The following is a 55,961-nucleotide window of genomic DNA, read 5'->3' as shown; positions in this document are numbered from 1 at the left end:
GTCGGCCCCAACCGGCTGGCACGTCTACGGTGAATGGGCCATTACAGCGCATCGACGTCCCTCGCATCCCCGGATGCTCTCTACTGCTCCGCCCGCGGCCGAACCTGCCCCCTTCGCTTCGACGAACCATCGCTCGTTGGCCGGGGGAGGGCATCCGGCGGGAAGCGCGGGGAGCGCCGGCACCCGGAAACCGTCCATCGTGGGCTCGGCAACACGACCGACAGGCCACTTGAGGAGCAGCCGACGACAGAGCTGCCGGCCGAGTGGTTCAGCCGGGAATGCCTGAGCCGATGCCATCTACCGAGGCGAGAGACTCTCCCGTGCCCGGACGGACGCGGTCCGCTTCGCCCCCGGTGCACACACCGTCCGGCACGCGCACGGCCCGGGCCGGACCCTCCACATCGCCGAGGGCATCTCCCTGATCCAGTCCTGCGGCGGCGAGATCCTCGGAGGCCGCCCGGGCGACGTGATCCGCACCCCGCCGGGCGGTATGCCCAGGATGACGGGCCTCTCCGTTTCCACAGGGTGCAGCAGTGCGGCCAGTTGCCCGCCCGCAGCGGCTCGGTCGCCGTAACGCATCGTGGTGCTCCCGTGTGCGAGGCATCCAGGGGCGCGGGTTCAGTGCGGCAGGGATGCCGCGGCGATCTCCCGCAGCCGGTCGCGCTTGTCGTTCAGTCGTCGCTTCTTCCGACGCCAGGCCAGCCATGCGCGCGGGTGCCGCAGCGCCGGACGGTGCGTGCTCCAGTCGTACACGGCGAACTGATAGCAGATGTCCTCGGCCAGCAGATGCAGTACGAGCGGCTCCTGAGCCTGTGCCCGGCTGACCGTTCGACCACAGAAGGAAAGAGACCACTCGCCGTCCGGAAGCGGCGACTTCCCGGACCGCGACCGGGACTTGGGGTCCGGTTGCATACCGACCTCCCCTTCGCTGCTCCGGCCGGCAGGACGCGCCCGCCGAGGGCACGTCCTCTCCTCTTCACCATCGGCCCGCGCACGGCGGTCGGTCAGGGGCGGACCGGCCATCGTCACGGGCCGAGCGGCCCCACCTCGGTGCTGTGCGGCCCCGCTCAGCGCGTGCTGCACCGTTCCCTGCCGCCCACGTGCGCGCCCCTATGTCATCAGCGGGCGAAGCCGGGCCGGTCGCACCTCGGCCCGGGACCGTTCGGCTGGTGGAACAGTCCCGCTGGACCGGCCGTCAGGAGTCCCGCGCGGTGAACGGCGTTCCCCGAGTAGGTGCCCTGTGGCCCTCGTGGGAAGCCGCGTCGGTCGATCCCCGTTTGTGCACCGTGCGGGTCCAGGTGACCGAGAGGCGATCACCCTCGTCGGTGACGTCGGTGCCCATCGCGGCGCAGGCGGCGGTGAGCCGGGTGGCGATCCAGTCGTACTCCTCCGGGTCGGCGAGACGCGTGCGGCAGTGCTCCAGGGCGATCGGGACCGCCTCGGTGCGCCGCACACCGTGCTGGTCGCAGGTGACCAGCCAGAGCAGGCCCAGGTCGTTGCGCAGGGCCGGATGGACGGCGTAGTCGTCGATGAAGTCGCCCAGGTCGAACAGGACGTCGCGGGTGAAGCCGTGGAAGACGTGCGCGGAATGCCCGATGACGAGGTCGGCTCCGGCCTCGGTGAGAACGGGGGCGGCGCGCCGTACGTGCGGGACGGGGCGGGCGGTCATGTTGGGACCCCAGTGCACGCTGACCAGAACGAGATCCATGTGACTCCTGAGGGTGTGGATGGTGGCGGTGAGCCAGGTGGGCACACCCTCCCTCCACAGGTCGGCGTAGGCCACGCCGGGCCGGTCGGTGTCCGCGGCGAACTCGGCCGGGTGGTCGGTGACGGCGACGAGGCCGATGCGCAGCCCGCCGGCCTCCAGGACGAGCGGGGCGCGGGCCTTCTCGAGGGTCGCCCCGGCCCCCACGGTCCGGACGCCCGTCCCGGCGAGGAGCGTGCGCGTGTCGAGCAGCGCCTCGGGACCGTGGTCGAGGGCGTGGTTGTTGGCCAGGAAGACCGCGTCGACACCGAGATCGGCCAGCACGCCGGCGGCGCACGGCGGGGCGCGGAAGTGGAACGTCTTGCCCGGCAGGTCGACGGGGCCGCCCCGTGCCGAGACGCAGCATTCCAGGTTGAGCAGGAACAGGTCCGCGGCCCTGGCGGTCCCGCGCACCGCGGGGGAGAACAGCTGGCGCGGCGGCCGGTGCGCCAGTACGTCGGCGACCCTCCGGCCCAGCATGGTGTCCCCCGCCAGGGCGATGGTGACGGCCATGGTCTCTCTCCGCCTCCCCCTTCCGTCCGCCCTGCCCGGTCACAGGCCCCGGGCCAGCACGATCTCGTGGGCCAACCGGGCACCACGGGCGCTGCGGGCCGCTGTCACCCGTGTCGTTCACAACCGTGCGCTCAAGACCCGCGACGAGAGCCCGCACGGCCAGTACCAGGCTTTCCACCTGCTCCTCCAGGGTCCGCACCCGCTGTTCCGACTGCTCGGCCGTGTCCGGGGTCCGTCCCGCCCGGGTGACGCCGGCGGGGCTCGCGACAGGCTCGTTCGGGGGATGCATGATCGCCTCCGAAAAACACACGCGTGGCCAGCGGCCTCCAGGCTCGTCCGCCCGCGTCGGCTCTCGTATCCACCTCCCAGTGTCACTTCCGCCGAGGACGGGCGGGAGGGCCGGAAGGGCCGTCGCCGACGGCGGTCGGCCGCCGGCCGGCCCGCGGCCGTCGTGGACGACATGATCAGCACAGGTGCGACGGTGGAAGCGGCGGTCCGTGTCCTGCTCGCCCGCGGAGCCGCTTCGGACATCACCGTGGCCGCGGCCCACGGCCTCCTGGTGGGAGACGCCCTCGACCGGCTGGAACAGCTCCCGCTCCGGCGCCTGCTCGTCACGGACACTCTTCCCACGGGGCGGACGCGGACACTGCCACTCCAGGGGCGGCCGGTGGCTCCGCTGCTCGCCGACGCCATCGACCGCCTGCACGACAACGAGCCCTTGGACGCTCTTCTGATGCGCACCTGACTTCGCCCGGGAACCTTGGCTCCACCGAGTACCCGATCGGCCCCTCCGCCCAAGCCGCCTGTCGGAGTCATCCTGAAGGGAGACAGGGAGGAAGTGGGCCACGATGCGAGCGCATGAAGGTGACGTGCTGCGGTTCACCGGCAGGACCGTGGGAACGCCCGAACACCGTGCCACCGTCGTGGAGGTGCTCGGTCCGAACGGCGAACCGCCCTATCGGGTGCGCTACGACGACGGTCATGAGACGGAGGTCTTTCCCGGAGCCGGCTGCGTGATCGAACCCCGTCCCGCGCGGGACGTCTCGCCCGGCGGGCGGCCGTAGCGGGACGCGCAGTGACCCGGCTCGGGGGGAGGAGGACGCGGTGGAGCGGCATGACGTGAGTGGCCAGAGCCGACGGCGGGCGGTCGTACAGCCCTCGCGCTCCTTGCCCGGCCCACCGCGACGGCCGGCGCGATGAGATTCTCGGTTCCGGCATCCGGTGTCTCCACGTCCGCTTGAGCGTGTCGGAGCCCGCGTCGGCGTGAGGAGAGGCCGACGGGGTGTCGGCAGGGACCGTCGGTCCCGGGTCGGGGCCGGACGCCCCTGCCGCGGCCCGGGGCGGCGCACTGCAATGGGGACGAGGGGAAGACCGACACGGCCGTGGCACGGCGGTCGGGTACCGCTGTGCTGCGGTGCGCACGCGGGGAGGCGACGTATGCGTTTCGACGACCGCAGGACGGCCGGACGGCTGCTGGCACAGTGCTTGCAGGGCCTGCGCGGCCAGGACGTGGTGGTGCTCGGGCTGCCGCGTGGCGGGGTGCCCGTGGCGTACGAGGTGGCCCGCGCGCTCGACGCGCCCCTGGACGTGCTGGTGGTGCGCAAGCTGGGCGTGCCCTGGCAGCCGGAGCTGGGCTTCGGCGCGATCGGCGAGGAGGGCGTCCGCGTACTCAACGACGACGTGGTCCTGCATGTCCGCTTGAGTTCCGCCGAGCTGGCCGCCGTCGAACAGGCCGAGCGGGCCGAACTCGACTGGCGCGTACGCCGCTACCGTGCCGGGCGTGCGCCGACAGCCGTGGCCGGGCGCACGGCTGTGGTGGTGGACGACGGGCTGGCCACCGGGGCCACGGCCGAGGCCGCCTGCCGGGTCGCACGTGAGAGGGGAGCGACCCGCATCGTCCTCGCCGTCCCCGTGGGACCGCCGCAGGCCGTCGCCCTGCTGAACACTGTGGCCGACGAGGTCGTCTGCCTGGAGACACCCCGCTGTCTCGTTGCCGTCGGCGCCTGGTACCACGACTTCACCCAGACCACCGATGCCGAGGTGACCGCCCTGCTGGCCCGGGCCGCCCGTCCCGAGCCGGGGCCCCCGTCTCCGGCCGCCCCCGATCCGCCGCCCGTGAACCGGGAGGTCGAGGTGAGTGCCGCCGGGGTGCGGCTGGCCGGACGGCTGGTGCTTCCCGAGAGGGCGCAGGCGGTGGTGGCGTTCGCGCACGGCAGCGGCAGCAGCCGGCACAGCCCCCGCAACCGCTACGTCGCCCTCGTCCTGAACCGGGCGGGCCTGGGCACGCTGCTGCTCGACCTGCTCACCGAGGACGAGGAAGACGACCGGGCCACCGTCTTCGACGCCCTGCTGCTCGCCGAACGCCTGCACGCCGCCGCTGTCTGGCTGCGCCACGAAACCGCCCTGCCCACCAGCTACTTCGGGGCCAGCACCGGTGCGGCCGCCGCGCTGGAGGCCGCCTCCGCACCCGGCGCCGACATCCGCGCGATCGTCTCCCGTGGCGGGCGCCCCGACCTGGCCTCCCCGGCCGCGCTGGCGCGGGTGCGTGCCCCGACCCTGCTCATCGTCGGCAGCCGGGACACCACCGTGCTCGGCCTGAACCGGCACGCCGCCGACCGGCTGCGGTGCGAGCACCGGCTTGCCGTGGTCCCCGGCGCCACCCATCTCTTCACCGAGCCCGGCACCCTGGCCATGGTCGCCCAGCTGGCCCGCGACTGGTTCACCGCGCATCTCGCCCGCCCCGCTGCGCCCGTGCGGTCGGGCAGGTCGGTGTGACAGCATCCGGCGATCCGCGGTGCCGCGCCCCGCAGCCGGCTGGCCCTCGACGCCGAGCAGCACACGGAGGACCCGGTGGCCGCTTTCGCCTTCCAGGAGGCGGCCCTGCGTCGAGTGCCGCTGCACGCCCTGCACACCTGGGCACCGGCCGGTCCGGTCCGTGTCTGTCCACGCACCTGTCCGGTCCTCATGCCCTGGCCGCACGAGCGGGACGGGAGCCCTCATCGTCCCCCGGCAGGGCTCACGGCGCGACGGTGGTGGTAGCGGCACAGTCCACCGAGTCCCTCGGCGGGGGCCCCGGGTGTGCCGGGGGCCAGGACGTGTACGTCGGCCGCGGTGAGCAGGGCGGCGCGGACCGGACCGCGGCGTCCGCCAGGCGTGCACGTGCGGCCACGACACCCCGGCGGAGCAGGGTGCGGTGGCGCAGGGCCACGGCGGTGGGAACGGGGCCGACCCAGGCGGTGCGGTGGTCCTCCGGGTGGTGGGTGACCACGAGGGTGTCCGCGTGGGCCTGGGCGGGCACGGCGAGGGTGGCGCGGGCACCGTCGACCGTGGATCCGCCGGGGCGGCGTTCGTCGGCCAGGCGCCGCAGCACGGTGACGGTGTCGTCGGCGGCGCGGCGCAACTCCGCCATGACCTGTGCCGCGCGCGAAGGTCCGATGCGCCGTCCGCGCCGCGGCCGCCGCTGACCCGGTGGATCGTGACGGCCCGTACGTCGCCGGCGAGCAGCAGCAGCCGGGCGCCGGTGCGGGCCGGCGCATCCGCAACGGCGTCGGCGGCACGGGTCGCGTTGTGCTCCCAGGGGTCCTCCGCGCGGTGCCGGTGGCGCATCCGGGACCAGCGGCCGGGGGTGTTCCGCTCGATCTGCGTCGTCGGGGCCGTCCACGGTCCGTGCGACCGGGGTGACGCAACCCCGCGGGTGGGCCGCAACAGGGCCGAGCGGGCTCCTCATCGGGTCGGTCGGCCCGTGTTCCTCCGCGCCCGCGCCCGTCGGGGGAACGCGCTTCGAGCGGGTCGATCCGATGCACGTCATGGGTGAAAGCCCGGGAATCCGTCGCGCCGGGTGGCGTACCGAGGCACCTGAGCATTCCCGGGCAGTGCGGACGCCAGTAGACGGTGTCACACCGCGATGTCCGGCGTGCCCTGGCCGTGCGGTGGATCGAACCGCCGCGCCAGCGCGCTGTCGAGATCGCCGACGACGTCGAAGACCCCGTCGAGGCCCGCCAGTAGCAGGAAGCTGAGGAGAAACGGCTGGTCGAGCACTAGGATCAAGCGCCCGTGACCTGCGCGTACGCGGTGTCGTACGCGCAGCAGCAGCCTCAGGCCGCCGCAGTCCAGGAACGAGACGTCGAGCAGGTCCAGGACCACGAAAGCACAGTCCTGTTGCACCAGTCGGGTGAGCCGGTCCGAGAGCCCCAGGGTGGCGAGAACGTCGAGTTCGCCCCACAGGGCGATCACCAGTGGGTCCCGCCGTGTCCGGACTTCGAGGCCGAAGAGCACGCCGTCCTCGGACATGGTTTTCCTCGTTGAGAATGCGATGCGCGGTACCGGGACGGGGAGGAGCGCTGTGGCAGCCGGACGGGGGAACGACTCTTCTGCCGGGTGGGCGCCGTCCGCATCGCGGTCACGTGCAGGTGTCCGTAAAACGTTGTCGGCGACCACCTGGGTCCGGGGTGGCCATGCGGTAGTGCCACTGTCATACCCCGTCCGTGCACGGTGAATCGGCCGGACGCCACGGAAGACGCCGGCGGTCGGACAGTGAGGAGATCTCGAGCACCGGGCACGCCGCCCGTCGTACGGCCGTCTGGCGCCGAGCCGGGCCGGACGGTGCGCCCGGTCCGTACGGTACGTGCGATGTGATGCCGCGGGTCATGGGGTCGTCCAGGCAGCGTCGAGGCGGTGCGGCGGGTCCGCACCCGGTGTCCCGGTCGTCACCCGGAGGATCACGGCGACGCGTCGAGTCCGGCCGGGACGAGACCCTGCGCGACGAGGGCAGCCAGGTCGCTGAGTCGGTTCCGGCGGGAACGTGCGTGGCGGCGGAGCCGGGCGAACGCCTCCTCCACATCGGTCCCCAGGCGTTCGGCCAGCACACCCTTGGCCTGTTCGATCACGATGCGGGTCTCCAGAGCCGTCCTCAGCTGCGCGATGACCTCGTCCTTGGCGAGCAGGACCTGCCGGCGATCCAGGCGGAGCCCGGCCGCGTCGGCCAGCATCCGGGCCAGGCACATGTCCTGACGGGTGGGAATGGGGGCGGCACTCATCAGATCGAGGGCGCCGCACGTGCGCCGGCGGGTGCGCAACGGCACCGCGGCGACGCAGGTGACGCCCGCGCGCAACGCCCGCGGGACGAAACGGGGCCAGCGCTGGAAGGTGGGGCCGGAGTGGTGCAGCGTGACCGGGGCCAGGACGGTACCGGTGCGGGTACTGTCCACACCGGGGCCCTCACCGAGTTCGAGCTGATCCTCCTCCAGCTGACGGCAGATGTCGTCGGAGGCGGTGAGATGGCCGAGCTGCCCGGCCTCGTCCAGGACGGTGACTCCGGCCGCGCGCACCGTCAGCAGGGTGATCACGCGCGCTGTCAGGTCATGCAGCAGTTCCGGGACGGTGGAATCGTCGCTGTCGGTGGCCAGGTCGAGTACGGCCCGGGCGGCGATCATGTCATGTCGGGTGATGCGCATCGAAGTTCCGTTCCCTCCCCTTCCCGGCAGGCGGCAGCGATCCCGAGGTTGCGCCGGCGCGGGTGGAGCTCGGTGAGTCCTTGCGCCCGGCGACCACGCCGTCGCCTGCCGGCTCATCCGCCTGGTCGCCGGTCACCTGCGGGACCGGTCCCGCAGGGCGGAGGCGGCGGTGCGGGCGAGTCCGTGGAGTGCCTCGCCGGGTGTCAGGGCGGCGGTCAGGAGGCCGGCGGAGTCCGCCGCGGCCCGTGCCGGTGCGGTTCCTGAGGTCATCGCCGTCGGTCCCCTTCCGTAGGTAGGCGGGGTGCGCTCGCCGGGTCCCGCGTACCGGGAAGTGGCGTGTGCTCCGCGGTACGCGGGAGCTCTCGGGCGTCGCTGACTCGGCGGCCGCTGTCCGCGGTCGGTGGACGGGCAGCGGCCGTATGCGGGGAACAGTAGGAGAAGAGGGGAAAGGGCCGACACCCACAAGTGGTGTGACGGGACGGCCCAGATAAGCCGTCTTCGGCGGGCCTCGTCCCGGCAGCCTCGTCCGTCCCGTCAGTCCCGCTCGGGCGGCATCTGCAGCAGGCCGGACCGGGTCGCCGCGACGACCGCCTCCAACTGGCTGTGCGCGCCCAGTTTCGCGATGACGTTCTTCACATGGCCCCGTGCGGTGTGCGGACTCACCACGAGCCGCTCGGCTATGGCGCGGGGGCCGAGTCCCTCGCCCATCAGCCGGAGGACCTGCAGTTCCCGCTCGGTGAGCCCGGCCCGGTCGCCGCCGTGCCGGGCGCGCACAGGCCCGTTCCCGTTCGGCGCCCGCACCGCCGCGACGAGGGCCGTGAAGGCGGACTCCTCGACGTACATCGTCCCCTCGGCCGGGGCACGGACGGCCGCCAGGACGGAGGGGAACGGGCTGTCCTTCGCCAGGAAGCCGGCCGCGCCCGCCGAGACGGCGCCTGCCAGCAGGGCCGGACTGGTGTCCGCGGTGAGCACCAGGACACGGGTGCGCGGGTGCCCGGCCCTGATCCGCCGGGTTCCCTCGACGCCGTCGACGCCCGGCAGGTGGATGTCCATCAGCACCACCTCCGGGCGGTGCGCGGCGACGAGGGGGAGAGCCTCCTCGACCGTGCCCACCGCGCCCACGCACGCGAGATCGGGCTGGGCCCCGATCGCGATCTCGAGCGCTCCTGCCAGCGCCCGCTGGTCCTCGACGACAAGTACCCGGATCATGCGAAGTCCTCACGGACGAGCCCCTCGTCGGCCTGGCCGCGTACGCGTCGTCCGCCGCTTCGCGCGTCGCGGGGGCGGCCCTCCTCGTCGCGGTGCCGTTACCCGAGCGTAGTCGAGTTCCGCCCCTGTCATGTGCCGTCGCCGATGCGTAGGTTGAGGGACGCAGCAGCCACATCGTGGAGGCCTTCCCATGCGCAGCGGTGCCGACGGCGGACATCGTGTGCCGGCAGTGTGTGCCGGGCGGGGCGGTTCTCCGGCCCGTGCCCCTGCGCTCCCGTGCGCCCGGGGGAGGACCGCAGATGGTCCGTGACCCGGTCGCCTACTCTTTTACGCTGTACGTGGCGGGACCGACGGAACGCTCCGAGGCCGCGCGGGCGAACCTGCGGTATCTGTGCGAGACCAGGGTCCCGGGCTGCTACGAGATCGACGTGGTCGACGTCACCGAACGGCCCGAACTGGCGGAGGAGCACCGCGTACTGGCCACCCCGACCGTCATCAGACACACGCCGCCCCCGGAGCGGCGGGTCATCGGGGATCTCGAATCTCAGCGCTCAGTTCGCGCGCTCGGCCTACCGGACCAGGGCGGACCGCCCCAGAAGAGGCAGGAACGATGACTGGCATCGAGAGCATCCGGCGGGTACCCACCGGCATCAGCGGCTTCGACCAGATCGCGCTGGGGGGCCTGCCGGCCGGGCGCTGTGCGCTGGTGGCCGGGACGACGGGGAGCGGCAAGACCCTGTTCGCCGTCGAGTTCCTCGCGCGCGGCGTGCAGAACTTCGACGCCCCCGGGGTCTTCGTCGCCTTCGAGGAGCCTCCCGCCGACATCCGGCACAACGTCGCCTCGCTCGGCTTCCCGATCACAGAGTGGGAGGCGGCCGGGAAGTGGACGTTCGTCGACGCCTCCGCGGACATCGCCGATGAGGCGCCGACGATCGGCACGTACGACCTCGGTGCGCTGGTGGCCCGGATCGTGCACGCGGTCCGCAGGAGCGGCGCACGACGGGTCGCGCTGGACTCCCTCGGTGAGGTGTTCAGCCGTTTCTCCGACACCGGCAGCGTCCGCCACGAGATGTTCCGGATCGTCTCGGCCCTGGAGCCCCTCGGAGTCACCACGGTCCTCACCGCGGAGCGGCCCGAGGAGTACGACGGTGTCTCCCGCTTCGGCGTCGAGGAGTTCGTCCTCGACAACGTGATCATCCTGCGCAACGTCCTGCGGCACGAGCGGCGCCGGCGGACCGTCGAGATCGTCAAGTTCCGCGGCGCCGCCCACCGCACCGGCGAATGGCTGTTCACCATCGGTCCGCAGGAGGGCATCGTCGTCATGCCGCTCGCCTTCCTCCGGCCGCGCGCGCAGGTGTCGACCGACCGGGTCTCGCTCGGGAACGCCGTTCTGGACCGCATGTGCGGCGGCGGCGTGTTCCGGGACGCGATCGCGCTGCTGACCGGCCCCACCGGCACGGGCAAGACACTGACGAGCGTGTTCTTCGCGGCCGCCGCGGTCGAGGCCGGTGAGCGGTGTCTGCTGTACACCTTCGACGAGACCCGCGAGCAACTCGGCCGCACCGCCGCGGGCTGGGGAATCGACCTCGACGCCATGGAGGCCACGGGCCTGCTGCACGTCGTGTCCGAATTCCCCGAGGCGGCATCCCCGGAGGAGCACTTCCTGAGGATCAGGCGCACCATCGACGAGTTCGCTCCCGCCCGTGTGATCATCGACACCCTCTCCGCGCTCGAACGGATCGTGACCTCCCGCGCGCTGCTCGACTTCGTCATCGCCCTCGGCGCTGTCCTGCGGCACGGCGAGATCACGACGCTGCTCACCTCCGCCCCCACCGGCAGGGTCACCCCGACCGTCACGCCGGCGATCGCGATGGAGGTCGCCAGCCTCACCGACGTCACCATCCTCCTGCGGTACGCGGAGAGCCAGGGCGAGATCCAGCGCGGCATCGCGGTCCTGCAGTCCCGCGGTTCCGACCACGACCACAGCATCCGCCGGTTCACGATCGACAGTGCCGGTATGCACATCGGTGAACCGATGCGCGGCCCGTCCGACGTCCTGGGGTCGGCCTACGGGCCCGGCGGCGACCTTCCGTCGCCCGTGTCCCCGGGGGGCGAAGGCCGTCAGCAACAGGACCGGTGGGGTCCGCCGGATCCCGGACAGAGCTCCGATGACTGATCCGCCGCCGGCTGGCGGCGGACCGGGCGGAGAGCGGGGGAGTGCGCAGCCGTGCCGGTCCCCGGGGGTCCTGTTCGACGGCCACACGAGTGTGGCCGTCGTGTCGGGGGCGCCCGACGGGATCGTCGCCGTCGACGAAGAGGGCGTCATCCGGCTCTGCAATCCGGCCGCCGCCGAGCTGTTCGGCCGCCCGGCGACGGAACTCGTCGGCGCTCCCTTCGGATTCCCGGTCGTCGCCGAAGAAGCCGCCGAGATCGACCTCGTCCTGCCGTCGGGCGCGGCACGCGTGGTCGACATGCGGGTGACGGCGACGAACGCGGCCGGGGAACGCCTCCACATCGCGACGCTGCGGGACGTCACCGAGCGGCGCTCCGCGGAACGCGAGCTGGAGGCGGCGCTGGAACGCCAGGACGCCGTGGTCGCCGTAGCCGCCCACGAACTCCGCGGTCCCCTCGCCGCGATCAGCGTGCTCGCGCACACGCTCCGGGACGCCGGCGCGAGACTCACCGAGGAGCAGAGAACGGACATCGCGGAGCGCGTCATCGAGAGAACGGAGCGGCTGCAGACCCTCGTACGCAGACGGCTGACCGCGGCGAGGATCGACGCGAGGGCCACTCATGTCGCTCCGCAGCCCGTGCCCGTCCTCGAGTTCGTCCTCGAGCGACTCGCCGAGCTGGGCGAACACGCCGCACAGGTCGATGTGTCCTGCCCTCCCGGTGCGGTGGCGTACGTGGACCGAGGGGACTTCCGGGAGATGCTGGTCAACTACCTGGAGAACGCCTTCACCTACGGACGCCCGCCGGTCGGGATACACGTCACGGAGCCGGCCGCTCACCTCGAGGTCCGCGTGCGGGACCACGGGCCCGGCGTGCCCCCCGACTTCGTTCCCCGCCTGTTCCGGCGCTTCAGTCGTGCCCCCGATGCCGTCCGGAACGCGGAGGGCACCGGGCTGGGCCTGTGGATCGTCCGCGCTCTCGCCCGGGCCGGCGGCGGGGACGCCTGGTACGAGCCCGTCGCGGCGGAGGGCGGTGCCGCGTTCTGTCTGCGACTGCGGCGCGGACCACCGGTTCAGGAGCCGCCCGAGGAGGGCCGGCTCACTCCGCGAAGCGACGAGGGCAGCGGGCGGTGCTGAGCTGTCACAGGGCCGTCCCGCCCTGGCCATGGGCCGGGACAAGGGGAAGGATGCCAGAGGGCAGCCGCACTCACCACGGGAGCGAGCCATGACGGACAGCGAGCGGGCCGGCAGCGGCGCCTCGATCCGGGTCTTCCTGCTGGACGATCACGAGGTGGTACGGCGCGGGGTGCACGATCTGCTGGCTGACGAACCGGACATCGCCGTGGTCGGTGAGGCGGCCACGGCCGAGCAGGCACTGGTGCGTGTCCCCGCTCTGCGGCCGGACGTGGCGGTCCTGGACGTCCGGCTGCCGGACGGCGACGGCGTGACCGTCTGCCGGGAACTGCGCTCGCGCATGCCGGGCCTGGCCTGCCTGATGCTGACCTCGTTCGACGACGAGGAGGCACTGCTGGACTCGATCATGGCGGGTGCCTCCGGGTACGTCCTGAAGCAGATCCAGGGCTCCGATCTGGTCTCGGCGGTGCGGACCGTGGCGCGCGGCCAGTCGCTGCTGGACGCGAGCACCACCACGAAGCTCCTGGCGCGGCTGCGGGACGAGGGGCGGCAGCCGGAGAGGGAGGACGACGCCCTGCCCGGGCTGACCGAGCGGGAGCGGGAGATCCTGGTCCTGATCGGGGAGGGACTGACCAACCGCCAGATCGGCCAGCGGCTGTACCTGGCCGAGAAGACCGTGAAGAATCACATCTCCCGCCTGCTCGCCAAGCTCGGCGTGCGGCGGCGCGTCCAGGCCGCCGTCATCGCCACCCAGGTCCAGGAGCGGTCACGGGGCGACGGCCGCTGACGCCGTACTCATCCCCGCACCACCGCCACCGGGCTGTGCGCGTGGTGCAGCACGGTGTGGCTGACCGAGCCGAGCAGGAGCCCGGTGAACCCGCCGTGCCCCCGGGAGCCGACGACGGTGAGCCGGGCGGACCTGCTCGCCTCGATCAGCGCCTGGCGCGTGGGGCCGTGTACGGCCTTGTGCTCCACCTTCACGTCCGGGTACTGCTCGCAGGTGCCCGCCAGGGCCTCGGCCAGCAGTCGCTCCTCCGCGGCGGCCAGCGCGCCGGGCCGGTTCGCGTAGGGCAGGGCCGGGTCCTGCGGAGGCGGCATGGGAGCGTTCCACGTGGTCCACGCGTGCACGGCCACCACATCGGCACCGTGCAGGGCGGCCTCGTCCAGGGCGAAGCGTACGGCCGCGGCGCCGGCCGGAGATCCGTCCACGCCGAGCACGATCGGCCCGGCGGGGTCGGCCCGCTCGCGCACGACCAGCACGGGGCACCGCCCGTGGGCGGCCAGTCCGGTCGCGGTCGAGCCCAGCAGCGGGACCCCGAGCCCGCCCAGGCCCCTGCTGCCCACGACGACGAGGTCCGCCGTCCGCGACTCGGCCCGCAGCACGGGCACCGGTCCTCCCGGCAGCACCACGCCGAAGACGTCGACGTCCGGCACGAGCGCCCGCGCCGCACGCACCGCGTCCTCCACCAGACGGCCCGCCACCGTGCGCAGTCGCATCCGGGTCGCTTCCGGCAGCGTCGCGCCCAGCGGCAGGTGCGCCGACGGCCGGGCGAGGGCGTGCACCACCCGGAGGGTGGCTTTCCGGTACGCGGCCTCGCGTGCCGCGTACGCCACGGCGTCCAGGCTCGATGCGGAGCCGTCCACTCCGACGACCACCGAGCCGCTCATGGTGCCCATGGCTCCTCCTCTCGTGCCACGGCCGCGCGACCGCGAGGGGTGCCCGTCCAGGCCGTGTCACGCCCGGTGCGGTGCGCCGAGCCGTCGACGCCGGCCCGGACCACCTCGTGCGGGCGCGCCGACGGTTCCCCCGTACCAGGGTCGACGGCGTTCGAAGCCGATGGCCAGGGCCGAACGGGCCGTCGTACGGGACGGTCGGCCACCCGCCTCCGGGTCAGCCGCCCGCCCGCCCCCACTGCGATCCCACCTCCTGCCGTTCCGCCTCCCATGCGCGGCGCCGGCGCCGGTCGAGAACGACACGTGCCGTGCGGTATCCGCCGGCCGCCGTTCCGGCGACCCCGAGGGATGCCGTGGCGCCCATGGTGGCGGCCTGGAACCCCGCCTGGGCCGGGGTCTTGGGTTCTAGTGGCCGGGGCTTGCTCCGGTCCTGCCGGTCGGTCCACACGACGACCCGCTCGCGGGCTTTCGTTCCGGCGTCGACCCGGGCCCTGCCCGTGTGCCGGGTGCCGTCCGCATCCGTCCAGCGGACGGTGACGAAGACCCGGTCGCCCGCCGGCACCGAAGGCCCGCATCACCGATTCGGCGGGTGCGGGAGACCTGGGCCGTTCCCGCGTGCGCAAGGGCCTGAAGGCACCTTGTCGGGCCTCGTCCGGCTCGTAGTCTGGCCGCAGGAGCGAGACGTGGCCGCCGGGCCGTGCGTCCGGCCGCGCGAGGACTTCTGCCGCCGACCGGCCCGAGGACCTCGCCGCCGCCCGCCGTGGTCCTGCCCGTACGTCCGGACGTGTCCGGAGAGGAGCCGTCATGAGCGGTCCGGTCCTGTGGGGAGCGAACGGTGCGCCGACGGGTCCCCGTACGGAGCGGCCCGCGGGGCAGCGGGCCGCGGAGCTCCCCGACGCCTGCCGGATGCCCCCGGAACGCGTGGCGGACCGGCTCGGTGTCACCCCGGGCGCCGGACTGACCGGGAGTCAGGTCCGCGAACGGCTCGCGGCCCACGGACCGAACCGCATGGCCGAACCGGCCCGGCGGCCGGAATGGCTGAGGTTCCTGGACCAGTTCCGTAACTGGCTCATCGGCATCCTGCTGCTGGCCGCCGTCGTCGCGGGCGCGCTCGGCGATGTCAAGGACGCCGTCGTGATCACCGTGGTGCTGCAGATCAACGCCGTCCTCGGTTACCTCCAGGAGCGGCGGGCGGAACGCAGCCTGGAGGCGCTGCGGCGGATGCTGGTGCCCATTACGAGGGTGCGCCGTGGCGGCGTCGAGCAGGCCGTCGAGGCGGAGGCGCTGGTTCCGGGCGACGTGGTGCTGCTGGAGGCGGGCGACCGCGTACCGGCCGACGGGCGGCTGGTCGTCGCGGAGTCGGTCGAGGTGGCCGAGGCGGCGCTGACGGGCGAGTCCCAGCCCGTCGCCAAGAGCACGGCCCCGGTCGACCCCGACGGGACCGCCCAGGTGCCGCTGGCCGAACGCACCAGCATGCTGTTCATGAACACCGCCCTGACCCGGGGCCGCGCCGAGATGGTCGTCACGGCCACCGGCATGCGCACCGAACTCGGGACCATCGCCGAGGCACTGCGCACCGGGGCGGAACCGGCGAGCCCGCTCCAGATCCAGCTGGACAGCCTGGGGCGGCGGCTGGCGGCGGTGAGCGGGATCGCGGTCGTGGCGTACGCACTGGTCGCGCTGGTCCGCGGCGAGTCGCTGCCGGACATCGCGCTGCGGGCGGTGGCCCTGGCCGTGGCGGCGATCCCCGAGGGACTGCCCGCCGTGCTCGCCGTCACCCTGGCACTCGGGGTGTACCGCATGGCCCGCCGGGGAGCCGTCGTCAAACGCCTGGCCGCGGTGGAGTCGCTCGGCTCGGCGACGGTCGTCTGCAGCGACAAGACCGGCACGCTCACCCTGGACCAGATGACCGCGCGGTCGGTGTGGGCCGCCGGGCGGCTGTACGACGTGACGGGCGAGGGGTACGGGACGGCGGGCACCATCCGTGCACCGCGTGCGTCCTGTGCGGTCGAAGCCCGGCAGGCGGTGGACGAACGTGCGGTGCGTGAGGCGCTGCTGCCCTTCGCGCTGTGCAACGACGCGCGCCTGAACGGCGGCGATGACGGCGACGACAGCGGCTTCGTCGGAGACCCCACCGAGGCCGCGCTGGTGGTGCTGGCGGTCAAAGCCGGGCTGGACGCGGACCGGCTGCGGGCAGAGCGGCCCCGGGTCGGTGAGATCCCCTTCGACTCATCCGCCAAGTACATGGCCACCTTCCACAGTGAACCCGGCGGCCGGGTCCGGGTGTACGTCAAGGGAGCGGTGGACGTCCTGCTGGACCTGTGCGCCGACATCCTCACCGAGGACGGTGTCCGCCGCCTCGACGACCGGAGCAGGAACGACGTCCTCGCCGTGACCGGACGCCTGGCCGGATCGGGCCTGCGGGTCCTGGGCGCGGCCACCGCCGTCCTGGACGGCCTGGACGGCACCCCGGCCGGATACGCGCCGGGCTCGCTGCCGGGACTGACGCTGTCGGCGGTCGCCGGGCTCGCCGACCCGCCGCGTCCGCAGGCCCGGCAGGCGCTGGCGCTGTGCCGCACGGCGGGGGTGACCGTCAAGATGATCACCGGTGACCACGCGGACACCGCGGCGGCCGTCGCACGGGAACTCGGCATCCGGGGCGATGCCGTCGCCGGTGCCGAGCTGGACCGTATGACGGAGGAACAGCTCGCCGCACGCATCGACGGGATAGGCGTGTTCGCGCGCGTCGCCCCGGAGCACAAGGTCGCGATCGTACGGGCGCTGTCGAGCCGGGGCCACATCGTCGCCATGACCGGCGACGGCGTCAACGACGCCCCCGCGCTGCGGGCCGCCCACATCGGCGTGGCCATGGGCGTCACCGGCACGGACGTGGCCAAGGAAGCCGCCGACATGGTCCTCACCGACGACGACTTCTCCACCATCGTCCGGGCGGTGCGCGAGGGGCGCGCGATCTACGGCAACATCGTCAAGTTCGTCCGCTTCCAGCTCGCCACCAACGCCGGCGCCATCCTGACCCTGCTGGGCTCCTCGCTGGCCGGCCTGCCCGCTCCGCTCACCGCGGCCCAGCTGCTCTGGATCAACATCATCATGGACGGGCCGCCCGCCATGGCCCTGGCCGTCGATCCCGCCCGTGACGACGTGATGCGCCGCCCGCCGCGTGATCCGGGCGAACGCATCCTGAACGCCCGCCGCCTGCTCGCCATCGGCCGGGCCGGCGCCGTCATGGCCGTGGGCACGGTGACCCTGCTGGCCCTGGCCCGGCCCCGCGTCGGCACGGACACCGCGGTGACGATGGCGTTCACCACCTTCGTGCTGTTCCAGCTGTTCAACGCCCTCAACGCCCGCGCGGACGGCGGGCCTCCGCTGGGCCGGTACCAGTTCCGCAACCGGACCCTGTGGCTGTGCCTGGCCGGAGTCCTGGCCGTGCAGGTCGTCGCCGTCCAGGTCCCCTGGGCACAGACCGTCTTCGGAACCGTGCCGCTCGACCCCTCGCAGTGGGCCGTGTGCCTCGGTGTCGCCTCCACCGTCCTGTTCGTCGAGGCGGCCCTGGCCGGGCGGTCGGTCCGCTGAACGCGTCGGCCGGGCGCCGCGGCCCACCCCCGGAAGGGGTGGGCCGCGGGGGTCACACGCGTACTCATATGGCCGGTCATCGCGCTCGGTACGGGGGACGGCCACTACCGGTGGTACCGGTGGTAGTCCTCGTCGTCGTGCTTGCCCATGTAGTGCCGTTCCTCGACGAACTCACGTTCACCGGGGCGCAGCACCGCGCCCGGTGTGGCCATGAAGGCGACGAGTCCGAGGACCCCCGCCAGCATGAGGACGAAGCCGACGACGAACGAGGTGTAGCCGAACACCAGGCAGGCGCCCACCACTATCGCGCCGATCAGCATCATGGGGATCATGACTGCCTCCTTCCCTGTGCCGCGCGGAGCACGAAGACCCGGCCGACCCGGTCCACGCGGACGCGGGCCGTGCGGATGGTGCGGCGTGAGCCGCACCCGGAGACCGGAGGGGAGGGCGGACGGGTGAAGAAGAGCCGCGGCCGCTGATCCGCCCGGACATCTCCTGGCGGTGACGGGCGCTCCTCCCCGTCATGGCCGCCGGGACCGGCCCACCGAACACGGACGGCGGTGCGGATGCCCGACACGAACCGCCCTGACGGTTCCTGAGTGGTGGTCACGGCGGCCTCCCTCCGAGAAGCCTTCGCTCCCAGCATCGGGTGGACCGCCCCGCGGGCCCATGGGCTGACCGGGACCCGAGGACGGGCCGAGCGGCCCTCGCCGCCCGCCGGCCCGGGCCGGACCTCCGGCGGGACGTGTGGTCGCCCTGGCCGCCCGGCCGCGACGACACCCCGTTACGCCATGGGACGAGCGGAACAGTACGGTCACGTCCGGGCCGGACCCGCCAGCTGGATGATGTCGTCGGTAGCCACGTCGTGCAGCCGGACGGCGAGATCCTCCAGCGCGCGGCCGGCGGCGAGTTCGTCGCCGATCTCGGGAACGGGCCGGTCGACGGGGTTGCGCCGGGCCGTGCCCCTGCCGGTGAGGGTCGAGGTGTCGCGGGTGGAGAGTACGGCACGTGCGTGCGTCTCGTCCCCGTCCTCGGTGAGGTAGATCTGCACGGTCCACTGCTTGGCTTCCATAGCGATCACCTTCCTACGGGCGTACGGGGAATGTGTCCGTCGTCCCCACCCTGCGCCCGCCACCCACGCCCGCGCCAGAGCCGAACGGCCCCCGCGACGCCGGGGAATCCGGCGCGAGGCCCTTCGGCCGGCCCGCTCGCCCCGCTCGCCCCGCTCCACCGCCCCTGCCGACTCTCCGGCTTGCCGGCTCCCCGGCTCACGGCGCGAGGCTGAAGTAGCCTTCCTCCTCCTGCGTGAAATGCAGCCGGAGCACCGTGTACAGCCCGTACAGGCAGGCCCGCAGGTCCTCGAGCTGCTCCGGCGCCGGCACGCCGTCGGCCTCGGCCCCGGCGAGCGTCAGGTGGGTGGCGATCCGTCGGGCGAGCCGTTCGATCTCGGCGTGGGCGCGGCTCATCGTGGCGGTCGCCTCCGGGCCGCCGAGCGCGGACGCCAGCGCCGATACAGCTGGTGTTCCTCGGCGTCCTCGTGCGGCAGCAGCCGTTCGGCCAGCAACCGGTGCACCTCGCGTACCGCCGCCAGGGCCTGCGTGCCGGCACCCTCGTCGTCGGCCTCGGGAGTTCCGTCGGGCGTGACGCCTGCGATCTCTGGCGCGTGCGCCCCTCGCCGTCACGCACCGCCGTCACGTCCCCGTACTGCCCAGCGCCTGCGGACCGCGTCCTCGTGCTCGTTCTGTTCCAGCGCGAGATCGGCGCGGGCCAGGGCCGCCTCCAGCCGGGGGATCCAGTGGCGCTGCAGGGCCCGTACGCGCCGGCGGCCTCGGCCCGACGGCGCGGGCGGCCGCACGGGCGGCGGCGTACTCGGCGACGCCCCGTACGGCCTCGGCGTAGGCGGCCTCGGTGTGCACGAGGGAGGTGTTCGGGGGCGCGGGCGCGGCCGGGTCACGCTCCGGCACCGTGCAGGACGCCGACCCGGGGTGCCGTACGCCCATCGTGGACGTCCAGGCGAACTCCACCTCCGCGGGACCCGGAGGTATGAGCGTGTCCAGCGCCTCCTTCCCGCCGAGGAGCAGCCCGCGCCACAGCCACGTCTCCGCCTCCCGCAGCGCCCGGTGCCAGCGCTCCCGTGCGGTGCTCTCGGTGCGCAGCAGCGTCTCGTGACTGGCGCGCAGGATGCGCGGCTTCCGGTCGAGCAGGTCCGCGCCGCGCAGCGCGGCGTCCAGGCTGCGGCGCAGCCTCATCCGGCCGGCGCGTCCGAGCGGGATGCGTACGTCCGCCATGGGATCACCCGTCCTCCGCCGCGCCGTGGGCGTCGAGGAACCTGGCGGGCAGCATGGCGAGCTGGCTGCGCGGCAGGGTGAGCAGCACCTGCCAGGCGCGTTCCAGGGTCTGTTCCAGGGTGCGTGACTCGTCCTGCCGCTGGTCCACCAGGCCACGGGCGAACGCCGCGTCGAAGTCGAGGTAGGGGTGGTCGGCGGCGCCGAGCGCGGACTGCCCGACGAGCTCGGCCAGTTCCCTGACCTGCCGGGCCCGGGCCAGGGCCGCGAGCAGTTGGGCGGCGACGTCGAGGTGGTCGTCGCGGGTGCGGCCGGGACCGGCGCCCCGGCGCATCAGGCGGGACAGTGAGGACAGCGCGTCCACCGGCGGGCAGACGCCCATGGCGTGCAGCTCGCGGGAGAGCACGATCTGCCCCTCCGTGATGTACCCGGTCAGGTCCGGCACCGGGTGCGTGATGTCGCCCGCGGGCATGGTCAGCAACGCCAGCACGGTGACGGACCCCGCGAGGCCCCGGACGCGCCCGCACCGCTCGTAGAGGGAGGCCAGGTCGCTGTAGAGGTAACCGGGGTGGGCGCGGCGGGCGGGGATCCCGCCGCGGGCCGCGGACACCTCGCGCGGGGCCTCGGCGTAGCTCGTCATGTCCGTCATCACGACGAGCACGTGGCGGCCCTCCCCGAAGGCCAGCCGTTCGGCGACGGTCAGCGCGACGCGCGGGGTGAGGAGGCGCTCGATCACCGGATCGTCCGCGGTGTTGGGCAGGAGCACCAGCTCACCCGCGGCGGACCGCTCCTCCAGCGCGTCCCGCACGAAGGCGGCGTCCGCACGGGTCACGCCCATGGCGGCGGAGACGACACAGAACGCCTCCCCGCCGGCCGTCGACCGGGCCGCGATCTGCGTGGCCAGCTCCAGGTGCGGCAGGCCGGCCACCGAGAACACCGGCAGTTTCTGGCCGCGTACGAGTGTGGTGAGTGCGTCGATGGCGCTGATCCCGGTCAGTACGGGTTCCGACGGGGGTTCGCGGCGCACGGGGTTGACGGGGTTGACGGGGTTGCCGACGACCGCCGAGGAGGCCGTGCCGAAGACGGGGCCTGGTCGACCATGGTGTCGCGGCCGCGACAGGCGGGCGTCGTCGATACCGTCGTCACAGTGCGGGGCCCATGGGGAGCAGCCGGCTCGCGAGAGCACCGTCGGGCGTGGCCGCCGGCGGCCTGCCGCGCTCCGGCGCCGGGTTCTCCGCGATACGGTCCACGGTGGCTTCGACGTCCGCCGGCGTCAGGGGCGGCAGCGGACAGCCCGCTGGAACGACCGTCCGCGAAGGCCGTTGCGGTGCTGCTGCCGAGCCGTCGGCCGACGGCGGCCGTCGCCCCTGCCGCCGGACGGCTGTCCTCGCCCACGCGGCTGAGGAGCGCGCGGCACATGTGTGTCAGGCGTCCGTTCGATCGCCGTCGCGCCCGGTATGACAGTTGCCGCACACACCGGTGAGTTCGAGGGTGTGATCCATGTTGTGGAACCCGGTGACACGCGCCACCTCGACCGCCCACTGTTCGACCTCCTCGGAGTCCACGGCGAGACTGAGGCCGCATCGCCGGCACAGGAGGTAGTGCTTGTGGCCGTCGGCGGGGCGTGGCCGGTAGAGGCGTTCGCCGTCGCTGTCGCGGACCACGTCGACCTGGCCCGACGTCTCCAGCAGGTGGAGCGTGCGGTAGACGGTGGTCAGGCCGACCTCGACACCGTCCGCCGTGAGCGCCGCGTGCAGGGTCTGGGCGGAGGTGAAGCCGTCGCAAGCGGTCAGCGCCTGCAGAACGGCGGCCCGTTGCGGGGTGGGGCGCCACGCGCCGCGGGTCGTTCCGTGCATGCGTGTGCCTCCGTGGCGGTGGGGCGGCCGGGACGGCTGAACGCGCTCGACCGCCCCGGGTCCGGTTACACGGCCGCTGTCAGGAGCGAGGTTCCCTGTTCGTCCTCGTGCGCGCGAACTTCTCCGGTGTCCCAGCCGGGGAAGGGGTCGGTCGTGGGTGCCGGCTCTCCCACGGCCATGAGGCAGTCGGCCAGGGCGGCACGGAGACGGTCCGCCCGCAGGCCGACACCAATGAAGACCAGCTCCTGGGCGTGCGGTGCGTCGGCATCGCGGGTCCCGGAGGGTTCGAAACGGGCGACGGAACCGGCCTGGGACCACAGGCCGGTCACGCCGTCGCGGCCGGCCAGGGTGAAGAAGCCCTTGGAGCGCAGGACCCGGCCGTAGGCGCCGCTGTCCATGTCCTGGGTGACGAAGTCCCAGAGCCGTTCCGGGTGGAAGGGCGCCGCCGACCGGAAGACGAGGGAGGAGATGCCGTACTCCTCGGTCTCCGGGACGTGGTCGCCGTTCAGCTCCTGCACCCAGCCCGGTGCCTGCTGGGCGCGTTCCAGGTCGAAGCGTCCGGTTGCCAGGATGTCGCGGGCGTCGATGCGGCCGTGCACCGAGGTGACCAGCCGGGCCTGCGGGTTGAGCCGGGTCAGCACCCCACGCAGCCGGTCCGCGTCGGCGTCGTCGACCAGGTCCAGCTTGTTGAGCACCAGCACGTCGGCGAACTCCACCTGGTCGACCAGCAGGTCGCTCACGGTTCGCTCGTCGTCCTCGTAAGGGGCGAGTCCGCGCTCCGCCAGGTCGTCCCCGGTGCCGAGCTCTGCCAGGAAGTTGGCCGCGTCGACGACGGTGACCATGGTGTCGAGGCGCGCCACATCGTCCAGGGTCGCGCCGTCGTCGCGGGCGAACGCGAACGTGGCCGCCACCGGCATCGGCTCGGAGATGCCGCTGGACTCGATGAGCAGGTAGTCGAAGCGGCCCTCACGGGCGAGCCGGTCGACCTCTTCCAGCAGGTCGTCCCGCAGTGTGCAGCAGATGCAGCCGTTGGTCATCTCCACCAGCCGCTCCTCGGTCCGGGACAGCGCGGCATCGCCGCCGCGCACCAGCGCGGCATCGATGTTGACTTCGCTCATGTCATTGACGATCACCGCCACGCGCAGGCCTTCGCGGTTGGTGAGGACGTGGTTGAGCAGCGTTGTCTTCCCGGCACCGAGGAAGCCCGACAGTACGGTGACGGGAAGGCGTCGCGACGGCATTCCTCAGCCCTCCGGGCGCAGCAGGCCGCGCCGGTAGGCGGTGACGAGGTGCTGCGGGACCCGGTGGGTCACCCCGTCGACCGTCACGGGCACCAGGTCCGGCGCGCTCGTTTTCCACCGGGCGCGACGGTGACGGGTGTTGCTGCGGGACATCCTGCGCTTGGGAACGGCCATGGGACGGGTCCTTCCGTGAGGGGGTGAGGGAACGGTGAGCGGGGACTACGGAAGCCGAAGGAGGCTGAGCCGGTACTCCCCGACCTGCGGCAGACGCTTTCCGGCCGGGCCGGAGAGCATGTCCCGGTAGGCGCCGGGCAGGTGGTCGCTCAGGGGCGACGGCAGTTCGGTGATGCGGCACGAGGCGAGAACCTCGGTCCCCGGGTGCCATGCGGCGATCTCGGCGGGGCCGGTGCACGCCCATCGCATGCGGGCCTCGACCTTGCCGAGCGCGTCGTGCTCGTCCTGGGCATCGACGATGCCGGCACCGGCCGTGTCCAGGGCCGGCAAGGAACCCGGGAACCGTTCGGCCACGACGTCGACGACGCCGCGGACCTCGTCCTCGGTGAGGAACGGCAGGACGGCCTCGGCGGCGAAGAAGTACGGGGCCTTCGACCCGGAGGCGACCATGTCGCTCCAGGCCCGGTCGGTCACGGGGGCAGCGATCGTCGTCCGGCGCGGAGTGTCGGTGAAGAAGTCGCGCCGTAGGTCGACGACGTCGGGCAGATCCAGCTCGAACCAGCGCGCCCGGCCGTTGTCGGTCCGCTCGTAGCGGGTGTTCAGTCCCGTGCCGAGTTCCACCACCGTCCCTTCGGGGTGGCCGGTGAGGAAGTCCGACACCCACTGGTCGAACAGGGCGGTGCGCAGGACCGAGCCCACCAGGCTCGGTGAGTCGTCGAAGCGGGAGAAGTCGTAGTCGACCGAGGCGACGATCTCCTCGGCTCGAGGATCGCGCAGTGCGGGCTCCGGCTTGCGGTTCTCCACCGCGCGTCCGTACAGGGGTATCAGCAGGGTCTCCTGGACCGTGCCCAAGGGCACCTCGGGCCGTGCCGTCATGGCTGCCTCCAGTGAGTGAGACCATAACGCTACATGAAAACGGTGTTCATTACGAGTAGGCCGTGCTCAACCCGCCCTGCACGCCGGCGAGCGGGTGCCTGTGGGCGCGCGGAGCGGTCCGTGTGCCGGGCCGGCTGCCGGATGCGGGCGTGTGCCGACGTGGTGAGGACCCGGTCGGGCCGGCCCTGTTCCGGAGGCGCCCGTCCCGGAGCAGGACTGTCGGGGGTGTCCCGGATGCGTGGACACCGCCGGCCCGAACGCGCCGTCACCGGCCCACCGGATCACCGTCGGCGCCGTCGCTCCGCATGCGCAGCATCACGTGGCCGCCGTGGTGCAGCGGCGTACCCAACCGCAGACGGGTCGCCTCGTGGCCCGACTCCGCGTCGACGATGTGCACTTCACCGTGGCCACCGCGGGTGACGGCGACCCAGTCGGAGCCCGGTGAGGCGCCCACCGCTCGTCGTTGGACTCCCTCCCAGGGGGTGCCGCCGCGACGTGGAGCGCCGTCCATGGCGGGCAGGGGGGTGCGGCGGACGGTGTCGTCGGGATCCAGGAGGATCAGTTCGTCGCCGTCGGGATGGATGCGGGTGAAGGCGGTGTGGCGGCGGGCGGTGGCCAGCCGGAAGACCAGGCCGGGACCGAGCTCCGTGCGGTGCGTGCGGCCTGTCCCGAGGTCATGGCGCCATGCCTGGTTGGTCCATTCCGGCCACCGCAGCGGGTCCGGAGCACCACCGCGCAGCGTGCTCCACAGCACCCGCCGACGGGTGTCGAGGCGCAGGTACCAGCCCCGGGCGGGCGATCCCCATGGGATCACCGTCTCGGCGACAAGCGCGTCACCCTTCCGCCGGGCCCGGTGCACCCCCGCGCCCGTGGCGGCGAACACGTGTCCCGAGTGGGGTTCCTGGGCGTCCCCGTGTCCGTCGCCGGGCAGCGGCAGGATGGCGTGTGGCGGCACCGGAGGGCAGCCGGGCGGTGCCGCAAGGAGGTCTGCGAACCGGTGGACGGCCAGCGCGCCGGGTTCCCGGTGCCGCAGCACGACCAGCGGATCGCCGCCGCCCAGCACCGTGACGCCCGGTTCGCCGACACGTGTGCGCACCCTGGCGGCTTCTCCCGTGGCCAGGTCGATCACGGTCAGCAGGTCCGACCACGGCGCGGTGTTCCTGCCCACGCCGGTGGTGACGGCCAGCCGGCGGCCGGACGGGTCGCAGGCGAGGTGCTCGGCCGGTACGGCGACCGGCACCGCGAGTCGTACGAGCTCGTCGCCGAAGGGATCGAGCACCAGGAGTTCTCCCCGGCGCTCGTCGACGCAGGCCACCCGTCCTCCCGGCAGCGCCAGGAATCCGGCGTGCTCCGAGAGATGACGACCGGTGAGGCGGGTGATGACGGTGCCGTCCGGCACGGTCAGCACATGTACGGATCCCTCCACGTGGTCGGAGACGAGCAGTACGGGAGCGGCAGCGGGCATGGAGTCCTCCAGAGAGCAGCCGACATGCTGAAAATGGTTATCATGTATCTTCGGTGCGTCCCGAGTCCCTGAGAAGAAGCGAGGGCACCGATGCTGCGCTCACCGTCGAGATTCGTCCGCGGTTGGATCACCGCGGCAATGGTGGGTTCCGTCCTGGTCGGCTGTGGTTCGTCATCCGATGAACCCACCGGAGACAAGGCCGAGCCCGCTGCCAGGACCGACGTCACCGTCGAACCCATCAGGGCGGCGACGGAGTTGACCGACACGAACGGTGCCAAGATCTCGCTGAAGAAGGAACCGGAGCGGATCGTCTGTCTGTTCGCGCTCTGCGACGACATCCTGACCGAACTGGGCATCGTCCCGACGGCCACCAACAGCACGCTGCTCGCCCACCCCGGCTTCCTGGGGGAGGAGAAGGCGAGGAAGGTCGACGTCGTCCCCGGCGGGTTCATCGCCCCGGAGGTGGAGGCGATCCTCTCCCACAAGCCCGATCTCGTGATCGGCCTGGGGGACACCCACGGCAAGCTGGCTCCGGCGCTGAAGGACGCCACCACGTTCTGGGCCATGCAGCCCGAGACGTGGGAGGACAGCGTGGGCTACCTGCGCGATGCCGCCGCGCTCACCGGCCGTACCGCCGAGGGGGAGAAGGCCGAGAAGAACTTCCGGACCAAGCTCGCCGAGGCCGAGAAGACCCCGAGCGACAGGACCGCGCTCATCATCTACGGCAGTGACGAGAACTTCGGCGTCGCCACCCCGGAGGGGGACGTGACCGCCAGCCTGTTCCCCAAGATCGCCGACTACCCCTGGAAGTCCCGGGGTGTGGAGGGCAGTTACAGCCTCGAGGAAATCCTCGCCCAGGGCGTGGACGTGCTGTTCGTCGAGACGATGAGCTTCGGCGACGCGGACGGCAAGCTCTCGGAGAAGCTGGCGAAGAACCCCCTCTGGAGCAAGATCCCGGCGGTGCGGAACGGCGACGTCCACGAGGTGAACTCAGAAGTGTGGGCCAAGGGGCGTGGTACCCGTTCGCTGGGCATCGTCCTCGACGAGGCCACGGCCGCGCTGCGGTGAAAGCGCTCTTCTCGGCGCCCGCCGCGGCAGACGGCACGGTGGGTGCCCGGCGGCCCGCACGTCGTGCACGAGGGTGGCAATCGCTCTTGGTCGTCGCGCTGTTGACCGTGTCGTCCATGTGCGCCCTGAGCCTCGGTACCCCCTACGTCCCGCCGCACCGGCTCGCCGGTGCGGCACTGGACGGGGACACCACGCTCGCCGGGATCGTCGTCACCGAACTCCGCGTCCCCCGCCTGGTGCTGGCCCTCGTCGCCGGCGCCTGTCTGGGGGCGGCGGGACTTGTGCTCCAAGAAGCGCTCCGCAATCCCCTGGCGGTGCCGGAGATGCTGGGTGTGTCGTCCGGGGCCGCGCTGGGGGTGGCCGCGCCGCTGGTGCTGACGCTGTCGCTGCCCGCCGTCGTCCAGCCCTTCCTGGCCATCGGCGGTGCCGCGCTCGGCGGCGGACTCACGCTGCTCGCCGCCGGGCTGGGCCGCAGCCCGTCCGCCGTGCTGCTGACCGGCGCCGCGGTCGCGGCCGCGTTGCAGGCCGCGCTGCTCGTGCTGATGGTCATGGCCGACCAGCTCGACCTCCAGCTGATCTACCGCTACCTGCTCGGCTCCCTCTCCGCCCGGACCTGGGACGACGTCGCGGGCCTGTGGCCGTGGCTGCTCGTCGCGGCACCCGCCCTCGTGCTGTGCGCGCCGGTGCTCTCGGTGATGCGGCTGGGCGACGAGGACGCCGAGGCGCTGGGCATACGTGCCCAGCGGGCCCGGCTGGCCGCGCTGGCCATCGCCGTGGTGCTGATCGCGCCCGTGACGGCGGTGTGCGGGCCCGTGGCGTGGGTGGGCTTCCTCGCCCCGCACCTGGCCCGGTGGTTCAGCCCCGCTGCGGGGGCGGTGCGGTGGCTGCCCTGGTCCGCAGCGTGGGGTGCCGTCGTCGTCACCGCCGCCGATGTGCCGGCCCGGCTGGCGCTGGCGCCGGTGGAGACGCCGGTCGGAGCCTGGACGGCCCTGCTGGGTGTACCGGCCGGGGTCGCCCTGATGAGGTCGGGCGGCCGCCGCCGCGGCCTCGGCCGAGTCCGGCGCGGGACGGCGGGTTCCGCCGAGGTGCGTACGGCGGCGCGGAGTGCGCGGGCCATGCCCTCCGGCTCCGCGGACGAAGCTCTGCACGACGTGGCACCACAGAACTCTCGTCGGGACGGGCCCGGGGGCGGCGGCCCCAGCGGAATCGCCCGCGCCCCCGGTGAAGCAACCGAAACGGAGGACGCGCGGTGAGCCGGCGTTTCGCGGCGCTCGCGGCACTGGCCGTCGTCTGCGCCGGGGTGGAACTGGTGGCAGGGCGCGGCATGTCCCCGGCCGTGACCTGGGACGTCCTGGGCGGTGGCGGTGACACGACGGAACGTCACATTCTTCTGCAACTGCGCCTGCCCAGGCTGCTGGTGGCCGTCGGAGCGGGCGCGTGCCTCGCCGTGGCGGGGCTGGTCCTGCAGTCCGCGCTGCGCAATCCCCTGGCCGGGCCCGAGGTGACGGGCGTGACGCCGGGGGCGGTTCTCGGGGCTGTCACCGCGACAGCCCTGGGACTCGCGGGGTGGGACTCGCCCCTGGCCGTCGTCCTCGCCGCCTGCGTGGGCGGCTGCGCCGGAGCGGCGCTGCTGTGGCTGCTCGCCGGCCGCGGTGGTGGCGATGCCGCGCAGACCGCCGTGCACGGGGTGCTGGTGTCGGCGGTGCTCGGCGGACTCACCGCCATGGTGCTCCTCGTGGAACCGGGCGAACTCGGCAGCGTCGTCCAGTGGCTCGTCGGCACCACCGAGGGGCGCGTGTGGCATCACTGGCACCTGCTGTGGCCGTGGGCGCTGGCCTGGGGTGCCGCGGCCTGGCTGCTGGCCGGGCCGCTGACCCTGCTGCGCTGCGGGGACGACATCGCCCTCGCCGCCGGCCTCTCCGCCCGGCGGGCCCGGACCCTCGCTCTCCTGTGCGCGGTGGCACTGACGGCGGGCGCGGTGGCCGCCGTCGGGGCGCTGGGCTTCGTGGGGTTGCTGGCCCCGCATCTGGCCGTCGCCCTCTTCGGCGCGGACCTGCGCGCGAGCCTTCCCGGCGCCGCTCTGGTGGGTGCGGTCGTGGTGTGCGGGGCGGACGCCGCGGCGCAGCTGTTCTCGCGGCTGCTGGCGGAGGTGCTGGACGCCGGCCGGCTCACGCTGCCGGTCGGGGCGCTCACCGCCTGCCTCGGTGCCGCGCTGCTGTTGGTCGTCGTGCGCCGCACGCCGAGCCGTACGTTCTGAAGTGCGACGGAGGACGAGACATGACCGAGTCCATGGGGATCCACGTCGAGGGGGTCCAGTTCGGCTACCCCGCGCGCCCCGTGCTGAGGGGCGTCGACATGACCGTCCGGCCGGGCGAACTGACCGCCCTCATCGGCCTCAACGGCTGCGGCAAGTCGACCCTGCTGCGGCTGGCCGCCGGGCTGCTGCGACCGGACCGGGGGCGCGTGCTGCTCGGTGAGGACGACCTCGCCCGGCTCTCCCGGCGCGCCACGGCGCGCCGGGTGGCGCTGCTGCACCAGTCCGCGCTCGCCGTACCGGGTATGACGGTGCGTCAGCTGGTGCGGCAGGGGCGGTACGCGGCACGGGGCCCGCTGGGCATGCTGCGCGAGGCCGACGACCCCGTCGTGCGGCGGGCGCTGCGCGACGTCGGGGTGGAGCGATGGGCCGACCGCGACGTCGACGCGCTGTCCGGCGGCGAGCGGCAGCGGGTGCGGCTCGCGATGGCGCTGGCCCAGGACACCCGCGTCCTGCTGCTCGACGAGCCGACCACCTATCTGGACCTGCACCACCAGCTCGACGTGCTGCAGACGGTGGTCCGGCTGCGCGAGGAGCGCGGGCTCACCGTGGTGATGGTGCTGCACGACCTGGCCCACGCGGCCCGTTTCGCCGAGCGGATCGTCGGGCTTCGGGACGGCCGTGTGGTGGCCGACGGGACGCCGAAGGAGGTCGTCACGCCGGGGCTGCTGGCCGACGTGCTGAAGGTGGCGGGCCGGGTCGGCCGGGACCCGGAGGGCGGATGGCCGGTGTGTTACCCAGATCACCCCCTCGCCGATCTAGAATATGAAAATCAGATTCATTAGTGTGGCGCTGCGGCGCTCACCCGAACGCCGCGTCTCCCCGATGAAAAAGGAGAGTTCATGGACAACGAGCAGGTCTTCGCGCCGATCGCCGACCCGGGCCAGCTGGCCCACGACTCGGCCTCCCACTCCAACGCGCTCGTCGAGAACCCCTTCGAGGACACCGAGGAGTAGGCGAGGGCCCAGCACTCCGACCGTGGGCCCGCCCGTTGTCTTCCGGGCGGGTCCACGCCCGTCCCACGTCCTGTTGCCGTTGCCGTCAGGAGGATCAGCGTGTCCCGCAGCCAGCTCGCACCCGGAGTCGAGGTCGTCGCCGTGCCCGGCCGGGACCTCGCCGTCCGTACCACCGAAGGGGAGTTCCTCAGCGTCAGTACGCGGGACGCCGACAAGGACGCGCTGCTCTCGCGACTCACGGGCACGGCCACGGCCCCGGCGGACGAGGAACTGAGCCGCGTCGTCCGGGCGTTCGAGGAGGCCGGTTTCCTGACGGACGGGCCGCAGCACCCGGAGTGGCCGGCTGCCCGCCGGGGCGTCCGGCTGCTGGGCGACCCGGTACTCACCGGGCCGCTCGCCGCGCACCTGGCCGCTCTGGGCGCCGAGCCGCGCACGACCGTGACGGCGGCCGCTCCCGGCGCGTCGCCGGAAGACCTGGACGACCTGCTGCGCGAAGACCCCGCCGCCGTCGTGTGGTGCCTCGACGGACCCGTGCCCGACGGACTGTGGGACGCCGCCGACCGGCTGCCCGGGCGCGGCGTCGCGTGGCTGCGCTGCCACCGGGAGGGCTGGCAGGCGTACGTCGAGCCCCTCGCCGCCGCTCCCTCGGACGTGACCTCGGCCCACGTCCGGGCCCGCCGGCTCGCCGCCACCCCCGCGCACCGCGAGCTGGCCGCCTACTGGAGCGGGCCGCGTACGTCCGGTGCACCGGTCCGGCTCACCGTTCCCGCCGCCGGGCTGCTCGCCGCCCTGCTCGCCGACGATCTCAGCCGGTGGGCCACCGACGCCCCCGACGCGGGCGGCCTTCCGGCACGGCGCCGGCTCCGACGCGTCGACCTGCGCACACTGACCGTCACGGAGCACCCCGTCCTTCCGGTGCCCGAGGTCGCTCCCCTGCCGAAGTCCCTGCCGAAGTCCCTGCCGACGTCCCTGCCGACGTCCCTGTCCGAGACGGACGGATGACCCCGTTCAGTGAGGCTGTCGCCGGTCTCGCCACGGACGTCCACCTCCCCGACGGCGACGGCCCTTTCCCTGCCGTCCTCGTCCGCACCCCCTACGACCGCGCCCGGCACCGGGCCGAGGCGCGTGGCTGGGCCCGTCGCGGATTCGCCGCCGTCGTCCAGGACGTGCGGGGCCGGTTCGCGTCACCGGGGGAGTGGCACCCGTACGAGAACGAGGCCGTCGACGGAGCGGCGGCCGTCCGTTGGGTCCGGCGACAGCCGTGGAGCGACGGACGGATCGTCGCCGCCGGCGCCTCCTACGCCGCCCACTGCGCCCTCGTCCTCACCCTCGAAGCGTCCGGCGACGAAGTCCGGCCCGACGCCGTCATCGCCGCCGTACCGGCGCTGGGCGCCGCCGAGACGGCACGCGAACCCTCCGGTGTGGAACGGCTGCTGACCCGCGCCGGATGGTGGGCCGCCCACGGCGACCGGCGGGACTCCGACGAGGGAGCGCTGGACAAGGCGCTCGCCGCGGACCCCGGCCTGTTCACCCACCTGCCGCTGACCGGCCTCCCCGAGCGGCTGGGCCGGAGTCTGCCCTCCTGGGCGGGCCTGTGGCGGCACCGTGACAGCGGCCGTCTCGTGGCGCGGGCGGCGCACGCCGATGTGCCCCTGTTCGCGGTGGGCGGTCTCCACGACCACTTCACCGAGGACACCGTCGGACTGTGGCGCGCCTGGGGCGGCCCCTCGGCGCGGCTGCTGCTGGGCCCCTGGGGACACGGCCTCGTCACCGCGCCCGGACCCGACGCCGGACCCGCCCACCGGGTGAGCCTCGGCGAACTGTACGTGCGCTGGGCCCGCCGCGCTCTCGCCGGCGAGCTCACCCGAGGGCACCACGGCGCGCTGGCACTGGGCGGCGGCAACCTGTGGCTGCCCGCCGGCACCCACGGCGAACCGCGTACGCAGCGGCTGCGGCTGCTGGCCGGTTCCGCCTTCACCGCCGACCCTGACCGTCCAGTCCGCTCCGACGACCTCACCGTTCCCGTCGTTACCACCGGCGGACCGCCCGACCGCTGCGTGCTGGCCACCCCGCCACTGCCGCGTCCGCTCGACGTGGTCGGGCCCGTGCGCGTCCGGCTGCGGGCCACTGCCCACACCCCGTCCGCCGACTGGGCCGCCCGGCTCGCCGCCCTCACGCCGGAGGGGACAGCCGAACGGCTCGCCGTCGGCGTCGTCCGGCGCGAGGAACCGCCAGGCCGGGAAGCCGACCTCACCGTCGGGCTCGGTCGCCTCGCCCGGCGGCTGCCCGCGGGCAGCCGGCTCCGCCTGGAGATCGCCGGACATCACTTCCCGGCTCACGCCCGCAATCCCCACAACGGGGACGACCCGGTGACGGCCGGCCGGCTGCTCGCGTCCGAGCGGGAGGTCGACCCCCGGAGCGTGGTGCTGAGGCTGCCCGTGCTCACGTCCCGTCCCCTCCCCACCGATCCCGCCAAGGAGATCCTGCGATGACGGCGCTGCCGCTGGAAGCTCTCGTCGACCCCGTCTGCGGCATCGTCCGCAAGGTCAAGCCCGTCGAGCACCCCGCGGGCGCACCGCCCCGCTACACCGCGCTCACCGCGGAGATATCCGACGCCCGCAGGCTCGGCCTGTGGCCCGCCGACCGGGTCTCCCTCGGCACCACCTTCGGCGACCCCGGGCAAGCCCGTGTCGCCGCGATAGCGGAAGGGGTGGAGCGGTACTGCGGCAACCGCGTGCCCCCGCCCGGTCACCCCGACGCCCCCCTCCGCGCCACCGCCGCCGAGCTGGCCGGGAAGGGCCTGCGGCTGTACGGCCCCGGCGACCTGCCCGCCTACGCGCAGTGGCAGTACGACCGGGAGAAGTTCCCCTACCGCCCCCTCACCGCCGAGACCCCGGCCCTGTGGACGCGCGGTACCGAGCGGCTGCCCGACGGTACGACCACCGAGGTCTGGGCGCCCGTTGCGCTCACCCACCTCAACTGGCGCCAGGGTGAACTGCGCTCGCTGCCCCGCACCCACCACCTCAATTACGCCGGCATCGCCACCGGGCAGGGCCTCGAGGACGCCGTCGAACGAGGCCTGCTGGAGATCGTCGAACGCGACGCCCTGGAACTGTGGTGGCACCTCGACGGCCCGGCCCGCGGCATCGACCCCGCCAGCGTGCCCGGCCTCACCGACGACCTCGCCGGATCCGCGCTCGACGTCCACATCGTCGAGATGCCCTCGGAGTTCGCCCCCTGCATGGCCGCACTCGTCCACGACCTCCGGCTCGGCCTGTACGCCGCCGGGTTCGCCTGCAAGTACGACCCGGCCGAGGCCGCCCGCAAGGCCGTCCTCGAAGCGGTCCACACGTGGGTCTTCACCCAGGGCCTGACCGCCCCCGACGGCTGGGTGTTCCAGGCCGTCGAGGCCGGGCTGCTCGCCCGCGGGCTCTACCTGGAGCACCGTGCCGACGGCCGTTATCTCGACGCGTGCGGCGAGCAGTTCGAGCACGTCCGGGACCTGGGCGCGCATGTGCAGGTCTGGCTGGACGAACGGATGGCGCCCGAAGCCCGGCGCTTCACCGAGCCGGCGCTCGGGACCGTGTCCCTCGACGCGGTCCGGCCCGGCAGCCGGGACCGGCTGGAGCGCGCACTGCACGCGGGCGGCCACCGCGTCATGACGTTCGACCTCACCACCGAGGACGTGGCCGAGACCCCGCTGCGCGTCGCCCGCGTCCTGGTCTCCGGCCTCCTTCCCAACGCCCCTGCCGCCTTCGGGTACTTCGGCTGCCCGCGCCTGGCCGAGGCCGCCGTCGCACGCGGCTGGCGGACGAGCGCACCGGGCGCGCCGGAGGACTTCACGCTGGCGCCTCCGCCGCACATGTGAGGGCGGCCGACGTGGAACACGCCCCTCAGGGCCGTCCGGTGGATCTCGTCGCCGCTCTCGCCCGCGCCCGCTCCCCGGAGCGTCCCGGTCCCGACACACCCGCCGGCCCCGCCGTCCGGGCCTGGCCGGGACCATCGCGTCAGATCCCGGAGGCCGACGGGGAAGACCTCGACCTGCGGGCGCTGTTGCGTCTCTCCCTGGCGGCCTCGGACGCCTCCGGACGGCTGCGGCCCGCATCCTCAGCCGGAGCCCTGCACCCGGTGGATGCCGAACTCGTCGTGGGCACTGGCTGCTCCCTGCCGCCGGGCCGGTACGGCTACGACCCGCTGAGGCATCACGTCCACCGCCTCGGCGGGCCACCCGAGGGCACGCCGCCGGGCGTGAGCGCCGAACTCTCCGTCACCGCGCGGCGCACGGTCTCCCACTACGGCCACCGCGCCTGGCCGCTGCTGCTGCTGGACACCGGGCACGCCGCCGCGGCGCTGTTCCTCGCGGCCCGCGCGCTGGGGGCGGGCGAGGCCGAGGTACGGCTGGACGGACTCGCCGAGAGCCCACTCGCCGCCGTGTTCATGGTCCCGCCCCGCGGGCAGGACCCGGTGCGCCCGCGGGGCGGCACGCACCGCCGACGGCCTTCGACGAGTGTGCCCGCTCCCGCCGAGCTGCTGGCACGCCGCAGCGACCCGCCGCCGCTGCCGGGTACTCCGCCCCCGGACGCGCTGCGGGCGGTCCTCACCACCGCCGTCCGGGTGAGCGTCGGAGACCTGCACTGGTGCGTCGCCGTCGGCGCACCACGACCCGGTCTGCTCGAACTGGCCCCCGACGGCACGACACTGCGACGGCGCGCCGCGGGGGAGGCCCGTCCGACGCTCGCGGCCTGGGCCGCGGGCCAGGCGTGGATCGCGGAGGCGGGCGCCGTCCTGCTCGCCCACGGCTGCCCCGCAGACGCCGACGCGCCGCGCATCCGCCGCACCCATCTGCGGGCCGGCTTCGCCGTCCACCTGGCCCATGCCACCGCCCGGCGCCACGGGCTGACCGCCCGGCCCGTCGGCTCCTGGCAGCAGGCGGACCTCGGCGCCGCGCTCGGTGCCGCACCGGGCCGGGACTGGATCGTCCACGGACTGGCCCTCGGCACCCGCCACGCCGACGAGGAGAACACCACGTGATCGTCCACCCCGAGCTGCGCCGCGCCGCCCGCCGTGCACGGCGCCCCCTGCTCACGGCCACCCTCCTGCAGGGCACCGTCACCCTCACCCACCTCGCGCAGGCCGCACTGCTCGCCGTCGCGCTCGCCGACCTGGCCCGCGGTGACACCGGCCGGCTCCCATGGCTGCTCGCCGCGGTGCTCGCCGTCGTCGCCGCCCGCGCGGGTCTCGCCCTGGGGCAGCGGCGCATTGCCACCCGCGCCGGAGCCCGGGTCAGGGTGGCCCTGCGGGACGAACTCCTCGCCCACCTCGGACGGCTGGGACCCGCACACCTTTCCAGCGCACGCGCCGGGGCCGTACGCACCACTCTCGTCGACGGTGTGGAGGGCGTCGACGCGTACGTCTCCCGCTACCTGCCCCAGCTCCTGGTCACCGTCACCCTGCCGCCCCTGGTGCTCGCCGTCCTGGCCGTGGTGGAACCGTGGGCCCTCCCCGGTCTCGTCCCCGCCCTGCTGCTCGCCCTGTGCGGCCCACGGGCCTGGGACCGGCTCCTCGCCGCCCGTGGCAAGGAGCACTGGGACACCTACGAGGGGCTCGGCGCCGACTACCTGGAGGCCCTGCAGGGCATGCCCGCCCTGCGTGCCGCCGGCGCGGTCGGCCGTACCCGGACACGTCTGGAGGTGCGCTCGGCGGCGCTGCACCGGGCGACCGTCGCGAAACTGCGGGTGTCCCTGGTCGACACCGGCATCACCGACCTCGCCGTCCAGGGCGGCACCGCCGCCGCCGCGCTCCTCGCCTGCTGGTCGGCCGCCACCGGATCGACCACGGCGACCGGCACCTACCTGGTGCTGTTGCTGGCCTCCGAGTGCTTCCGGCCGGTCCGTGACCTCGCGCGCGAGTGGCACGCCGGCTACCTGGGAGTGTCGGCCGCGGACGGGCTCGCCGCGCTGCGCACCGCCGAGCCCGCCGTCCGCGACACCGGGACGGCACCCGCCCGCTGGGCGGCACCGCCCGAACTGCGATTCGAAGACGTCACGTTCACGTACGACGGCGCACAGGCACCCGCAGTCCAGGGCGTCTCCTTCACCGCGGCGGCGGGACGGACGACCGCGATCGTCGGGCCGTCCGGCGCGGGCAAGTCGACGCTCCTCGCCCTGCTGCTGCGCCACCACGACCCGCAGCAGGGCCGGATCACCCTCGACGGGCGCCGCACGACCGAGTACGCGCTGGACTCACTGCGGCAGGGCATCGCCGTGGTCTCGCAGGAGACGTACCTCTTCCACGCCACCATCGCCGACAACCTGCGGCTGGCCCGGCCGGACGCGACGGACGACGACCTGACGCGTGCGACGCGCGTCGCCGGCGTCCACGACGAGATCGCCGCCCTTCCCGACGGCTACGCCACCGTCCTCGGCGAACGGGGCGCCACCCTCTCCGGTGGCCAGCGGCAGCGGCTCGCGCTCGCCCGGGCCCTGCTGGCCGACGCCCCGGTGCTCGTCCTCGACGAGGCCACGAGCTCGGTCGACGAACGCCGTGAGGCGGACATCGTCCGGGAACTGTCGAAGGCCGCGAGCGGCCGGACCGTCCTGGTCGTCGCCCACCGGCTCGCCGCCGTCCGGCACGCCGACCGCATCGTCGTCCTCGACGCGGGACGGGTGGACGCCGTCGGCGAGCACGCCGTTCTGGTGGAGGCCGGGAGCGTCTACACGCGCCTCGTCGAGGCCGGCCACGCCCACCGAGAAGGAGCCCCCGCATGAGCAGCGCCGCCGACACCGCCACCCCCGACGCGGGCGTGCCCGCGCGAGGCTCCCTGCGCGCACTGCTCCCCGCCCTCTCCGGGCACCGCGCCATGACGGTCCGCACCTGCGCCGCCGCTCTCCTCGAACAGGGCTCCCTCGTCGCGCTGGTGACGCTGGCCGCGCACACCGTGGGCACGGCCGTCATCGAAGGGCACGCCCCCTCGGCCGCCACCGTCACCGCGCTCGCCGCCCTCGTCCTCGTACGTGCCCTGACGACCTGGCGCGAGATGGACCTCTCGCACGACCTGGCCTACCGGGTGCTGGCCGCCCTGCGCGTACGGGTCTTCGACGGGCTGGCCCGCAGCGCGCCCGCCCGGGTCGCCGGCCGGCGCAGCGGGGACCTCGCCGCCACGGCGATGGCGGACGTGGAGGCGCTGGAGTTCTTCTACGCCCACACCACCGCCCAGCTCCTGGCGGCGGGAACGGTCTTCACCGGCGGCGCCACGCTTCTCGCCACGGTGGAACCCTGGCTGCTGACAGCCGTGCTCCCGGTCGCGGCGCTGCTCGCCGCGGCGCCCTTCGCCGACGCGCGAGGCCGCGCGGCGCGCGGCAGCCGTACCCGGACGGCCGTCGCCGGGCTGTCGGCCGACACGGTGGAGACCGTCGACGGGCTGCGGGAACTGCTCGCCTTCGGAGCCCTGGCCGAACGGCGCCGCCGACTCGCCGAGAGGGGGCGGCAGGTGGGCCGCGCCCAGCGTGCCGAGGCCACGTGGGAGGCCGTCGCCGCAGCGGTCCGCGACCTCCTCATCGTGGTCGCGGTGCTCGGCGTGGTGGCCGCGGCGGCGCAGTCCGTGACCGCGGGGCGGCTGCACGGAGCATGGGCTCCGGCGGCGACGGCGCTGGCCCTGGCGGTCCTCGGCCCGGTCGCGGAGTCGGCCCGTTCCCTGAGCCAGGCCGTGGCACTGCGCGCCGCCGCCGCCCGGGTCGGCGCGGCCGTCGCAGCTCCCGCGCTCGCCCCGCCGCCCGCCGCACCCCGCTCCCTGCCCCCCGGTCCGCTGGGCGTCCGGCTGCACCGGGTGCGGTTCGGCTACGGCGGCGGTCCCGTACTGGACGGCGTCGAACTGACCGTCCGCGCGGGCCAGACCCTCGCCCTGGTCGGGGCCTCGGGCGCCGGCAAGTCGACCTGTGCCCATCTGCTGGCCCGGTTCTGGGACCCGTCCGAGGGAGCCGTCCAGCTGATACCCGCCGACGGGGAGCCCGTCGACGTACGCGAGGTGAGCGATGACGAACTCCGGCGCGCCGTCGCGCTGGTGGGCCAGGAGACGCCCCTCTTCCACGGCACCCTCGCCGAGAACCTGCGGCTCGCCGCCCCCGAAGCGGACGACGACCTGCTCACCGAGACGGTCCGGCTGTGCGGCGTCGACCGGATCGCCCCGCTGGACACCCCGGTCGGCGAGCGCGGATCCAGCCTCTCCGGAGGTCAGCGGGCCCGCATCGCCCTCGCCCGCGCGCTGCTGGCCCGGCCGCGGGTCCTGGTGCTCGACGAGTCCACCGCCCACCTGGACAACGCCGGTGACGCCCGGCTCGCCGCCGCACTGAAGAAGGGGGACCGTACGACGGTCGTCATCGCGCACCGCCGCGCCACCATCCGCCGTGCCGACCGCATCGCCGTCCTCGAAGCCGGCCGTATCGCCGAGGAGGGCACCTGGGAGGAGCTCACCGGACGCCCCGGCAGCGCGCTCAACCGCAGCCTCGCCCACATCCCCTCCTGAGGGCCGGGCGGCGCGACAGCGACTGGGCGAGGACAGCGGCGTCCTCCGCCGCGCCATTGCCGCACCGACCGGAGCGGCTATGGCGCGCGCCACCGGATCGGACTGGAGACCTCGTTCGTTTGGACGGTCGAGGTGGCCGGGATCGCTGGCCATCGTCATGACGGTCTTCCAGGGTCGTTGCGGACGCTGATCCCGGCCGTTCGTGAGGGGCGGCGAGGGGAGGTGCGACCGAGGTGTGTCCGCCCCCGAGCACCGTTCACCGACGACTGAGGCCCCATCGGAGAAGTCAGCATCCGGTCAGCATGAGTCCTGAAGAACCCGGGGACAGCCGCTCGAACACGCGACTGGTTGCAAGGTGTGAAAACAGCTCTTGACCCACAGAAGCGCAGGCGGGGAGCAGGCAGGTCGGGAGTTTCTCCGTGTTCTGTACCGCGTTCAAGTCCAAGATCCACTGTTTGGTTGTCTGTGCAGGTCAGAGGCCCGACGGAGCCGCTCGGGTCAGCATGGGGCGCGGAGGCGTCCCGGCTTGCTGACCTGGTGACTGCCGCGGCGGGAGACCTGGGCACAGATGCCTGGCTCCCGCTCGGCAGGTTCGCTACGTGGCTCGACAACTCGCGCGCGGCATGGGGCCGTTCCATGAGGACTGCGGCTACGCCGGGCCGACCTGGTGCCCGCACCCGTACACGATCCGTTTCAGGGACGCGCTCGGGAAACAGCGCGAGGAGGCCGGCTACGGAACTCGGGACGCCGCGACCGAACGGCTCACGCGGATATACGCGGGCAAGAAGCGGACGGCGCCGTCCATTGCAGAAGCGCGACGCGCGTTGGGCCAGCAGACGATCGCGGAATATGCGCGGCAGTGGCTGCCCCGGCAGCGGAGGACGACGGAGTGTTCCACGGGCGAGCACGTCAACAGCTCCATCGGCTCTTCCCGGCCGTGCTCCGATCCGCTCGCAGAACCCGTTGGCTCCCTCAGCGACCGATGTCGCGGTGGCTGAATCGCCAGGTTCCCAGCCCGATGAGCATGGCGCTGATGGCGCTCAGGACCCCTGCGTCGGCGAGTTGGAGGCCGTTCTTCAGCGGTTCGCCGCCGATGTAGTAATGGAACGGCGTGAGATGGCGCAGCCAGTCGGCGCCGATCTGCGGCGCGAAGCCATGGAGCGAGTATGTCAGTACGCCTGTTCCGGCGGTGATGCCGAAGACGGTGGCCCGGCCCTTGCCGGTTGCCGCGCCGATCCCCGTGGCCAGCGCCCCGAACGCCAGTGCAAGGAGTGCCAGGCTGACGGCTTGGGCGGTGAAGCCCGCCGCGGAGATCGAGTCCAGCTCCGCGCTGGTGCGGACGGTCAGCAGCGCGCCCAGCACCACGGCGGCGATCAGTACGGCTCCGGTCGCCAGCGCGGCGATGCGGTGCAGGAGCAGCCGGGTGCGGCTGATCGGGTGGGCCAGCAGCAGGTCCAGGTAGCCTGACTCCTCGTCGGCCGAGATCATTCGGGCGCCTGTGGCGGCTCCGTAGAAGGTGGCCAGCAGCGGCACCAGCAACCCGAACACCGCGCCTTGCAGGTAGCCGGCGGCCGAGGTCAGGTCGTCGAAGCCGAATCCGCGCATCGCCTCGGGCACGCTGTCGGCGGCATCCGCGGTGAGCTGTGGGTAGAAGCCGGCGTACATCGCCGCCAACAGGCCGGTGGCCAGCGCCCAGACGGCCAGGACGCGCCGGTTGTCGAACAAGGTCTTGGTGTAGATCGAGCGGCCGAATGTGCGGGAGAGGCCGGAGGTGCCGGGCAGGGCAGGGCCGGAGACGGCGGTGTTTCGAACGGCTGTCATGTCACATCCTGTGGAGGCGCAACGGGGGAGGAGGAGATCAGGCGACGCGGTCGGCTCGAGCGCCGGCGGCGGAGTGCTCGCTGGTGTAGTAGGCGTGGAACAGCTCTTCCAGGTCCTGGTTGTCGGCGTGCAGCCCGGTGACGGTGTGCCGGGCGGCGGCCTTGACCAGCGCGTCGGGGCTGCCGTCAAGGCGGCAGGTGAGCGTGGCGCCGTGCTCCGTGCCGGTCACGGCGAGGTCGGTGACGCCGGGCAGGGCGGCGAACTCCTCGGCGGCGACCGGTGCGGCGAAGTCGATCCGCACCTGCAGGAGCGAGCGGGTGCGCAGTCCGGCGACGGTGTCGGTGGCGACCAGGCGGCCGTCGCGGATGATGGCTACGCGGTCGGCGACCGACTCGACCTCGCTCATGATGTGGCTGGACATGAAGACCGTCTGACCGTGGTCCCGGGCCTCGGTGACCATGTCCAGGAACGTCTGCTGCATCAGCGGGTCCAGCCCGGAGGTGGGTTCGTCCAGGATCAGCAGCTCGGGGCGGTGCATGAACGCCTGGACCAGGCCGACTTTCTGCCGGTTGCCCTTGGACAGGCTCTTGATCCGGGCGGACAGGTCCAGCTCCAGCCGGTCGGCCAGCTCGCCGATCCGCTGCGTCGGCACGCCGCCGCGCAGGTTGCCCAGGAAGGCCAGGCACTCCCCGGCCCGCTGACGGCCGTCGACCAGGAAGTCGCCGGCCAGGTAGCCGATCCGGCGGTGCACCTTCTCGGCGTCGGCGTGCGGGTCCAGTCCCAGCACCCGGATGGCGCCGGAGGTGGGACGGATGAGGCCCAGCATCAGCCGGATGGTGGTGGACTTGCCGGCCCCGTTGGGGCCCAGGTAGCCGAGTACTTCACCCGGGTTCACCTGCAGGGACAGTTCGGTCAGCCCTCGCCGGGTTCCGTAGGTCTTGGTGAGCTCCGACAGCACGATCGCCGTGTTCATGACCTCCAAGGTATCAGAACTTTCAGAGATTTTTGAAAGTTTGAAGCTGTTAAGATTCCGTCAGATTCGCGCACAGCGGTACAAGAAGGGGATGGCGTTGGCAGACACCACCGAAGCCGCCGAGCGGATGGCCCTGGTGCTGACCCAGGGAGGTCTGCAGAAGGCGACCGCCCGAGTGCTGGCGGCTCTGCTGTTCGCAGACAGCGACAGTGTCACCGCTCCCCAACTGGCTGAAGGGCTGGGCATCAGCTCCGGATCGGTATCGGGGGCCATCAAGATGCTGTCCACCGTCGGACTGATCGAAAAGGTGCCGGCTCCCGGCAGCCGCCGCGAGCACTACCGGTTGCGTGAGGGCGCCTGGGCCACTTTGATGTCGGCCCAGAACAGCACGGTCCAGGCCATGTTCGAGGCTGCTGACCAGGGCATTGCCGCCACCGGCGCCGATGCTCCCGCCGCCCGGCGCCTGGCGGAGATGCGCGACTTCTACGGCTTCATGTTCCGTGAGTTGCCCGCCCTGGTCGAGCGCTGGCAAGCCGAGAGGTCACGCTGCTGACCTCGTCAGCATGGGCAGCCCGTGCCCGACGCCCAGCAGCCACAACACGTCACTGAGAGCACCAGCGGTGAACAGGACCGCGGCGGCCAGGAACAGGCCGTACTCGATGCGCCGCAGATCGCGGGCGGGACTCAGGTCTTTCACCCGGTGGCCTGGGCGCCCGGTACGGACCGGTGAGGGCGACATGGGCGGGCGCTGTACGGAAGGCGCATGGCACAAGCCTGGACACGACAGAGGGCATACGGCAGGGCCTGATGCCGAGAACGGTGTGAGCGTTGTCTATCGTTCCCCGGTGCGAACAATTGTGGTGCCTGTCCGTGGACCGGAGGGTTTGTTGTGGTGACGCGGCGGTGGCTGGGTCTGCGGCATCCGGCGCAAGCGGTCGTGGCCGGCTTCGCCACGGCGATCGCCGCCGGGACCGGTCTTCTGATGCTGCCGGTGGCCAAGGCCGGGCCGGGCGGCGCCGGTGCGCTGGAGGCGTTGTTCACCTCCACCTCCGCGGTGTGTGTGACCGGTCTGGCCGTGGTGGACACCGCCGGTTACTGGAGCGGCTTCGGGCAGGCAGTGGTCCTGGTGCTCATCCAGGTAGGCGGCTTTGGCATCATGACCTTTGCCTCCTTGCTGGTCCTGCTGGTCTCCCAGCGCATCGGCCTCCGAGCGCGCCTGACGGCCGCCGCGGAGACCAAGACCCTGGGGCTGGGCGATGTCCGCTCGGTCGTGACCGGTGTGGTCAAGGCCAGCCTGCTGCTGGAGGCGGTCACCGCGCTGGCGCTGATCCTGCGGTTCGCGACCGCCTATGACGAGTCCTGGCCGCGTGCAGTGTGGCTGGGCGTCTTCCACGCCGTCTCGGCGTTCAACAACGCCGGATTCGCCCTCTATTCCGACAGCCTCATGGGCTTCGTCACCGATCCATGGATCTGCTTGCCCATCGCCCTGGCGGTCATCGCCGGCGGACTGGGCTTCCCTGTCCTGTTCGAACTGCGCCGCCACTGGCACCGGCCGTGGGACTGGTCCCTGCACACCAAGATCGTGCTGTGGGCCTCCGGCATCTTCCTGATCGGCGGCAGCGCTTTCATCACCGCGATCGAATGGTCCAACCCTGCCACCCTGGGCCCCCTGGACGCTCCCGGGAAACTGCTGGCCGGATTCTTTCAGGGCGTCATGCCACGCACCGCCGGCTTCAACAGCATCGACACCTCCCAGATGAATCCGGCGACCTGGCTGGGCACGGACGTGCTGATGTTCATCGGTGGTGCCAGTGCCGGCACCGCCGGCGGTATCAAGGTCACCACCTTCGCCGTGCTCTTCTTCGTCATCTACGCCGAAATCCGCGGCGAGAGCGCGGTCAACATCTTCCACCGCCGCCTGCACGGTGACCTGCAGCGTCAGGCCCTGACCGTGGTGCTGCTGTCCGTGGCCGCGGTCGCCATCTCCACCGTCGCCTTCATGGTGTCCACCGACCACAGCCTCGACCAGTCGTTGTTCGAGGTCACCTCTGCCTTCGCCACCGTCGGATTGTCCACCGGCATCACCGCCGACCTGCCTTCCGGCCTGCAACTGCTGCTGATCGCGTTGATGTTCATCGGCCGGCTCGGCCCCATCACCGTGGCCTCCGCGCTCGCCCTGCGCACCCGCGTCCGCCTGTACGACCTTCCCGAGGAGCGACTCGTCATTGGCTAGGAAGACCACCCCCAGAAAACGGCGCACGGGTCCGGCGGGCTCCGTCGTCGTCATCGGGCTGGGCCGCTTCGGCCGCGCCCTGGCTCTGGAACTCGTCGACGAAGACACCGAAGTCCTCGGCATCGACGAGGACGCCGAAGTCGTCCAGGCCCTCTCCGGCTCCCTCACGCATGTCGTGCGGGCCGACTCCACCAAGGAGGATGCGCTGCGCCAGCTGGGGGTCCACGAATTCGACCGCGCCGTCGTCGCCATCGGCACCGATCTGGAAGCCAGCATCCTCACCGCCTCGCTGCTGATCTCGTTCGGCATCGAGAACGTCTGGGCCAAGGCCATCAGCGAAGCTCACGGCCGCATCCTCACCCAGCTCGGCGTCCACCACGTCGTCTATCCGGAACACGACATGGGCCAGCGCGTGGCCCACCTGGTGCGGGGACGCATGCTCGACTACATCGAATTCGAGGACGACTTCGCCATGGTCAAGACCACCCCGCCCGCCGACATCATCGGCCTTCCCCTGTCCAACAGCGCCGTTCGCTCCCGTTACGGCCTCACCGTCGTCGCCATCAAGCGCCCCGGCGAAGGCTTCACCTACGCCACCCCGGAAACCGTCGTGCAAGCAGACGACACCATCATCGTCGCCGGACGCACCCGAGCGACCGAACGCTTCAGCGAACTGCAGTAGGAGTGGTGGGACCATCCCAGAGGGCTGGTGAAAACCACTGACCTGCGCCGCGTTTCGAGCTCGTAGCGGAACTCAGGAACTTGTCCGTCTCGCCCGGACTGTGGTGGCTGCCTCCCATCCCAGGGGGGCCGCGCGGTCCATGCCGCGCAGCCGTGTTCTTCCTGGTCGCCGGCATCGAGCTGAAACGCGAGCTTGTCGTTGTTGAGGCCGCCGTCCTGATCGCCTCCCTCGCCGCCGCCTTCCTTGCAGCGCGCTGATCCTGCGCCTGCGCAACCGGCTCTACCAGCGCCTGTACGGGAAGGAGAACGCCGATGCGGACGCCGATGACATCCTCGACATCCACCAGCACACCGCCCGGGCAGTCGCCGGGCCGCAACGCAGCAACGGCGCGTCCGGTTGATGGCCGCCGACACCTCTCTGCTGGCACCCGTCATCATCGGCGCAGGCCTGGTAATCAAGACTGCCTTCGGTGATTTCCGGCGCCCCGGCAGCGCCCGTACGCAGTTGGCGTTCGCCGCCGACCTCCGCGCCGTTGCCGCAGGACACCACGGCACACGCCGATGACCGCCGCCAATTCCGACCGCTCCAGATAAGGCAACAGTATGTCCCAACGACGCATCGGCACCTTCTTGGCCACCGCGGGAGCACTCCTGACCCTCGTCGGCGCAGCGCTGTACGTCCTGCCCGGCCCCGGCGCCCCCGTCCTGGTCACCGGCCTCGCGGCCTTGATCACCGGGCTGGTCATCAACACTGCCGGCAGACGTCGCTGACTTTCTTCCCCAGACACCACAGGAGCCCTCCCAGCATGACTTGGCATTGGACGGGACTCGCCGTCTTCTCCGTCACCCTGCTGCCCGCCGGCCTGGCCATGGTTACCGGCCGTGTCCCGGACCGGCTGCGGCACCGGCTTGTCCCGCTACGCCGGCGTGGCTGGGCTGTCCTGGCCCTTTACAGCGCCGTACCCCTCAACGCCATCCCGCGTCTGGCCGACGCCCCGCCCTGGATGACCCTCGTCACCACTGCCCTCGCGGGCCTCCTGGCTGCCGTCGGCTGCACGGCGGCAATCATCGCCACACACCGCGCCGGAACGCCGGGGTCTGTCATCCCCGAAGGAGCGGGGCCGGTCAGGTGACGGCCTTGTCCGTTCTTCTCCCGGTTCCCGGGCGTCTTCGGGCAGTGTCGAGCCGAGACACGGGGCGAGGACGTCGGAACTCGAGACCGTGCCGGTGTGGCCCGGATCTGTTGCACCGGGGCCGCGGTCATGCAGTTGTGTCGACCTCACCCGCCGCCGCACCGAACTGGTTCGGGCCGCGGGCTGGGAGGCCCAGCGGCTGGAGAAGGAACTGGAGGACACCGGCATGAAGCTGTCAGCGGTCCTCGGCAGCCTGGTCGGTGTCAGCGGCCGGGCCATACTGGTAGCCCTGATCGCCGGGGAACGCGACCCCCGCCTCCTGGCGGATCTCGCCGTCGGACGGCCCGCAACAAGATCCCTGCACTCATCGAGGCGCTGGACGGCGAGTTCACCGCCCACCACGGCTTTGTGGTGCGCCGCTACCTCGATGAGATCGACCGCTGACCGCTGGAAGAGCGTCATCGACTCAGCTGCGGGTCATCTTCGTGTCAGTCCCGAACGCCGACGCATGACCGGCAAGCCGCGCAGACGCCGCCTCGTGTGTGATCGTTCTGCAGACTGTGCCGTCCTACATGGCGTGCCGCATCCCGGATGCCAGACGTACGCATAACCGCGTCTCGGTTCAGGACCAGCAACTCGGCAAGCGCGTCAGCGGGATGGTGAGGCGGAATTGGCAGCCTCATCGTCGAAGTGATGATCGACCGCACCCATGGAAGCAATAAGCAGGAATACTCGGCGAGAACCTCTCTCGTGTTAAGCCGGTGCCGAGGTGCGAGGCCGTTCCGTCCGGACGGGTGGCCCGTCCGGACGGGCTTCGCGGCGCGGCTGGGAGTGTGACGGCGGGGACAGGCGTGGCGCGTCACCCGCTCTGGGGACGAGGCGTCGGCTCATAGTGGGGCGACATGAGTGCGGAGCCGATCGACCAGACCCAGGCAGACCCTCCGCCCGGCTCTCCTGAGCCTGGCGCGCCCGACCGAGTTCTCGTGGGTGTCGGGATGGCCGCCGTCGCCGCCGTGGTCCTGTGGGCCTGGCTCGGGGACGAGTCCTTCGACGGCGTCTCCTCCGCGAGTCTGGCGTGGGTCCTGGACAACTTCGGCTGGCTGTTCGTCGTCGCCGCGGATGTGTTCCTGGTGCTGTGCCTGGTGATCGCGCTCGGCCGGTTCGGGCGGATCAGGCTGGGCGCTGACGACTCCGAGCCGGAGTTCGGCAATCTCGCCTGGATCGCCATGATGTTCAGCGCGGGCATGGGCATCGGCCTGATGTTCTACGGCGTCGGGGAGCCGCTCACGCACTATCTGACGCCGCCCCCGGCGAGCGGCGCCGCGGCCGGGACCGCCGCGGCGGCGCGTACGGCGATGGAGTACTCGTTCTTCCACTGGACGCTCACGCCGTGGGCGATCTACGGGATCGCGGGGCTCGCCCTGGCGTACGCCGGTTTCCGCAAGGGCCGCAGCAACCGGCTCAGTGCCACGTTCGTGCCGCTCATCGGTGAGCGGCGGGCAGCGGGGTGGCCGGGCAGGGTGATCGATCTGCTCGCCGTCTTCGCGACCGTCTTCGGCACGGCGACGAGCCTGGGCCTGGGCGCGCTCCAGGTCGCCGAAGGGCTCGACCTCACGGCGGGGATGGCCGCCTCACGGACCACGCAACTCGTCGTCATCGCCGTCCTGTCGGCGGCGTTCGTCCTGTCGGCCTTCTCCGGTCTGCACCGGGGCGTCAAGTGGCTGTCGACGCTGAACATCGTGCTCGCGGCGGCCCTCATGGTGTTCGTCTTCCTGCTCGGCCCGACCGTCTACATCCTGGACACGATCCCGGCGTCCGTCGGCGGCTACCTGCAGGACCTGCTGCCGATGGCCACGCGTACCGGGGCCTTCAGCGACCAGGACTGGCTGGGCGCCTGGACGATCTTCTACTGGGCCTGGTGGCTGTCGTGGGCTCCGTTCGTGGGCACGTTCATCGCCCGCATTTCGCACGGGCGTACCGTTCGCGAGTTCCTCTTCGGCGTCCTGCTCGTGCCGAGCGGCGCCACCGTGACCTGGTTCTGCGTGCTGGGCGGTACGGCGCTGCGGCTGGAGTCGACCGGGGCGGCGGACCTCGCGGGCGCGGCGCGGGACGGCGCCGAGGCATCGCTGTTCGCGATGCTGGACGCGCTGCCGATCGGCACGGTCACCTCGTTCCTCGCGATGATCCTGGTGATGGCCTACTTCATCACGAGCGCCGACTCGGCGTCGCTGGTGATGGGCTCCCTGACCAGCCGCGGGGCGCTGCACCCGCCGTCCTGGCTCGTCGTCCTGTGGGGCGTGCTGATGGCGGCGGTCGCGGCGGTGCTGCTGGTGGTGGGCGGGCTGGACTCGCTGCAGACGGCGACCATTCTGGTGGCGCTGCCGTTCGTGGTCGTCATGCTGCTGCTGTGCTGGTCGCTGCTGAAGGAGCTGCGGGAGGACCCGGGCGCGGGCCCCGCTCGGCAGCACACGCTGCACAGACTCCGGGACGTCGTACGGACGATGGTCGGCGACGCCGTCACGGAACAGGGCCAGGCCCGCCACCACCGCCTGCGACGGGCGGCGAAGGCTCGCACGCAATCCGATGACGAGACTTGACCGCCCGCCTGGGGAGGGCGCCGGTGGCGGGCCCACTCCTCGCCGTGAGCCGTCGACCGCACCAGCGCCGGGCTGCGCAGGCGCACTCCTGGCGCGTGACCGGTCCGCAAGTGGTCAGGAGCGGGAGCGGGGACCCTGTGGGCATAAGAGGCTCGGCTTGAGCGAGACCGGATCGTCGGCGAACGGACCAGCGCACCTTGGGACTCGGGTTGTAGCGGATCACCTCGGCAGGGCGCTCTGGGTACGGACATGGTGCGGAATATCGAGACCCTCAAGCGGCTGAGCATGAACAGCGTCCGCCCCTGGCACCGCCACGAGGACTCGTGCACCCCGGCAGTGGCGCAGTGCTTCGAGACCGGGGCTCCGGGCGAGCGGAACGGAGCGTCAGCAGCTTCAAGACACCGGGCGATTCCCTCGCCGGATGCTCTTGCGGACGGCACCCATGACCTGCGATGCGAGATTCCACGTCAGGATCAGGCCGGCCACCACCAGACAGGCACGCGCGGCCGCCCACGAACCGGCCGTGATGGCGTGTGCGTATGAGGCCACCCAGGGTCCCGCACTTCCGAGGTCCCACACAGGCTGCCGTGGGAAGTCGGCGCTGACCAGCTCGCTCATGAACCAGCTCGCCATGGCCAGCACCGTCAGGCAGAGGGCCGCGATCGCAAGCCGCCCCAGAACCGAGCGTCGCTTCAGTACGTCACCCATGCCGTTCCCCTCTCCAAAATCCTGGCCACTATTACGGACCGCCGCGTGTTCGGCTCGCTGCACCGCACCGAAGCGGAACCTCAGGGTGCGATGTCGAGGGCGTCATTCACTTCTTGTCACCGGTCTCGAGGCTTCCGTCGGCCGCGCGGATGCATGTGGAAGGACGCTCTCATCCCCCCGGGCGCTCCGCAGCTGTTCCAGCGGCCGATCCAGCGCCGCACAATGACCGGGTCAGGTCATACTGCACACCAGGGCGGCGATCTGCGCTGGCGACAGGCCGCGCGGTGACAGCAGCACCCTCGCCGCCCGCACCACCGCCTGCCCCCGGTCGCGCAGCAGGCTGCGTAACCTCTCGCGTTCGACGTCGGACGCATGGGCGACCGCGGTGGGCCGGCGCACGCTGGTCACGGCCTCGTCGGTTGAGCGGACGATGCCGACATCTCGATCGAACACTCGGTGAGGGGTCGTCTCGATGTCCGCTGTCCCGGACGGCTTCAACTCCCGTGTGCGCAGGAGGACTCCCGGATACGCCTGCTCAGAACGGCAGGACCAGCTCAGAGGTCCTTGGCGGGCCAGTCCAGCAGCCGCGCGCCGATGACCGCCGTCTGCAGCATGTAGCGGTGGGCCGGGTCGGAGGGATGGGCGCCGGTGAGCTGGTGGATGCGTTCCAGGCGGTACGTCAGGGCGCGCACGCTGAGGGAGAGGCGGCGGGCGGCCTCGGCGGCGACGCAGCCGGAGTCGAAGTAGGCGGTGAGGGTGTCGAGGAGGGGCTGGGCGCCGCCGCGGGCCGTGGTGAGGGGGCCGAGAGTGCCGCGGACGAGGTCGGCCATGGCTTGGCGGTCGCGGGTGAGGACGGGGTAGACCAGCAGGTCGGCGGCGCGCAGCACGGGGTCGTCGAAGTCGAGGCGCTCGGCGAGGTCGAGGGCGTTGAGTGCCTCTTCGTAGGACTGGACGACACCGCCGGGGCCGGGCTGGGGGCGGCCGATGGCGATCCGGCCGCCGTCGGTGGCGGCGTGCGCCTGCTTGGCGAAGTAGGTGAGCACCTCGTCATGGTGGCTGGGGGCGATGCACAGCAGGCGGCCGTCCTTGGTGGTGAGCAGGATGCTGCGGTCGCCGAATCTGGCTATGAGGGACCGTTCCACCTGGCGGAGTACCGGGGCGCCCTCGTCGTAGGCGGTCGGGCCCTCGGCGACGGCGACGGCGTGTGCGTGGGAGAGTCGCAGGCCGAAGCGTTCGGCGCGCTCGGCGAGGCGGCCGAGATCGCTGCGGCCGTACAGGAGGTCGTCGATGAACTCGCGGCGGGCGGCCTCCTCCTGGCGCACGGCGAGGCGCTGGGCGCGCTCGAAGCCCTCGGCGAAGGCGTCGATGACCTGCTGTACGGCGGCCAGCGCGGCCGCGGCCGAGCCGGCGGTGCCGGGCCAGGCGGTGCGGGCGGCGGTGAGGTGTGTGCTCACCAGGGCACGCAGTTCGTGACCGGCCTCCGCGGCCTGCTCGCCGAGGGCACGGCGAGAGGAGATCTCGTCCCGGGTCAGGCGCCGGCCGGTGGCCGCGACCTCGGCCAGGATGCGGTCGTAGCCCTTGAGATAGTGCTCGGGAATGTCCAGGTCCGCCATGTCGTCCCCCGCTCCTTCTGTATTCCTGTGCGTACCGCTGACGCTTTCTCAACGGCCACCGGCACGCAGACAGTAAAGAACACTGCCGGGAACCGGCAATGCGGGGGCGGGATCCGGTCGTGCAGCATGGCTCGCGGGGAGCCCGGCGGATGGTTCCGGTGCCGGACACCGGCAGGTGTCCACACCGGGACCCGGAGGGGAGCCGTGCGCCCGCCGGACACGACTGCTGCGCGCCGCAGCCGGAGAGGGGGGAACCGGGAGATGCGAACCTTCCTGATGGCCGCCGCGGGACTGCCCACGATCCTGCTGACCGCGGCCCTCGTCGTGGCTGTCTGCTTCTGGCTTCTCGCCGCCGTGGGCGTGGCCGGCGTCGACAGCTTCGACACGGATGTGGATCTGCGGGCGTGGCGCATGGGCGGGGTGCCCGTGGCGGTCGCCTTGTCCCTGCTGACGGTGTTCGCCTGGTCCCTGAGCGTCGGGGTGGAGGTCCTGCTCGCGGTGTTCGCACCTGCGGGACCCGCCACCGGGCTGTTGCGCCTGGTCGTACCCGTGGCAGCCCTGTTCGTGGCCTGGGGCGCGACCTGCCTGATCGTACGGCCGCTGCACCGCCTCTTCCCCGGCGAACCCGGGCCGTCCGTGCCACCGGGCGCGGCTCGCACGGGCGTCGCCGCGCTGTCGGGGGTGGGCGACCAGCGTCCCCGCGGGGGCACGTCGCGCGACGCCGCGCATCAACCGTGGGACCGCGCCGCCTGAGCCGCGCGCCGGTGCCGGATATCACCCCGGTCTCTCCTGCTCTCGCTCGACTCCTCTCGCTCACCTCACTTATGCCTGAAGGACGTATGTCATGGATGCCATGCTCCTCGGCATCGGCGCGCTCGTCACTGCCTGCCTGCTCGCCGTACTCGCCGTGTTCCTCGTCGCCCGGTTGTTCCGCAAGGTGGAGCAGGGCAAGGCGCTGATCGTCTCCAAAATGCGCAAGGTCGATGTGACCTTCACCGGGCAGGTCGTGCTGCCGGCGCTGCACAAGGCCGAGGTGATGGACATCTCGGTGAAGACCATCTAGATCACACGGGCCGGCAAGGAAGGGCTGATCCGCCGGGACAACATCCGCGCGGACATCCGGATCTCGTTCTTCGCGAAGGTCAACAAGACCGTCGAGGACGTCATCAAGGTCGCCCAGGCCGTCGGCACGGCGCGGGCCAGCGACCGGAACACGCTGCAGGAACTGTTCCACGCGAAGTTTCCCGAGGCGCTGAAGACCGTCGGCAAGCAGATGGACTTCACCGACCTGTACACCAAGCGCGAGGAGCTGCGGTACCGGATCATCGAGGTCATCGGTGTCGACCTCAACGGCTACCACCTCGAGGACGCGGCGATCGACTATCTGGAGCAGACGCCGGTCAGCCAGCTCGACCCGGCCAACGTCCTCGACGCCCAGGGCATCCGCAAGATCACCGAGCTGACGGCCGTCGAGCACGTGCGCACCAACGAGGCGCAGCGCACCGAGGAGAAGGAGATCACGCGGCAGAACGTCGGCGCCCGCGAGGCCGTCCTGGAGCTGGAGCGCCGCCAGGCCGACGCCGAGATCAAGCAGCGGCGGGAGATCGAGACCGTACGGGCGCGGGAGGAGGCCGAGACCGCGCGGGTCGTCGAGGAGGAGCGGCTGCGGGCACAGTCCGCGTTCCTCGAGACCGAGTTCCCGCCCGCAGGCAGCTCGTCGAGGCGTGGCTGACCTCGTACGCCTCCGCCACCGGCGCGGACGTCGCGCCCTGCGACCTGGCCGAGGCGGTGGCCGCCGTGCTCTGCCCGGATCTGGTCCGCTACGAGTCGGACGCCGACCTGTCCGAATCTCTGGAGGGCCTGCTCGGCTCCCATCCGCGCATCACCAGCGGCACACTCACCGTCCGCGTCGACGAACGCCTGGCCCGGACGCGGGACTTCCGCGTCCACGGGGTCCCCGCCCACCGTGCCCACCAGCGCCGCCGTACGGAACTGGTGGCCGCCGAGCGCGCCCGCCTCCGCCTGGACGACCACCGGCCAAGGGTTCCGTAGCGGGCCCCGGCAGATCCGCGTGATCGGCCGGAGCATGCTGCCGAAGAAGGTTCATCACGCGGGACCAGCTCTCCACCACACTCATTTCCCTCTAGCCTCTCTGCACGGATGCCCCCATACGACTGCGCCACTGAGAGGGCGGCGAGTACGCCGGGGCACCGTCCACGCGCTCACCCGCTACTCACCAGTCTCATGTTCCGGACGATCCATGGCCGGGGGCTCGTTGTAGGTGATCACGACCGGTGCGTTCGCCTCCGCCCGTCGGCGGTCCGACGCCGCCGCGATCTCCTCGTAGGTCCATCCCCTGTACAGGCGCTCCCCGTGGGCATCGGTGATGTCGATGACCACGCCGGTCCACTCCTCGGCGGGCTGTTCGGGAACGATTCCCAGCTCGTACGTGGCGTCCTGGAGGAGGGATTCGGTGACGCGTATGCCGGTGAGCCTCTCGGCCAGGGCGAGGACCGCCGCTTTCCGGTCGACGTCCGGGGCGCTCTCGTCGTGCTCTCCCCCGGAGGTCAGAGGAGAGCCGACTTCCCGCAGCAGGGGGACCAGTTCATCGGGGGTGGTGCCGTCGCGCGACGAGGGACCCTCGAACGTCGTGCGCAGCTCACCGTCCTCGCACCAGTGGAAGAGGTCGATGGGCTTGCCGCCGTTGGTCGAGTGCGCCACGACCCGGCCGCCCTTCGACAGCGTCTCCACGTACGGCGCCGTGATCCCCAGGCCACCGTCGAAGCCGAGGACGAGTGTCCAGTCGCCGTTCTCGCCCGGAGCGCTGAAGGCGCCCGCGACGTAGGACTCGTCCCAGTCGTCATCCACCGCGGCGCGGTGAGCGTCGTCCGCCTCGATCAGCCCGGCCGTTCCCTCCCCGGTGCCGCGTGGTTCCGCCTTCATCGCGCGCAGCACCTCGCGCGGGGTCCGCCCCCGTATCAGTGTCAGGGTGTATCCGCTGTCCATCATGTGGCGGAAGAGCGACGAGGTGCGGATCCAGGCGTAGTCGTGCGCGGTCACCGAGTTCATACGGCGCAGTGTGCCTGATACCTCTGACAATGCCCGGTGCAAGCCGGTTCTCACAGCTGGAGTTGGTCCTCGGGCCGCGCCGCCGGTCCGTGTCAGCAACATGATCGTGTCACGGGCTCATAGTGATCGCCCCGCGGAGGATTCACCTGAGCCAGTGCGTTGACGGGACCGCGAGGAACACGAGACCGCCGGCTGGGTCCCGTGCGCCTGGGCCAGGAGGCGGCAGACATCGGTGAGTCCTCCGGGTCATCAGCGCGAGGGCGTACGAGCACCTGGGGCGCCGACTGATCTCCCGGCCTTCGGCCTCCGGAGGCATCGACGCGTTGCCCAAACGCCAACTGTCCGCTCCAGGACGCTGCCAGGTCTCTCTCCACCTACGGATGCTCAACACGCGGGGCATGACGAGCGGGCCCGTACACACCAAGGCGCGAGGTGCATACGGGCCCTCCCCCGGCCTTCGGCCGGGGGTGCCGCCGAGGAGCCGGGCCGCGGGGGCGGTCAGACGGTGGTCTTCACCGACTCCTGGTCGTCGTCCTCGCTGAGTTCACCGGCGTTGCGGGCGCGGACGAACTCCAGGAAGGAGTTCAGTTCGCGCTTGACGACGGGGGCGAGGAGGTAGAGACCGATGATGTTGATGACGGCGAGCGTGAAGAGCACGGCGTCGGCCAGGTCGATCAGCGTCTGCAGGGTGAGCAGCGAGCCCGCGACGGCGAAGACGGTGTAGACGACCTTGTACACCAGCTCGCTGGCCCGGCTGCGGCCGAAGAGGTACGTCCACGCCTTGAGGCCGTAGTAGCCCCAGGTCAGCACCGTGGAGAGGGCGAACAGCAGCACCGCGACGGTGAGGACGTACGGGAACCAGGGCAGGACCGTCTCGAAGGCGTCGGAGGTGATCGTGACGCCGCTGATGCTTGCGTCCTCGCGGGCGGCGGCCCAGCTGGCCGGGTTGGCGATGACGATGGTCAGCGCGGTCATCGTGCAGATGACGACGGTGTCGATGAACGGCTCCAGCAGGGCGACCAGGCCCTCGCTCGCGGGGTGCTTGGTCTTCACCGCGGAGTGGGCGATGGGGGCGGAGCCGAGACCGGCCTCGTTGGAGAACGCCGCGCGCTTGAAGCCGATGATCAGCGCGCCGAGCACACCGCCGGCGACGCCCTCGGGGTTGAAGGCGCCCTCGATGATGGTGCCGACGGCGTCCGGGACGGCGGTGACGTTGACCAGGATGACGGCCAGGCAGGCGGCGATGTAGATGCCCGCCATGGCCGGGACGAGCCTGCTGGTGACGTTGGCGATGGAGCGGATGCCGCCCAGCAGCACGATGCCGACGAGGGCCGCGACCAGGATGCCGAAGAACAGGGCGCCGGCGGAGGAGCCCACCGCGCCGTCCTCGCCGCCGGTGACGGAGACCAGCTGGGCGTAGGACTGGTTGACCTGGAAGAGGTTGCCGCCGAAGAGGCCGAAGAACAGCACCATGGCGGAGGCGAGGACCGCGAGGACCTTGCCGAGGGTCTTGCCGTTCTTGCCGAAGCGCTCGGCGAGGCCCTTGGGCAGGTAGTGCATCGGGCCGCCGGAGACGGTGCCGTCGGCGTGCACCTCGCGGTACTTCACGCCGAGGGTGACCTCGACGAACTTGGTGGCCATGCCGAGCAGACCGCACAGGATCATCCAGAACGTGGCACCGGGGCCGCCGATGGAGACGGCGACGGCCACACCGGCGATGTTGCCGAGGCCGACCGTGCCGGAGACGGCGGCGGTCAGGGCCTGGAAGTGGTTGACCTCACCGGCCGACCCCTTCTCGTCGTACTTGCCGCGCACGACGTCGATGGCGAGCTTGAACTTGCGGACCTGGACCAGCCCGAACCAGGACGTGAAGACCAGACCGGCGACCACCAGCCACGCCACGATGAGGGGCAGGTCCGTACCGGCGACCGGGACGGCGTAGAAGACGACTTCCCCGAGCCAGGTGGCTATGGGCTCGAAGAATCCGCTGACTGCTTCGTCGACGGAAGTGGTGATGGAGACGAGTGACACGGTGGCTACCTCGATGGCGCGGTACCGACCCAGGGGAAGCTGTGCCGGGAAGATCTGCGGTCTTTGAGCGAACGCCGTTGTCCGATCGGCGACTCGGGGAGCGCGCGGTCCGCGGACTCGGACCGTGACCACCCCGGTCGTACTGCCGGCCTGTGCGCCGACGCTCCACCGGGCGGCGAGGGGTGATGCCACCTGCGGAGTTGCGCAGTTCTACCACGATCATCACAGGGTCATTGGTGATGTAGATCACATAGCCCTGTGTATTTCGGAGAAGTGCCAGCGAGAGAGGCCAGACCGTTATCCGGCGAGTCGGATCCGTGTATCGGACACTTGGTTTCGGCTGCGGCGTGCGGTGATGGCGGTACAGCGGTATCACAGGCTCTTGGCGGGCCGGTCCAGCAGGCGGACGGCGACGGCGGCGGCGTGAAGCGCGCAGCGGTGAGCTGGATCGGCCGCATGCATGCCGGTGGGGTGCGGGTGCGTTTCAGCCGGTAGGTCAGGGCGCGAATGCTCAGGGAGAGCCGTCGGTCGACCCGGGCGGCGACACAGCCGGAGTCGAAGCGCGAGGTGCTGGTGTGTCGAGGAGCGACTGGCCATTTTCGCCAGCGGTGACGAGCGGACTCGGGATGCGCTGCACGAGGTCGGTCCATGGCTTGGCGGTAGCGGATGGGAACGAGGCGGTGGGCATGCCGGCGGCGCGCAGCACAGGGCCGTGAGACAGGACGGTCCGCGAGTTCCAGCGTGACGAACGCCTCCTCGCAGGAGCGGACGACTCCGCCGGGGCCGGGCCGAGGGCGGCCACTGGCGACGCGGCGGCCGTCGGTCGCGGTGTGCGCCTGCTCCGCGCAGCGGGACGG

The 55,961-nt window shown here is 72.4% G+C and carries 52 protein-coding genes and 4 pseudogenes; 28 read left to right on the top strand and 28 right to left on the bottom strand.

From position 1 onward, the window contains the following. Positions 1-618: 618 nt before the first annotated feature. Together IEZ04_RS16935 and IEZ04_RS16930 are read right to left on the bottom strand one after the other, a co-directional pair. The gene (locus tag IEZ04_RS16935; protein WP_189217695.1) at positions 619-912 is read right to left on the bottom strand and encodes a hypothetical protein; all 294 of its coding nucleotides are present in this window, start codon (positions 910-912) and stop codon (positions 619-621) included. A gap of 283 nt (positions 913-1,195) precedes the next feature. Beyond that, positions 1,196-2,257, bottom strand: coding sequence for a CapA family protein (locus IEZ04_RS16930; RefSeq protein ID WP_189217694.1), 1,062 nt, complete (start codon positions 2,255-2,257; stop codon positions 1,196-1,198). On the opposite strand from IEZ04_RS16930, the gene IEZ04_RS35795 reads away from it, so the two are divergent. The 3 genes from IEZ04_RS35795 (at position 2,223) to IEZ04_RS16915 (ending at position 5,032) form a co-directional block, all read left to right on the top strand. Next, the gene (locus tag IEZ04_RS35795) at positions 2,223-3,002 is read left to right on the top strand and encodes a ribose-phosphate diphosphokinase (RefSeq protein WP_308429808.1); all 780 of its coding nucleotides are present in this window, start codon (positions 2,223-2,225) and stop codon (positions 3,000-3,002) included. The genes IEZ04_RS16930 and IEZ04_RS35795 overlap by 35 nt on opposite strands. Before the next feature lie 103 nt (positions 3,003-3,105). Beyond that, positions 3,106-3,321 carry a DUF1918 domain-containing protein gene (locus tag IEZ04_RS16920; RefSeq protein ID WP_189217692.1) on the top strand — a complete coding sequence of 72 codons (216 nt, stop codon included), beginning with the start codon at positions 3,106-3,108 and terminating at the stop codon, positions 3,319-3,321. 373 nt (positions 3,322-3,694) lie between these two features. Then, entirely contained in the window at positions 3,695-5,032 is a 1,338-nt protein-coding gene (locus IEZ04_RS16915) for a phosphoribosyltransferase (RefSeq protein ID WP_189217691.1), read from the top strand. A gap of 241 nt (positions 5,033-5,273) precedes the next feature. On the opposite strand, the gene IEZ04_RS16910 is transcribed toward IEZ04_RS16915, so the two are convergent. The 6 genes and pseudogenes from IEZ04_RS16910 to IEZ04_RS16885 form a co-directional block, all read right to left on the bottom strand. Then, entirely contained in the window at positions 5,274-5,666 is a 393-nt protein-coding gene (locus tag IEZ04_RS16910; RefSeq protein ID WP_189217690.1) for a hypothetical protein, read from the bottom strand. Between the two features lie 77 nt (positions 5,667-5,743). Then, positions 5,744-5,962 (bottom strand): annotated as a pseudogene (locus IEZ04_RS35970) (baeRF2 domain-containing protein); the annotation flags it as partial. Positions 5,963-6,151: 189 nt separating this feature from the next. Then, the gene (locus IEZ04_RS16900) at positions 6,152-6,547 is read right to left on the bottom strand and encodes an anti-sigma factor antagonist (protein ID WP_189217689.1); all 396 of its coding nucleotides are present in this window, start codon (positions 6,545-6,547) and stop codon (positions 6,152-6,154) included. Between the two features lie 428 nt (positions 6,548-6,975). After that, complete coding sequence (locus IEZ04_RS16895; protein WP_189217688.1) at positions 6,976-7,710, bottom strand: ANTAR domain-containing protein; 735 nt, start codon at positions 7,708-7,710, stop codon at positions 6,976-6,978. Positions 7,711-7,842: 132 nt separating this feature from the next. Continuing rightward, positions 7,843-7,980, bottom strand: coding sequence for a hypothetical protein (locus IEZ04_RS16890; RefSeq protein WP_189217687.1), 138 nt, complete (start codon positions 7,978-7,980; stop codon positions 7,843-7,845). Between the two features lie 264 nt (positions 7,981-8,244). Next, the gene (locus IEZ04_RS16885; protein ID WP_189217686.1) at positions 8,245-8,919 is read right to left on the bottom strand and encodes a response regulator transcription factor; all 675 of its coding nucleotides are present in this window, start codon (positions 8,917-8,919) and stop codon (positions 8,245-8,247) included. Positions 8,920-9,218: 299 nt separating this feature from the next. On the opposite strand from IEZ04_RS16885, the gene IEZ04_RS16880 reads away from it, so the two are divergent. From IEZ04_RS16880 to IEZ04_RS16865, 4 genes are all read left to right on the top strand, one after another. Beyond that, complete coding sequence (locus IEZ04_RS16880) at positions 9,219-9,533, top strand: circadian clock KaiB family protein (RefSeq protein ID WP_189217685.1); 315 nt, start codon at positions 9,219-9,221, stop codon at positions 9,531-9,533. Continuing rightward, the gene (kaiC, locus tag IEZ04_RS16875) at positions 9,530-11,095 is read left to right on the top strand and encodes a circadian clock protein KaiC (RefSeq protein WP_189217684.1); all 1,566 of its coding nucleotides are present in this window, start codon (positions 9,530-9,532) and stop codon (positions 11,093-11,095) included. Before IEZ04_RS16880 ends, kaiC begins: the two co-directional genes overlap by 4 nt. 100 nt (positions 11,096-11,195) lie before the next feature. Further along, positions 11,196-12,227, top strand: a complete 1,032-nt coding sequence (locus tag IEZ04_RS16870; protein WP_189217683.1) for a PAS domain-containing sensor histidine kinase — start codon at positions 11,196-11,198, stop codon at positions 12,225-12,227. Between the two features lie 88 nt (positions 12,228-12,315). After that, entirely contained in the window at positions 12,316-13,011 is a 696-nt protein-coding gene (locus tag IEZ04_RS16865; protein ID WP_189217682.1) for a response regulator, read from the top strand. Positions 13,012-13,019: 8 nt separating this feature from the next. On the opposite strand, the gene IEZ04_RS16860 is transcribed toward IEZ04_RS16865, so the two are convergent. Both IEZ04_RS16860 and IEZ04_RS16855 read right to left on the bottom strand, forming a co-directional pair. Further along, entirely contained in the window at positions 13,020-13,892 is an 873-nt protein-coding gene (locus tag IEZ04_RS16860; protein ID WP_189217730.1) for a universal stress protein, read from the bottom strand. Between the two features lie 223 nt (positions 13,893-14,115). After that, complete coding sequence (locus IEZ04_RS16855; RefSeq protein ID WP_189217681.1) at positions 14,116-14,460, bottom strand: Rv1733c family protein; 345 nt, start codon at positions 14,458-14,460, stop codon at positions 14,116-14,118. A gap of 242 nt (positions 14,461-14,702) precedes the next feature. Between IEZ04_RS16855 and IEZ04_RS16850 the strand changes: the two genes are divergently transcribed. Next, positions 14,703-17,489: a cation-translocating P-type ATPase gene (locus IEZ04_RS16850; protein ID WP_229821079.1), complete on the top strand. Its 2,787-nt coding sequence runs from the start codon at positions 14,703-14,705 to the stop codon at positions 17,487-17,489. A 104-nt stretch (positions 17,490-17,593) separates the two neighbouring features. On the opposite strand, the gene IEZ04_RS16845 is transcribed toward IEZ04_RS16850, so the two are convergent. The 10 genes and pseudogenes from IEZ04_RS16845 to IEZ04_RS16800 form a co-directional block, all read right to left on the bottom strand. Then, entirely contained in the window at positions 17,594-17,821 is a 228-nt protein-coding gene (locus tag IEZ04_RS16845) for a hypothetical protein (RefSeq protein ID WP_189217680.1), read from the bottom strand. Between the two features lie 482 nt (positions 17,822-18,303). Further along, on the bottom strand, positions 18,304-18,561 hold the full coding sequence (locus IEZ04_RS16840; protein ID WP_189217679.1) for a DUF1876 domain-containing protein: 258 nt from the start codon (positions 18,559-18,561) through the stop codon (positions 18,304-18,306). 196 nt (positions 18,562-18,757) lie between these two features. Then, positions 18,758-19,092, bottom strand: a pseudogene (locus IEZ04_RS16835) (hemerythrin domain-containing protein); the annotation flags it as partial. Between the two features lie 88 nt (positions 19,093-19,180). Then, positions 19,181-19,777, bottom strand: a complete 597-nt coding sequence (locus tag IEZ04_RS16830; RefSeq protein WP_229821078.1) for a V-type ATP synthase subunit D — start codon at positions 19,775-19,777, stop codon at positions 19,181-19,183. Positions 19,778-19,781: 4 nt separating this feature from the next. Next, the gene (locus IEZ04_RS16825; protein WP_268245670.1) at positions 19,782-20,960 is read right to left on the bottom strand and encodes a V-type ATP synthase subunit B; all 1,179 of its coding nucleotides are present in this window, start codon (positions 20,958-20,960) and stop codon (positions 19,782-19,784) included. Between the two features lie 238 nt (positions 20,961-21,198). Beyond that, positions 21,199-21,630, bottom strand: a complete 432-nt coding sequence (locus IEZ04_RS16820; RefSeq protein WP_189217678.1) for a Fur family transcriptional regulator — start codon at positions 21,628-21,630, stop codon at positions 21,199-21,201. Positions 21,631-21,695: 65 nt separating this feature from the next. Further along, positions 21,696-22,871 (bottom strand): GTP-binding protein, encoded by a 1,176-nt coding sequence (locus tag IEZ04_RS16815; protein ID WP_189217677.1) that lies wholly within the window; start codon positions 22,869-22,871, stop codon positions 21,696-21,698. A gap of 3 nt (positions 22,872-22,874) precedes the next feature. Then, entirely contained in the window at positions 22,875-23,045 is a 171-nt protein-coding gene (gene rpmF, locus IEZ04_RS16810; RefSeq protein ID WP_189217676.1) for a 50S ribosomal protein L32, read from the bottom strand. A gap of 45 nt (positions 23,046-23,090) precedes the next feature. Next, positions 23,091-23,921, bottom strand: a complete 831-nt coding sequence (locus IEZ04_RS16805) for a class I SAM-dependent methyltransferase (RefSeq protein WP_229821076.1) — start codon at positions 23,919-23,921, stop codon at positions 23,091-23,093. A gap of 265 nt (positions 23,922-24,186) precedes the next feature. After that, positions 24,187-25,386, bottom strand: coding sequence for a YncE family protein (locus IEZ04_RS16800; RefSeq protein ID WP_189217675.1), 1,200 nt, complete (start codon positions 25,384-25,386; stop codon positions 24,187-24,189). Positions 25,387-25,524: 138 nt separating this feature from the next. On the opposite strand from IEZ04_RS16800, the gene IEZ04_RS16795 reads away from it, so the two are divergent. From IEZ04_RS16795 to IEZ04_RS16750, 11 genes are all read left to right on the top strand, one after another. After that, positions 25,525-26,454 (top strand): ABC transporter substrate-binding protein, encoded by a 930-nt coding sequence (locus IEZ04_RS16795; RefSeq protein ID WP_373296323.1) that lies wholly within the window; start codon positions 25,525-25,527, stop codon positions 26,452-26,454. A 116-nt stretch (positions 26,455-26,570) separates the two neighbouring features. Next, complete coding sequence (locus IEZ04_RS16790; protein WP_229821075.1) at positions 26,571-27,707, top strand: FecCD family ABC transporter permease; 1,137 nt, start codon at positions 26,571-26,573, stop codon at positions 27,705-27,707. Beyond that, positions 27,704-28,711, top strand: a complete 1,008-nt coding sequence (locus tag IEZ04_RS16785) for a FecCD family ABC transporter permease (RefSeq protein ID WP_189217673.1) — start codon at positions 27,704-27,706, stop codon at positions 28,709-28,711. The genes IEZ04_RS16790 and IEZ04_RS16785 overlap by 4 nt, the downstream gene beginning before the upstream one ends. Before the next feature lie 20 nt (positions 28,712-28,731). Continuing rightward, positions 28,732-29,553 carry an ABC transporter ATP-binding protein gene (locus IEZ04_RS16780; protein ID WP_189217672.1) on the top strand — a complete coding sequence of 274 codons (822 nt, stop codon included), beginning with the start codon at positions 28,732-28,734 and terminating at the stop codon, positions 29,551-29,553. Between the two features lie 57 nt (positions 29,554-29,610). Next, on the top strand, positions 29,611-29,724 hold the full coding sequence (gene amiA, locus IEZ04_RS35605) for a streptamidine family RiPP (protein WP_241270818.1): 114 nt from the start codon (positions 29,611-29,613) through the stop codon (positions 29,722-29,724). Positions 29,725-29,823: 99 nt separating this feature from the next. Then, positions 29,824-30,726 carry a hypothetical protein gene (locus tag IEZ04_RS16775; RefSeq protein WP_189217671.1) on the top strand — a complete coding sequence of 301 codons (903 nt, stop codon included), beginning with the start codon at positions 29,824-29,826 and terminating at the stop codon, positions 30,724-30,726. After that, the gene (locus IEZ04_RS16770; protein ID WP_189217670.1) at positions 30,723-32,216 is read left to right on the top strand and encodes a CocE/NonD family hydrolase; all 1,494 of its coding nucleotides are present in this window, start codon (positions 30,723-30,725) and stop codon (positions 32,214-32,216) included. The genes IEZ04_RS16775 and IEZ04_RS16770 overlap by 4 nt, the downstream gene beginning before the upstream one ends. Next, positions 32,213-33,592 (top strand): YcaO-like family protein, encoded by a 1,380-nt coding sequence (locus IEZ04_RS16765; RefSeq protein WP_189217669.1) that lies wholly within the window; start codon positions 32,213-32,215, stop codon positions 33,590-33,592. The genes IEZ04_RS16770 and IEZ04_RS16765 overlap by 4 nt, the downstream gene beginning before the upstream one ends. An 11-nt stretch (positions 33,593-33,603) precedes the next feature. Then, positions 33,604-34,755: a nitroreductase family protein gene (locus IEZ04_RS16760; RefSeq protein ID WP_229821074.1), complete on the top strand. Its 1,152-nt coding sequence runs from the start codon at positions 33,604-33,606 to the stop codon at positions 34,753-34,755. Further along, positions 34,752-36,491, top strand: a complete 1,740-nt coding sequence (locus IEZ04_RS16755; RefSeq protein WP_189217668.1) for an ABC transporter ATP-binding protein/permease — start codon at positions 34,752-34,754, stop codon at positions 36,489-36,491. Before IEZ04_RS16760 ends, IEZ04_RS16755 begins: the two co-directional genes overlap by 4 nt. Beyond that, positions 36,488-38,245, top strand: a complete 1,758-nt coding sequence (locus IEZ04_RS16750) for an ABC transporter ATP-binding protein (RefSeq protein WP_189217667.1) — start codon at positions 36,488-36,490, stop codon at positions 38,243-38,245. Before IEZ04_RS16755 ends, IEZ04_RS16750 begins: the two co-directional genes overlap by 4 nt. 972 nt (positions 38,246-39,217) lie before the next feature. Here the strand turns inward: IEZ04_RS16750 and IEZ04_RS16745 are convergent. After that, the gene (locus IEZ04_RS16745; protein ID WP_189217666.1) at positions 39,218-40,066 is read right to left on the bottom strand and encodes an efflux permease Rv1217c-related protein; all 849 of its coding nucleotides are present in this window, start codon (positions 40,064-40,066) and stop codon (positions 39,218-39,220) included. A gap of 37 nt (positions 40,067-40,103) precedes the next feature. Continuing rightward, positions 40,104-41,039 (bottom strand): ABC transporter ATP-binding protein, encoded by a 936-nt coding sequence (locus IEZ04_RS16740; RefSeq protein ID WP_189217665.1) that lies wholly within the window; start codon positions 41,037-41,039, stop codon positions 40,104-40,106. On the opposite strand from IEZ04_RS16740, the gene IEZ04_RS16735 reads away from it, so the two are divergent. Continuing rightward, positions 41,038-41,592 (top strand): GbsR/MarR family transcriptional regulator, encoded by a 555-nt coding sequence (locus tag IEZ04_RS16735; RefSeq protein ID WP_229821073.1) that lies wholly within the window; start codon positions 41,038-41,040, stop codon positions 41,590-41,592. The genes IEZ04_RS16740 and IEZ04_RS16735 overlap by 2 nt on opposite strands. Here the strand turns inward: IEZ04_RS16735 and IEZ04_RS16730 are convergent. Next, the gene (locus IEZ04_RS16730; RefSeq protein WP_189217664.1) at positions 41,581-41,736 is read right to left on the bottom strand and encodes a hypothetical protein; all 156 of its coding nucleotides are present in this window, start codon (positions 41,734-41,736) and stop codon (positions 41,581-41,583) included. The two genes, IEZ04_RS16735 and IEZ04_RS16730, sit on opposite strands and share 12 nt — an antisense overlap. Positions 41,737-41,928: 192 nt before the next feature. Between IEZ04_RS16730 and IEZ04_RS16725 the strand changes: the two genes are divergently transcribed. From IEZ04_RS16725 to IEZ04_RS16705, 5 genes are all read left to right on the top strand, one after another. After that, positions 41,929-43,272, top strand: coding sequence for a TrkH family potassium uptake protein (locus tag IEZ04_RS16725; RefSeq protein ID WP_229821072.1), 1,344 nt, complete (start codon positions 41,929-41,931; stop codon positions 43,270-43,272). Next, a complete protein-coding gene (locus tag IEZ04_RS16720) occupies positions 43,265-43,954 on the top strand; it encodes a potassium channel family protein (protein ID WP_189217663.1) in 690 nt (229 codons plus the stop codon). Before IEZ04_RS16725 ends, IEZ04_RS16720 begins: the two co-directional genes overlap by 8 nt. 602 nt (positions 43,955-44,556) lie before the next feature. Beyond that, on the top strand, positions 44,557-44,724 hold the full coding sequence (locus IEZ04_RS16715) for a hypothetical protein (protein ID WP_189217662.1): 168 nt from the start codon (positions 44,557-44,559) through the stop codon (positions 44,722-44,724). Positions 44,725-44,759: 35 nt separating this feature from the next. Further along, positions 44,760-45,086, top strand: coding sequence for a hypothetical protein (locus IEZ04_RS16710; protein WP_189217661.1), 327 nt, complete (start codon positions 44,760-44,762; stop codon positions 45,084-45,086). 902 nt (positions 45,087-45,988) lie between these two features. Continuing rightward, on the top strand, positions 45,989-47,683 hold the full coding sequence (locus tag IEZ04_RS16705) for a BCCT family transporter (protein WP_189217660.1): 1,695 nt from the start codon (positions 45,989-45,991) through the stop codon (positions 47,681-47,683). 393 nt (positions 47,684-48,076) lie between these two features. Here the strand turns inward: IEZ04_RS16705 and IEZ04_RS16700 are convergent, their stop codons facing one another. From IEZ04_RS16700 to IEZ04_RS16690, 3 genes are all read right to left on the bottom strand, one after another. Continuing rightward, positions 48,077-48,391 carry a hypothetical protein gene (locus IEZ04_RS16700; RefSeq protein WP_189217659.1) on the bottom strand — a complete coding sequence of 105 codons (315 nt, stop codon included), beginning with the start codon at positions 48,389-48,391 and terminating at the stop codon, positions 48,077-48,079. A gap of 231 nt (positions 48,392-48,622) precedes the next feature. Next, entirely contained in the window at positions 48,623-48,844 is a 222-nt protein-coding gene (locus tag IEZ04_RS16695; protein WP_189217658.1) for a hypothetical protein, read from the bottom strand. Positions 48,845-48,945: 101 nt separating this feature from the next. Further along, positions 48,946-50,004: a PucR family transcriptional regulator gene (locus tag IEZ04_RS16690; protein ID WP_189217657.1), complete on the bottom strand. Its 1,059-nt coding sequence runs from the start codon at positions 50,002-50,004 to the stop codon at positions 48,946-48,948. Positions 50,005-50,265: 261 nt separating this feature from the next. Here IEZ04_RS16690 and IEZ04_RS16685 point away from each other — a divergent pair, with 261 nt between their 5' ends. The 3 genes and pseudogenes from IEZ04_RS16685 to IEZ04_RS16675 all read left to right on the top strand — a co-directional run. After that, positions 50,266-50,757 (top strand): hypothetical protein, encoded by a 492-nt coding sequence (locus tag IEZ04_RS16685; protein WP_189217656.1) that lies wholly within the window; start codon positions 50,266-50,268, stop codon positions 50,755-50,757. Between the two features lie 91 nt (positions 50,758-50,848). Further along, a pseudogene (locus IEZ04_RS16680) lies at positions 50,849-51,700 on the top strand (flotillin family protein); the annotation flags it as partial. Beyond that, positions 51,694-52,050: pseudogene (locus IEZ04_RS16675) on the top strand (hypothetical protein); the annotation flags it as partial. The pseudogenes IEZ04_RS16680 and IEZ04_RS16675, both read left to right, overlap by 7 nt. Positions 52,051-52,233: 183 nt before the next feature. On the opposite strand, the gene IEZ04_RS16670 reads toward IEZ04_RS16675, so the two are convergent. Together IEZ04_RS16670 and IEZ04_RS16665 are read right to left on the bottom strand one after the other, a co-directional pair. After that, on the bottom strand, positions 52,234-53,073 hold the full coding sequence (locus tag IEZ04_RS16670) for a DUF6461 domain-containing protein (RefSeq protein WP_189217655.1): 840 nt from the start codon (positions 53,071-53,073) through the stop codon (positions 52,234-52,236). Positions 53,074-53,571: 498 nt separating this feature from the next. Next, positions 53,572-55,104: an alanine/glycine:cation symporter family protein gene (locus tag IEZ04_RS16665; protein ID WP_189217654.1), complete on the bottom strand. Its 1,533-nt coding sequence runs from the start codon at positions 55,102-55,104 to the stop codon at positions 53,572-53,574. Between the last annotated feature and the right edge of the window lie 857 nt (positions 55,105-55,961).

Source organism: Streptomyces ruber, from assembly GCF_014648075.1.
GTDB lineage: Bacteria > Actinomycetota > Actinomycetes > Streptomycetales > Streptomycetaceae > Streptomyces > Streptomyces ruber.
The sequence above is the reverse complement of the archived record's forward strand: the minus strand, read 5'-3'. Positions and strand labels throughout refer to the sequence as shown.

Coding starts and splice junctions, on each gene's coding strand:
- IEZ04_RS16910 (WP_189217690.1), bottom strand. CDS start 5,666: ATGGCGGAGTTGCGCCGCGCCGCCGACGACACCGTCACCGTGCTGCGG.
- rpmF (WP_189217676.1), bottom strand. CDS start 23,045: ATGGCCGTTCCCAAGCGCAGGATGTCCCGCAGCAACACCCGTCACCGT.
- IEZ04_RS16765 (WP_189217669.1), top strand. CDS start 32,213: ATGACGGCGCTGCCGCTGGAAGCTCTCGTCGACCCCGTCTGCGGCATC.
- IEZ04_RS16795 (WP_373296323.1), top strand. CDS start 25,525: ATGGTGGGTTCCGTCCTGGTCGGCTGTGGTTCGTCATCCGATGAACCC.
- IEZ04_RS16750 (WP_189217667.1), top strand. CDS start 36,488: ATGAGCAGCGCCGCCGACACCGCCACCCCCGACGCGGGCGTGCCCGCG.
- IEZ04_RS16900 (WP_189217689.1), bottom strand. CDS start 6,547: ATGTCCGAGGACGGCGTGCTCTTCGGCCTCGAAGTCCGGACACGGCGG.
- IEZ04_RS16930 (WP_189217694.1), bottom strand. CDS start 2,257: ATGGCCGTCACCATCGCCCTGGCGGGGGACACCATGCTGGGCCGGAGG.
- IEZ04_RS16935 (WP_189217695.1), bottom strand. CDS start 912: ATGCAACCGGACCCCAAGTCCCGGTCGCGGTCCGGGAAGTCGCCGCTT.
- IEZ04_RS16805 (WP_229821076.1), bottom strand. CDS start 23,921: ATGACGGCACGGCCCGAGGTGCCCTTGGGCACGGTCCAGGAGACCCTG.
- IEZ04_RS16790 (WP_229821075.1), top strand. CDS start 26,571: ATGTGCGCCCTGAGCCTCGGTACCCCCTACGTCCCGCCGCACCGGCTC.
- IEZ04_RS16770 (WP_189217670.1), top strand. CDS start 30,723: ATGACCCCGTTCAGTGAGGCTGTCGCCGGTCTCGCCACGGACGTCCAC.
- IEZ04_RS16745 (WP_189217666.1), bottom strand. CDS start 40,066: ATGACAGCCGTTCGAAACACCGCCGTCTCCGGCCCTGCCCTGCCCGGC.
- kaiC (WP_189217684.1), top strand. CDS start 9,530: ATGACTGGCATCGAGAGCATCCGGCGGGTACCCACCGGCATCAGCGGC.
- IEZ04_RS16895 (WP_189217688.1), bottom strand. CDS start 7,710: ATGCGCATCACCCGACATGACATGATCGCCGCCCGGGCCGTACTCGAC.
- IEZ04_RS16915 (WP_189217691.1), top strand. CDS start 3,695: ATGCGTTTCGACGACCGCAGGACGGCCGGACGGCTGCTGGCACAGTGC.
- IEZ04_RS16705 (WP_189217660.1), top strand. CDS start 45,989: ATGAGTGCGGAGCCGATCGACCAGACCCAGGCAGACCCTCCGCCCGGC.
- IEZ04_RS16690 (WP_189217657.1), bottom strand. CDS start 50,004: ATGGCGGACCTGGACATTCCCGAGCACTATCTCAAGGGCTACGACCGC.
- IEZ04_RS16715 (WP_189217662.1), top strand. CDS start 44,557: ATGTCCCAACGACGCATCGGCACCTTCTTGGCCACCGCGGGAGCACTC.
- IEZ04_RS16685 (WP_189217656.1), top strand. CDS start 50,266: ATGCGAACCTTCCTGATGGCCGCCGCGGGACTGCCCACGATCCTGCTG.
- IEZ04_RS16815 (WP_189217677.1), bottom strand. CDS start 22,871: ATGCCGTCGCGACGCCTTCCCGTCACCGTACTGTCGGGCTTCCTCGGT.
- IEZ04_RS16820 (WP_189217678.1), bottom strand. CDS start 21,630: ATGCACGGAACGACCCGCGGCGCGTGGCGCCCCACCCCGCAACGGGCC.
- IEZ04_RS16700 (WP_189217659.1), bottom strand. CDS start 48,391: ATGGGTGACGTACTGAAGCGACGCTCGGTTCTGGGGCGGCTTGCGATC.
- IEZ04_RS16710 (WP_189217661.1), top strand. CDS start 44,760: ATGACTTGGCATTGGACGGGACTCGCCGTCTTCTCCGTCACCCTGCTG.
- IEZ04_RS16840 (WP_189217679.1), bottom strand. CDS start 18,561: ATGGAAGCCAAGCAGTGGACCGTGCAGATCTACCTCACCGAGGACGGG.
- IEZ04_RS16885 (WP_189217686.1), bottom strand. CDS start 8,919: ATGATCCGGGTACTTGTCGTCGAGGACCAGCGGGCGCTGGCAGGAGCG.
- IEZ04_RS16890 (WP_189217687.1), bottom strand. CDS start 7,980: ATGACCTCAGGAACCGCACCGGCACGGGCCGCGGCGGACTCCGCCGGC.
- IEZ04_RS16780 (WP_189217672.1), top strand. CDS start 28,732: ATGACCGAGTCCATGGGGATCCACGTCGAGGGGGTCCAGTTCGGCTAC.
- IEZ04_RS16830 (WP_229821078.1), bottom strand. CDS start 19,777: ATGGCGGACGTACGCATCCCGCTCGGACGCGCCGGCCGGATGAGGCTG.
- IEZ04_RS16845 (WP_189217680.1), bottom strand. CDS start 17,821: ATGATCCCCATGATGCTGATCGGCGCGATAGTGGTGGGCGCCTGCCTG.
- IEZ04_RS35795 (WP_308429808.1), top strand. CDS start 2,223: ATGGTGTCCCCCGCCAGGGCGATGGTGACGGCCATGGTCTCTCTCCGC.
- IEZ04_RS16670 (WP_189217655.1), bottom strand. CDS start 53,073: ATGAACTCGGTGACCGCGCACGACTACGCCTGGATCCGCACCTCGTCG.
- IEZ04_RS16850 (WP_229821079.1), top strand. CDS start 14,703: ATGAGCGGTCCGGTCCTGTGGGGAGCGAACGGTGCGCCGACGGGTCCC.
- IEZ04_RS16740 (WP_189217665.1), bottom strand. CDS start 41,039: ATGAACACGGCGATCGTGCTGTCGGAGCTCACCAAGACCTACGGAACC.
- IEZ04_RS16800 (WP_189217675.1), bottom strand. CDS start 25,386: ATGCCCGCTGCCGCTCCCGTACTGCTCGTCTCCGACCACGTGGAGGGA.
- IEZ04_RS16920 (WP_189217692.1), top strand. CDS start 3,106: ATGCGAGCGCATGAAGGTGACGTGCTGCGGTTCACCGGCAGGACCGTG.
- IEZ04_RS16880 (WP_189217685.1), top strand. CDS start 9,219: ATGGTCCGTGACCCGGTCGCCTACTCTTTTACGCTGTACGTGGCGGGA.
- amiA (WP_241270818.1), top strand. CDS start 29,611: ATGGACAACGAGCAGGTCTTCGCGCCGATCGCCGACCCGGGCCAGCTG.
- IEZ04_RS16865 (WP_189217682.1), top strand. CDS start 12,316: ATGACGGACAGCGAGCGGGCCGGCAGCGGCGCCTCGATCCGGGTCTTC.
- IEZ04_RS16735 (WP_229821073.1), top strand. CDS start 41,038: ATGACCTCCAAGGTATCAGAACTTTCAGAGATTTTTGAAAGTTTGAAG.
- IEZ04_RS16860 (WP_189217730.1), bottom strand. CDS start 13,892: ATGAGCGGCTCGGTGGTCGTCGGAGTGGACGGCTCCGCATCGAGCCTG.